We start from the raw sequence: 57,671 nt of genomic DNA, 5'->3' as shown, positions 1-57,671 counted from the left end.
GAGCTCGTAAGGACGCAACTTTCATGCCTAAAATTATGGTACTCGTAGGTGGTTATAGAGGGCAATTGCATAATTTCTGGGATAAAGATCCGGAAGGCAATTTTATCATTCCTGAGGCTCATCCATGTTATCAAATTTTCTGTGCTTCAAATAATGGTACAGCAGATTTTGATTATACGTATGGTGGCAGCGCAACTCCTTCTGTTGACCATGCTTGTACAGAAAAACGTGTTCTTTGTATCCGTTATTCAGAGGTTCTTTTGTGGTATGCAGAATGCTCTGCTCGTGCGACAGGCTCTGTTAATACTCAGGCTTTGGAATGCTTGAATAAAGTTCGCGTTCGTGCAGGTGAAAATCCTATAGTAGCAGGTTCTTTATCAGCTGATGATTTCGCGGAACTTTGCTTCAAAGAACATGGATGGGAGGTTGCAGGCTATTGGATGGCTTGCCAGACTCGTCGTATGGACTTGCAGCGTATGAGTTTGTTAGGTAAGGTATGGGCTGATCGTCAAGAAGATCATACCACCGGTGTAGAAGTTGTTCCGGGCGTTGTTATTAAGGAGTCAATATCTCCGGAAGGTTCTTTCTCGGAAGCTAAAAATATTTATGCTCCTTATCCGGCAGTTGATCAAGATTTGAATCCGAATTTGAAAAAATAATTTAATATGAGTATAAAACGGGCTTTGGTTTTTGCTAAAGCCCGTTTTTTATTATATTTGTAGCAATAACTTTTTACCCATAATGGATTTTAAATCTTGTATAGTTATTTTGATAGTTTTGTTGAGTAGTTGTCAGCACCAACGAATAACTCAAGAAGTGTCTGACACATATCCTAATATTTTTCCGGATTATGTTGATGTAACTGTACCATATTCTGTTGCTCCTTTAAATTTTAGCGTAGCTGATGCTGAGGCAATTCAAGTCGATGTAAAAGACGCAAAAGGCGAAGTCATTTCTTTCTTTGGAAAAAGGCTGATTGATTTCTCAAAGAAATGGACTACTCTCTTGAAAGAAAATAAAGGTAATGATATTCAAGTAACAGTTTCCGTATGGACGAAGGAGCATCCTAATGGTATTAGATATCAGAGTTTCCCCATCCACATTGCAACAGATGATATAGATCCTTATATAGCATACCGCTTGATAGAGCCCGGATACGAAAGCTGGAAACGGATAGAACTTTGTGAAAGGCAATTATCTTCATTCAAGGAAAAAGTATTCGTGAGTAATAAGACAGCGGAAAATGCATGTCTGAATTGTCATTCTTTTTATAACTATTCTCCTGATACTTTTTTGTTTCATGTCAGAGGAAAGAATGGCGGGACGGTATTTTATAAGAACGGGCAAGTCAATAAAGTCGATTTGACAAAATTGTCTTTAAGAAAGCAGGGAGTTTATCCGATGTGGCATCCAGATGGACGTTTTGTAGCTTTTGCTTCAAATAAAACATTCCAAGTATTTTATCATCAAGGGGAGAAACCATTAGAGGTTTTTGACCAAGAATCTAATATCATTCTTTATGACACGCAAAAGAATGAAACTTCAACAGCTGAGTCTATTAGTGGTGATTCCATCTTCGAGACTTTCCCTGCATGGGCTCCTGACGGCAACAGTTTATATTTTTCTTCCGCGAAGAAGAAAAATGTTCCGGATAGCGTGAAGAATATACATTATAGTATAGTTAGAGTTGCATTCGATAAAGAAAAGGGAATGTTTTCCGAACATGTTGACACTCTTTATGCCGCTACAGATACAACGAGTGCTTCATGGCCTCGTATTTCACCCGATGGGAAATACCTTCTTTATACATTAGCCGGATATGGAACTTTTCCTATTTGGCATAAAGAAGCTGATTTAAAAATGATGAATCTTATTGATGGAGAGGAAGTTGATACGAATATTATTAATAGTAGCGATACTGAAAGTTATCATTCTTGGTCGTCAAATGGGCGATGGGTGCTTTTTACCAGTAGGCGTATAGACGGGCGTTATACCCGACTTTTTATTGCTTATTTTGATAAGAACGGAAAGTTCCATAAGCCTTTCTTGTTGCCTCAAAAAGATCCGGAAGATAATGTCACCCGATTGCGATCATATAATGTCCCTGAGTTTGTTTTGGACGAGATTAAAACGACAGGAAATGCGTTAAAAGAAATCTTTAAAACGATGAAGAAATGAGAAATAGGTATTTAATATTATTGTTGTGTCTGATAGCGCCGCTCATCTTCTTCATTTGGTTTGTGTATTATCCTTATACTCTTTGGGCGAAGGAAGCAACAAGTTTTTTTATTTGGACTCCTGATTATATTCACCTGACGATGTCCGGAAATGGTGGAATTCCGGCTTTAATTGGTAACTTTTTATTGCAGTTTTATCGTTGGCCATTAATAGGCGCGACATTCCAAGCCGTTTTTCCTACATTGATTTTATTGGCAGTAATGCATGTTATATATCGACTTCCCATATCGAAAGATTGGTATATTATAGCTTTACTTCCGGCTTTGGTAGTTGCATGGTATCAGTTTACGGAGAATCAGCTTATAATATCCGTTCGTTGGGTTCTTATTTTTATAATGATTGCTATTATTATAGAAATCCTGTTCCGCGTATTCAAAAAAGAAACCGTTATCCGGTCTCAGAATGGCTTAGCGAAGAGAATAGTGCTAAGTGCCGTTTCGTTGATTTTGATGGCATGTTTCTATGTGAAAGCAGTTTCAAATGCAGAGTATAAGTTGACAGAACGGACAAATCGGTTGGATTATTATGCTTATACAAGTCGTTGGAACGATATTTTAAATCTGATAGGTAATAATACAAATGCTACAGGAAGGGATTTGTGCTATATTACGTTGGCTTTGAACCAACAGGGGAAGTTAGGTGATTATATCTTTCATTATCCCGTTAATTCGGAAGAGTATTTTCTGAATTTGGGAGTTGCTTCTGAACAGGGAACATTTTTTAATCAGTTGTTTTATTCCAATATCGGACTTTATAATCAGGCCATTCATCAGGCTTTTCAAGAAGCTACCAAAACTAAAAACGGGATGAGTTTTAGGGTAATAATGAATCTGATAAAGTATAATATTGCTATTGGGAATGAGCAGATGGCTAATAAGTATATGGATATACTTTCACATGCTTCTTGTTATGCGGAATGGATTGTAAAGAGGAGAATTGAACTGGCTGCTTCTTTAAAGTCTGAACGGAAAGAAGATCCTCAGACTGTTTATATGACAAATACTACTTTACGTAATTTATATAGTTTTGTTCAGGCGGGGAATGAGAATGTCGCGCTGAATAATTATTATTTGTGTGCTTTGCTTATTCATAAAAATATGTTAGCATTCACTGCCCATTTGAATACTCATAAATATTTGTTGAAAGATGGTATTCCCATTCATTATATGGAAGCATTGGTATTGGCCGCAACTCAAGGATATACGGTAGAAGGAGTATCTATTCCTGATTTGTATATTCAAAGATTTAATGAATTTCAATCTTTGATTAAAACGCGGAATCAACCGGCTATTGCTGCTAAATATAAGTTTACTTATTGGTATAACTATTACTTTATGACTTTTCCTGATGATCCGAATATAGAAAGTGAAGCACATGTTAATTAATAATTAATCTAATAAACCATGAATTTGAAATCGAAACTATTGTTATTCATGTTTTGTGGTGTTATCTCTATGATGGGACAAAACGTGAACATGAGCGTTGAGAAAGAAAGTCTTCCAACGTATAAGTTAGGGAGTCCGGAGGTAGACCCAATATTCTTTACAGGCAGAGTTTATCAAGGTGCTGAGGGGTACATTTATCCGTATCCTTTATATGATGTCTTGACAGAAGAGAAAGTAGATAAGGAATATGAGATCCTTCGTCTTGATAATCAGTATGTCAATATTGGAGTACTTCCTGAAATTGGTGGACGTATTCTTCAGGCAACTGATTTAACGAATGATTATCATTTCTTTTATACACAGACCGGTATTAAGCCTGCTTTGATTGGTATGCTGGGAGCCTGGCTTTCAGGAGGAGTAGAGTGGAATATTCCTGATCATCATCGTGCCAGTAGTTATATGCCGGTAGATTATAAGATGGAGGAGAATGCTGATGGGAGCAAGACTGTTTGGGTTGGAGAAACAGAGTTACGCCATCGTTTAAAATGGTCGGTAGGCATTACAGTTTATCCGAATCGTTCATGGGTGGAAGCAAAGGTGAGAGTGATTAATCCGACTCCAATGATTCAGTCTATGCTTTATTGGGCAAATGTATCCGTTCATTGTAATGAGCAATATCAAGTGATATTTCCATCGGATGTGCAAGCAGGTGTAGATCATCATAAGGTTTATTTTACTCCTTGGCCGGATGGACCAATCACGCAAGGTAACAAAACAAATATTGATCTTTCATGGTGGAAGAATTTCACAGAATCGAGTCGTTCTATCTTTGCGTGGGGAAGTAAAATGAACTTCTTGGCCGGATATGATTATGGTAAAGACGCGGGAACAGTTCATGTTGCCAATCGTTTCAAAGTCCCGGGAAAGAAATTTTTCCTGTGGGGGAATAATCCGAGCGGACACATGTGGAACAAAATTTTGTCTGACAATGATGGACATTATTTGGAACTAATGGTTGGCGCGTATTCCGATAATCAGCCGGATTATAGTTGGATTAATCCAGGTGAAATTCGTGAGTTTTCTCAGATATGGTACCCATTGAAGGGTATTAAGGGTTGTAAGAATGCAACTGTTGACGCTGCCGTTAACTTTCAACCTGCTGAAAACGGAACTTATCTGGTAGGATATAATGCTTCAACAAAGTATGATAATGCTCGCGTGGTAGTGAAATTCAAAGATCGAATATTGATGGAGCGGAAAATTAATATTGATCCTGATAAATATTTCTTGGAAAACGTCAAGGTTCCTTCTGAAGCTCAATCATGGGAATTGTATACTGCGCTTTATGATGCGGACGGGAATATATTGGTCGACTATACGCCTGTTAAGTTGGAGAAGAAAGAATTGCCAAAAGTGATTGATGGGACAAAACCGGTTAAGGAGTATAAGACGAATGAAGAATTGTATCTTGCGGGTTTACGGGTCGATCAGTTTAATAATGCACGGCTATCATATATGGATTTTTATCAAGAGGCTTTGAGTCGCGATTCTATGGATGCCAGAGTAAATATTGAAGTTGGGAAGCATTTTATTCGTCAGGGAGAATGGGCAAAGGCCGAAAAACATTTGCTTCGAGCTCAGGCTCGTTTGGAGCATGATTATACGCGTGCCAAGAATACGGAAGCCGATTATTATTTAGGATATCTCTATCGGCTGATGGGTAAAACCGTAGATGCAGAAGAGAATTTGTGGGCTGCCACTTATACTCCTGATTATAAGCATCCGGCATTCTATCAGTTGGCTGTGCAAGCGGTCAATGAAAAGAATTATGCTGAGGCTTTGGATTTAATCGATCAGTCATTGTTGGTAGGTGCTCACGATTTGCAGGCTTTAAGCGTTAAGGCTTACATCCTTCGTCATTTAGAAAAGAAAAGTGAGGCTAATGAAGTCATAAAAATTATTAAGTCTGTTGATCCGTTAGATTATTGGAGTGAGTTTGAGAAGAGCTACATTGATAATGATAATTTGTCGTTCCTTTCATCAGGTCGTAAGTATAGAAGTGAAGGAATCATTGCTGTTCAGGAATTATTAGAAGTTGTTGCCAATTATTTGACATTGGGAGATAAGATTGCTGCGGGGGAGGTACTTGATACGGCTATGGCTATTGGCACTCCTTTTGCCGATTATCCATTGGTTCATCTTTATAAAGCGTATACTTTAGTTGATAGTAATGAGGCTGAAGCTGTTCAGGAAATCAGGAAAGCCGGTGTTCTTTTACCGAATAATAACTTCCCTTTCAGAATAGAAGAGATTCCAATATTTGAGTGTTTGTTGAAACTTCAACCACAGGATTCTTATTTGCATTATTATTATGGTAATCTTCTATATTATCTCGGTCAAAAGGATTACGGATTGCAGGAATGGCATCAGTCTGTTGATTTAAATCCGAATTTTGCGTTAGCATGCAGAAATGTGGGCTTTGGCGAAGGACAGAAAGCCAATTATGCAGCATCTATGAAGTACTATGACATGGCTGTTAAAGCAAATCCTAACGATCCATTGTTGTTGACCGAATCGGATAAGATTTATGAAAAAGCCGGAACTTCTTCTGATATTCGTATGAAACGCTTGGAGAAGAACTACAAAACGGTGTTGAAACACGATGATGCTGTTATGAGATTACTTTCGCTGTATAATGAAACAGGTAATTATGAGAAGGCTGCTAAGATTATGGATAATCGTCATTTCCATTTGTGGGAAGGTGGTGGAGAAATCCATGTTATTTATGCGAATTCTCACATGCTGAATGGTATGAACCTCTTGAAAAGAAAGTATTATCAAAAGGCTATTAATGAGTTTGATTTGGCTATGCAGTATCCGGCTAATTTGGAGGTTGCCCCTTCATCAAGAGGCGGATACGAGGCTAAAGCTTATTATTTGCAGGGTGTCGCTTACGAAGGGTTGAATCAGGTTGATAAAGCAAATGAGGCTTTCGAGAAGTCTGCAACAGCTAAGGCGTTTGGTTCTTCCGATTTGCAGTATTATAAGGTTAAATCTTTGCGTAAATTAGGTAAAACTGCTGACGCAGACCAACTGTTAAGCCAGATGGCGCAGACTCGTACCAATTTGCAAAAGAACTTAATGGATAATTATGCCAAGTTTGGTGAAGCTGACAAGAATGTTCAGCAGAGTAATCTTAATTATTTCAGCGGCCTGATTGAATTGTTGCAAGGCAATAATTCTGAAGCACAGAAGTCTTTCTCTGATGCTTTGAAATTATATTCCGGTAATGTATGGGCTGAATGGATGAGTAAAGGAATTATATTCTAAAATAAGATGATTTGATGAAATAACAGAAAGGTTATGTAGAAACTTACAAGGTAGGGAATACGGCCTTATAGTATGTTTAAGCGGTGTTTTCTTCTTTCCGTTAGGTTCATTAAAATTGTTATAAAGACTGGTAAGAGAGGCTGTTCCAAAATGATTTTGCGACAGTCTCTTTACGTTTAAAACAGCCTGTTACAATAAAATTTCTTTAATCGAAAATTAGCAAGGTCTTTTGAGAAAGGAAATTTCTGGAACCTTATATCTGGGGAATAAAAATAAATGCCGTCTCAAGTCTATTTTGAGATAGTTTCCGTCTTCATCGGTGATGAAACCATATTGCTCCGAATCGGAATAAGTATTAGCGCCAATAAGAGGAGAATGAGAACTCTTTTCCAATACGAATCCGGAGATGACTATATTTTGCGCATATTCAAGTTAATTGTGTTAATAATATAATTGATATCTATTTTTTAGAGACACTTTCTTTTTTGATGTAAAGTTTTTTTTTTCTTATTTATTCTTAACAACAAGTGTTGATTGTGTTTTATTTTGTACATTTGGCCGAATTGTTAAATTAATGACGTATGCGTAAAGTATTTTTTTATTGGCGATGCTGATCTCAACTATTGTTGTGGCTCAGAAAGACGTATATCAGTTTTCGGTTAAGGATGCTGATGGAAAGAATGTGCCCCTTTCGAATTATAAAGGAAAAGTACTTCTTATTGTGAATACTGCGACAAAGTGTGGTTTCACACCGCAGTATAAAGAACTTCAGGCACTCTACGAGAAATATAAAGACCAAGGATTTGTTATTTTGGATTTTCCTTGTAATCAGTTTGGAGAGCAGGCTCCCGGTACAATTGCTGAGATACATAGCTATTGTACAGCAAATTTCGATATCTCCTTTCCTCAGTTCGATAAGATTGAAGTGAATGGAACGAATGCCGATCCGCTTTATACTTATCTGAAAGAGAAGAAAGGGTTTGCAGGATTCGATTTATCCGATCCGACAGGAAAGTTTATGGACCAAATGCTGCAGAAGAATGATAAGAATTATAAGAGTAACCCTGATATTAAATGGAATTTCACCAAATTCCTTATTGACAGACAGGGAAATGTGATAAATCGTTTTGAGCCTACAACAAAAATGATGTTTATCGAAGCGGATGTAAAGAAATTATTGTAGAAACGTGAGCACAGCTAAGTGGATAGGTGGAATATTAGGATTTATGACCTTTGGTCCTTTGGGGGCATTGGCGGGGTATTTTATCGGTTCGTTGTTCGATGACTCTTCTGTAAGTTTCAATGGTAGAACTTTCGGGGATTCCTCAGGAGGGTATTCACAGCAGCAGACATATCAGGGGCAACGAAACAGTTTTCTTTTCTCCATGTTGGTTCTGGCTTCTTATGTAATTAAGGCGGACGGAAAGATTATGCACAGTGAGATGGAGTATGTCCGAAACTTTTTGCGTATGAATTTTGGTGAGGCCGCTGTTGATCAGGGAGAGAAGATTTTGAAGAATCTTTTTGAACAACAGAAGCAGATGGATGCCAAGACTCCGGGAGCGTTTAAGAATACCATCCGCGATTGCAGTCGGCAGATTGCGGCGAATTTAGATTACAGTCAGCGACTTCAGCTGCTTGATTTCCTTGTTCGTATAGCACAAAGTGACGGGAAAGTGTCGCAAGAGGAGATTACTGCTCTGAAAGAGTTAGCCGGCTATATGCAAGTCTCCGATTCTGAAGTTGATTCACTACTGAACTTAGGCGGTAATACATTGGAGGATGCTTATAAAGTACTCGAAATTTCTCCTTCTGCTACAGATGATGAAGTTCGTGCGGCATACCGGAAGCTGGCCTTGAAACATCATCCCGATAAGGTTGCCACGTTAGGCGAGGATGTACGCAAGGCTGCAGAGCAAAAGTTTCAGGAAATTAATAACGCAAAAGAGCGGATTTATAAAGCCCGTGGAATAAAATGATCGTTTAATTTACTTGCTTCTCCTATTCTTTTTGCAGATTCTTTTTACAATTTAATCTCCTCACGTGCGTGGGGAGGTTGTACCACGTGCGTGATACACGTGCACCACGTGCGTGAGGAAGTTGCACCACGTGCGTGGTACACGTGTATCTCCTTCGAGACGTGCTTAGTTGTTGTTATAAAACAGATAGATTGCCTTATAATATACTTAGTTCATGGGTATAATACACCTAATAGATGAAAAAGAAAGGCTTTGATTTATTCGTGATGATAGGGCTCTCCTTTTAAGATGGTCATAGCCCTGTAAAACTGCTCTACAAAGATCAGACGAATCATCTGGTGATTGAAAGTCATTTTTGAAAGTGATATTTTTCCCTGTGCTGCCTCATAAACTTTTTGTGAGAATCCATAAGGTCCTCCGATGATGAATATTAATCGTTTGTTTACTGTTTGCATTTTCCGGTTCATCCATTGAGCGAACTCTACCGACCGGAACTCTTTGCCGTGCTCATCGAGTAGTATAGGAATGTCGCCTTGTTGTATAGCTTTTAAAATCAGTTCGCCTTCTTTTTCTTTTTGCTGAGTCTCATTCAGGTTCTTTGTATTTTTCAATTCAGGAATAATTTCCATTTCAAAGGGAACATAATGTTTGATACGTTCTATATAGTCGGCTATGCTTTTCGTATAAAGCTTGTCGATAGTGCGCCCGACAACGAGTAAAACAAATTTCATCAGCGAAGATATTGGTTCATTCTACAAAAATAAGCGATTGTCGACAAAAAACGACTGTTTGTCTGTTTTATTTTCTCTCTCTTCTTGCATGTTTTATATTTGTGCCAATATTAAGCGGTTAAGCGGTAGAAGATTATAATTAACATACTTAATGGGATATATAAATTAATGGGGTTAAGGTAAAATAGGTTGTGAATAGGTTAAATAAAAAGGCGAATCGTGAGACTCGCCTTTTTATTTTCGTTTTCAGATGATTATTTTTGTTATTATTAATTATTCTTTGTCTTTCAGCGCGTCGAACACTTTCTTTTCAAGTTCTTCAGCCAATTCGGGATTATCTTCTATGACTTGTTTACAAGCGTCACGTCCTTGGGCTAACCTTGTATCTTCGTAACTGAACCATGATCCGCTCTTTTTAATAACACCCAATTCAGAACCTAAGTCAACGATTTCACCGGACTTAGATATTCCTTTACCGAACATAATATCGAATTCCGCCTTTCGGAAAGGAGGAGCTACTTTATTCTTAACAATCTTTACGCGAACTTGGTTTCCGATAACCTCATCACCGTTCTTTAACTGACCTGTTTTACGGATGTCCAAACGGACAGATGCGTAGAATTTCAGGGCATTACCTCCGGTTGTAGTCTCCGGATTACCGAACATGACACCAATCTTTTCACGTAACTGATTAATAAAGATACAAGTGGTGTTAGTTTTACTAATTGCCGCAGTCAGTTTTCGCAAGGCTTGCGACATTAGTCTGGCTTGTAAGCCAAGTTTGTTATCTCCCATATCACCTTCTATTTCAGCTTTTGGAGTTAAAGCCGCTACAGAATCAATGACAATGATATCTATTGCGGATGAGCGTATTAACTGCTCTGCGATTTCCAGAGCCTGTTCTCCATTATCCGGTTGTGAAATCCACAGATTATCAACATCTACGCCTAAGTTCGCCGCGTAGAAACGATCGAATGCATGTTCTGCGTCAATAAACGCGGCGATACCGCCTCGTTTCTGAGCTTCTGCAATAGCATGGATAGCCAAGGTTGTTTTACCGGAAGACTCCGGACCATAGATTTCAATAATTCGGCCTTTCGGATAACCACCAACTCCTAAAGCCGCGTTTAATGCAATAGAGCCGGTAGGTATTACATCTACTTGTTCTACACTGTTATCCCCCAATTTCATGATGGATCCTTTTCCGAAGTTTTTCTCAATCTTGTCCATTGCCGCCTGTAGTGCTTTTAGCTTTTCGGCATTATCGTTCGCTTCAGTCATTTTCTTTTCTTCATTTTTTGCCATAGATACATGTTTTAGAATAGTTTGTTATTATAGTTCCAAATCACCATCGAATACTTCATGCCAAGGTAAGCCTTGTTTGTTCAGTTGTTCCATAAAGGGGTCCGGGTCGAATTCTTCAGTATTCCATACTCCCGGCTTTTTCCAAATGCCTTTCATGAACATCATCGCTCCAATCATGGCCGGTACACCGGTAGTATAGCTAACTCCCTGCATGCCGGTTTCTTCGTATGCTGCCTGATGGCTGCAATTGTTGTATACATAATAAGTATGTTCTTTTCCGTTTTTTAATCCGCGGATACGGCAACCGATAGAAGTCTCACCTTCATAATTCTTACCCAAGTCTTGTGGATTTGGTAATACGGCTTTTAGGAATTGTAGTGGTACAATCTCCATTCCGTTATAATTAATAGGTTTGATACTTGCCATTCCAATGTCTTGAATAACTCTCAAATGAGTGAGGTACTCTTGCCCGAATGTCATCCAGAAACGGGCACGTTTTATGGTTGGATAGTTTTTAACCAGCGATTCCAATTCTTCATGGTGCATTAAATAGCTCTCACGTGGCCCGATGTTCGGGTAGTTTAACGTCTTGTGAACTTCTAATGGTTCTGTTTCTTGCCATTTTCCGTCTTCGTAGTACTGCCCTTTCTGTGTAATCTCACGGATATTAATCTCCGGATTAAAGTTCGTAGCAAATGCTTTATGGTGATTACCTGCGTTACAGTCTACAATATCCAAATATTGAATTTCATCGAAGATGTGCTTTGCGGCGTATGCTGTGTATATCTGACTGACTCCCGGGTCAAATCCGCAGCCGAGAATGGCAGTCAGGCCGGCTTCTTCAAAACGTTTCTTATATGCCCACTGCCAACTGTATTCAAAATGGGCAATATCTTTAGGCTCATAATTGGCAGTATCTTCATAGTTCACGCCACTTTTCAGACAAGCTTCCATAATGGTAAGGTCTTGATAAGGCAAGGCTAAGTTGATGACTATTTCGGGTTTAAAACTGTCGAACAGCTTAACCAGTTCGTCCACGTTATCCGCGTCAACTTGTGCTGTTTTGATTGCCGGATTACCGATTGCCTTCACAATGGCATCACATTTCGACTTGGTACGGCTCGCAATCATGATATCTGTGAATACGTCAGGATTCTGAGCTACCTTGTGTGCCGCAACGGTTGCTACGCCGCCTGCGCCGATAATTAATACTCTACCCATTTTCTGTTTTCAAAAATTAAAAATAAAGCTCAGCAGAGTTTCTGCCGAATTAATTTTACTTGGAAAGCAAAGATAACATTTTCTTTTTACCCATAAAGTACTTCTACCGATATTTTTTATGAACATATAGTCGGACTGATTGTTTATTTTCCCGCCCGATATATCTTTATCGTATAAACAACGCTTGTCCCGATAACACCTGTTATACTGATAAAGAAGAGTATTCGCCATAGTATGCTACAGCTCGGTAGAACAAAAGCAGACATGGAGAGTATGATGGAAAGGAAAAGAATGGAGCACCATACACTAAGTACTCTGCACATACGACTGCACATATTTTGTTGTATGGCTAACCTTTCCGGGTTTAACCTTATCGGCAAATTTACTAAATTTGGGAAGAAAGAGGAAAGAATAGTCAGTGTTACACAAACAATATTAATTCCGTTTATAAAGTATATATTGCTTTTTGACCCAAAACCATCTGCCTCCATCAACGCATTAAAGTGCGTTGGAATAGTTTCCGGTAATCTGGGATAAATAATGATGGAAAGAATGATGGTTATTAGAACGATGAAGATACTCACAAGTATCAGTATCTTATCAGTATGCGAGGTAATAAAAATTCTCATAGATTATTACGGATTAGTTGTTTATTCTTTCTTTTTCTTTAACCTGCCACTTTTACGAAGAGCTTCCGTAATGATCCACTGCAACTGACCGTTTGTGGAACGGAACTCATCTGCAGCCCATTTTTCTATCGCGTTCATGGTTTCGGTATCAACACGCAGAATGAAGCTCTTCGTCGTAGTATCTTTCTTTGCCATTATCACATGTTTAGTGTACCGGAGTTCACTACCGGTTGAGCCGGTTCATCAGCGCAAAGCACAACCATCAGGTTGCTAACCATAGCAGCTCTTTTGTCATCATCCAATTCGACAACTTCTTCTGCTGACAATTTGTCGAGTGCCATCTTTACCATAGAAACAGCGCCTTCAACTATCTTCTCTCGGGCTGTAATGATTGCGCTTGCCTGCTGACGACGAAGCATAACGGCCGCGATTTCCGGAGCATAGGCCAAATAATTAATGCGTGCTTCAACTATTTCTATACCGGCCATCTCCAGACGCTCATTCAATTGATTAACCAACTGGTCGTTAATTTCTTTGTTACCGCCACGGAGTGTCAGTTCTCCGGTATCAGAGGTGCTGTCATCGTACGCATATTCTCCCGCAACTTGACGAAGAGCCGCGTCACTCTGTACACGGACAAACTCTTCAAAGGCATTCATTCTTTCTGCTACACTTGTCTGGATGCCGTCTTTTTTGTTACTGATAGACGAAGCCATAGTTTGTGCGTCAATTTCGAACATTGCTTTATAGGTATCTTTTAATTTCCAAACCAGTACCAGACCAATCATGATGGGGTTACCTATTTTATCGTTTACCTTGATAGGTTCACCATTCAAATTTCTGGCACGAAGGGAGAGTTTCTTTTTGTTTAAGAAAGGATTTACCCAGAAGAAGCCTGTCCGACTGAATGTTCCTTTATATTTTCCGAAGAGGATCATTACTCGGGTTTCGTTCGGCTCTTGTGAAAAGAAGCCTGCCAAACCGATGAAAAACATAATCGCCAAGATGATAATACCTATTATAGGCATGGTTAAAGAATTTCCACTTGTCGTAGCTGCATAGGTTATGATTAAACCTATAACTACTAATATCATAAAGGCGAGAAACAAGGCTAAAAAGCCATTCATTTTAAATCCGTTAAATGTAAATTCTGACTGTTTCATAAGATTTAATTTTGATATTATTTTGATATCACAAAAAACAGAATAAATTTTTAAACATCCAAATAAATTCTTTATGTTTGAGAACATAATTTGGGAAGTAATGGTAAAGATTTGCTTTCATCTTTTATAATATGCGAGTTTAATGAAATATGAGTCTTTTTTAATTGGATGATTGTTTTACCATGTATTGGGTAATACAACTTGCCTTATGATGATTTTTATGAATAACGGCATTGCTTATGCCGTCAACAGAAAGATTGTGCTGAACATTCTCTTTGAATTAAAAAACTCAACCCTATCTCCTTTCACGTTCTTATTTATCAGACCAATGGTAGCATACGAGCTATGGTGGTGCCGGTTTGATGATGGCTGCGGACTGTCAATATGTTTAATGTAATAATTTCATTTTAAATAGAAATTTCATATTTTTGTATGAGGTTATAGCATTTAATACTCTATGGAGGAAAGTCAGATAAAATGGGAACAGTTTGTATCCGGCGATGATAACGCTTTCGCTTGGATATATGCTGCTTATGTTCAAAGACTTTTTCATTATGGCGTTTGTTTCTGTCCGGATAAAGAGTTAGTGAAAGATTGCATTCAGTCTTTATTTACTGATTTGTTTAAAAATCGTTTTCAGACTAATCAACCGAAAAACATTAAAGTTTATCTGTTTTCTGCATTGAAAAATAATCTTTTTAAGGAGGTACAAAGGAAACAGATGAGAGAAGGTATAACGGACGATATCCATTTTTCTTTAGATCTTTCCGCGGAAGAACAATTTATTGCTGATGAGAAATATCTTCTGGAAAAGAAAAAAGTGTCTCAGTTATTATCATTGCTGACACCTCGTCAGAAAGAGATTATTTATTTCCGCTTCATTCAGGAAATGAGTATGGATGAAATTTGCTCTATCATGAATTTAAATTATCAATCGGCTCAAAACCTTATTCAACGTTCGTTAAATAAATTGCGTGAACAACAAAAAGACCTTTGTCTTCTGTTTGTGCTCTCTTTCTTTTTTCATTAAAAGTTAAAACAATTGAAAATAAATTCTATTCAGTGAGTATATTTTCTTGCTGAACGACTCTTATAATTGAAATAGAGGAAAACTATGATTCCAGAAAAAGATTATAAAGGGTATACGGCAAATCAGCTTTTAAACGATGAAAGATTCGTTCAATGGTGTCTGTCACCGGAGGACGAAAGCAATGTTTATTGGCATTTATTGAAAGAAAATGACCCTTTGTTAAGTGAAGAAATTGACAAAGCATGTGTGTTCGTTACGCATTTGCGTCAAGACTTATATACTCCTGATTTTACTCAACAGGAAGAACAAGAATTGTGGCAGCGTATCCGACATGAAAATAAGTTGTATTTATCTCGTAAAAGGTTTATTCAATGTTTTAAATGGGTGACGGCAGCTGCTGTTTTCTTTGCATGTGTCTGGGGATTTTGGAGATATAATTCCGATAGCACGCGGGAACTTGATTATTTGTCAGTTATTGAATCGAATAAGAATGTGGCAAGTACTTCAGATGATGTACAATTGGTCTTAGGAAAAGATAAGAAGATTAGTATTCAGGAGAAAGAGAGTCGGGTAGAATATACTTCAGATGGTGAAGTAACGGTAAACTCTCAAATGGTGGACAATATGAAAGGACAGGAATCATCACAATCTTTGAACCAACTCATAGTTCCGTATGGTAAACGTTCTTCAATTACTTTTTCCGATGGAACTCAAATTTGGGTAAATTCCGGTTCAAAAGTGATCTATCCTACAGATTTCAATACGAAGAAACGGGAAATATTTGTTGAAGGAGAGGTTTATTTAAGCGTGGCTCACAATCCTTCAGTTCCTTTTATTGTCAAGACGAGATTATTGGATGTATTAGTTCATGGAACTACCTTTAATGTTTCGGCATACGATAATGATGACGATTTACAGGTTACCTTGGTTGAGGGGAAAGTAGAGGTTAGTGCTAAAGGTATTTCGACAGAACTGAAACCAAATCAGCAATTTGCTTTGAATATAATGAAAGGTAACGGACACGTTAGGAATGTTGACGTTGCAAATTATGTAGCTTGGAAGAATGGTTATTATATTTTCGAGAAGGAACCGTTAGCACAAGTATTCAAGCGGTTGAGCAGATATTATAATGTTCAGATAGAATGTGACGAAAATGTCGGCGGACTTACATGTAGTGGCAAATTAGATTTGAAGAACCAAATAGACGAGGTTTTGGGATATCTGCGCAGAGCTGCCCCCATTTGTATAAATAGAAATGAAGATAAACTAATTATAAGTCGAATCAATAAAGAATGAGGAAGTTGCCTATGGGAAAAGTATAGATTGATAAAGATGAGCCGAAAGGTACTGGTACTACCATTCGGCTCGGAGAATTATAAGTTAACCCGATTATTAACCTACAATTTTTACAAATGTATAATTTTAAATCTAAAATCTGCATAAGAAGTGCAGAAGAAAAACAATTTCTTCGAAAAATGAAGTTATCTGCTTTATTCTTGTTTTTGGGAATGAGTATTTGTTTTGCTTCGAATACCTATTCACAAGAGACACTTATGTCTATAACAGCTAATGGTCAAACAGTTAAAGAGGTCTTTAGCATGATAGAACAAAATAGTGAGTATATCATATTTTATATGGATAATACGGTTGATCTAAACAGGAAAGTGAAGATTAATGTCAAGAAACAGCAAATAGAAAAGGTTCTTGATAAGCTCTTTGAGGGAACAGACACAGCGTATGCCATCAATGATCGCCAGATAATCATTTATAGAAATGAAACTTTTCCGAGAATGAAAGAAGTAACTAATGCAGAACAAACATATAAAATATCAGGAAAAGTTGTCGATAGTAAAGGTGAACCAATTATCGGTGCCAATATCTTGGAAAAAGGTACTACTAACGGTACGATAACAGATATGGATGGTAACTTTACTTTGAATGTGAAAAGTAGTTCTGCTATATTGGCTGTTTCTTATATTGGATATAAGTCGGCAGACGTTAAAGTTACTTCAGAGAAGGTTATGATCATAGAATTAAAGGATGATAACGAAGCTCTGGATGAAGTAATCGTTGTTGCTTATGGTACACAGAAAGCCAGATCAGTGACGGCAGCTATGAGTAAAATCAATTCTTCGGAATTGAAAGATATGCCGGTATCAAATCTTTCACAGAAGCTGCAAGGTAAATTTGCAGGCGTACAAATCTTGCATAATTCAGGAGAACCAAACGGAACTTTGTCAATTCGAATTCGCGGTCAGGCTTCTATCAATGGTGGTAACAGTCCGTTAATCGTTATAGATGGTTTTCCTACTTCATCAGGTTTAGAGAGTATAGCGCCGGAAGAAGTTGAATCTATCTCGGTACTGAAAGATGCGGCGTCCACCTCACTTTACGGTTCGCGTGCTGCCAACGGTGTCATTCTTGTCACGACTAAACAAGGCAAGGAAGGTAAGACTACTATCAACCTGAGTGCTGATTATGGTATTTCTTCTGTATCAGGTAGAGGTATGCCTGACGTGATGAACGCGCAGGAGTTCGCACAGTTTAAGAAAGAGTTCTATGAGGATGCTCAGCGTTATGAAGGGTCTACTACATCAGTACCAGAATGCTATGCCCATCCTGAGACGGTGAAGGATGGTACGAACTGGTACAAGGTACTGCTCCGTGATGCTAAGGTACAGGACTATAACTTCAGCTTACAGACGGGAACCAAGGTAGTAAAGTCAGCTGTAAATGTAAATTATAGTGATACTGAGGGTACTGTCATCAATTCGTACGCAAAGAAAATCACTGCCCGTGCGAACAACATCTTTAATGCGAGTGACCGGCTAACGTTTGGCCTGAATCTTTCTGGTTCATATATCAAGAGTCAGATACAAGACAATCTTGGCATCGACCGTCAGATTATTGGATCCTCCTTCCTGATGGACCCGCAGTTAAAGTATAAGAATGACGATGGGTCCTATCCTATTTCGTATAACCAACCGGGTATGTTTGCCAACGCGAACTATTATTTGGTGTTGCGCGACAGGAAGAACCCGCGAAAGACTATTCGCGGTACTGCCACGGGCTACGCCGAAATTAAGTTGATAGATGGTTTGAAATATCGTCTTAGCGGTAATGCTGATGTGGGCAATTACTCGCAGGAACGTTGGGTTCCCTCAACGGTCAGCGGCGGTATGTTTTCTGCTCCTCCCAATCCGGCATATGGCTCTTATAGTTCTTACAATTATTACAACTGGATGGTCGAAAACCTACTGACGTGTCAGAAAACGTTTCTCGACAAACATAACGTAGATGTGCTGTTGGGTTATTCCGCTCAGCGATCGGATGATATCAATTCTACCATCAATGCGTCGGACTATGCGGACGATTCCATCGGCTTTTTCAATGCGGCCGTGACAAAGGTCGGTAGCGGTAGCAAGGGGGCATGGTCCTTAGCATCTTGGTTAGCACGTGTCAATTATGATTATATGGGGAAGTACATCGCTTCTTTCTCATTTCGCCGCGATGGTTGTTCCCGTTTCGGTACTGATGCTCGTTGGGCAAGCTTTCCTTCTATATCACTTGGATGGGTGCTTACCGAGGAGAAATTCATGAAGAAGTTTCCTGTTATCAACTTTCTGAAGTTGCGCGGCAGTTGGGGCAAGGTAGGTAACAACAACATCGGTAACTATACTTTTATCGCTTCCATGTCCACCAATAACTATGTCAGCAATGGCGCTATTGTGGCAGGCCGCAGACTAAGTGGAATCGGCAATCGAGCGTTGACATGGGAAACCACGAAGTCATGGGACATCGGTTTGGACATGGGACTGTTCAATGACCGTATCTACTTCATGTACGATTTTTATACCAAGAGCACAAACGGTTTGCTTTATCAGATGGACATCCCTTACTCCACAGGATTCAGCACCATTATGTCGAATATCGGTGAGTTCCATTTTTGGGGACACGAGTTCACCTTACAAACAAAGAATATGGTGGGCAAGTTCACATGGAATACAGACTTCAATTTGACAATTGACCGTAACAAGGCCATCAAGCTCGGTGCAAATGATGCACCTATCGGAGGTTATCAGAATCAAGTAGATTATAACCGCACGGCTGTCGGACATCCGTTGGGCATGTTCTACGGTTATGTGTACGACGGTGTGTACATGACAGAGGAGGAATATCGCACTCAGCCAAAGCACAATTCTTCGGACGTAGGTACGGTGCGAATGAAGGATGTCAACGGTGATGGTATCGTCGATAGTAATGACAAAACTTTTATCGGTAATCCGAATCCGGATTTTCTGTTCGGTATCACTAATTCTTTCACATGGAAGAATTTTGATGCCAGCATTGTGATGTCAGGCTCGGTAGGCAATGACATTATTGATGCTACCTATGAATGGACTGAAAACATTGATGGCGTGTTCAACGTGCGCAAGTGTGTGAAAGACCGATGGCGTTCGTTGGAGAATCCTGGTAAAGGTGAAATTCCAAGGACAAAGGCTGGTACTACAGAATTATTTCGTTTCACCAATTCACGTTGGGTATTTGATGGCAGTTACCTGATGGTTAAGAATGTGACAGTGGGCTACACTTTTCCGTTTAAGCGTAATCCTTATGTGAAATCTTTACGTCTGTATCTCACGGGTCAGAATCTGCTGACGTTTACGAAGTATTCAGGCATGAACCCAGAAGTCAGCCGTAGTGGTACTGGTGGTCTGAATTTTTATGGTGTCGATCACACGGCATATCCTGTATCACGGGTTTATACGGTAGGTTTGAATGTTACATTTTAAAAAGGATCAGAAGATGAAGAAATACAATATAGTTTTGGGTTTACTTTTGAGTGGGACCATTATCTCTTCCTGCTCAAGTTCGTTCCTGGAGTTGTATCCGGAGACGGCACAGTCATCGGGAACATTTTATAGGACTGCTGACCAGTTTGATCAGGCAATGAATGCTGCTTATACAGGTTTGCGTTATATAGCATCAGATGGCTTATTTATGGATGAAATGCGTTCAGACAACGCATTCTATACCTATTATTATGGTGATCGTGGTCCGTTCAATGCTTATGAGAAACCATGTCTCTTTATCGATGATGAGGTTTCTGCCAATGCAGGACCAATTTTAGAACGTTGGCAGGTGGATTATCAAAATATTGCGAAAACTAATACTGTGTTGGACAGAATAGAAGCATCAGAGATGACGAATGTAGAGAAGTCATCTTATCGTGCAGAGGCTCTGTTTCTTCGGGCTTTCTATTATTTTGATTTGGTGAAATGCTTCGGTGGTGTACCTCTGACTCTGAACGAGGTGACTGGCACGGATGGAGTGTTTACTGCTCGAGCATCAGTAGAGGAATGTTATACACAGATTCTTGCTGACCTGAATGAAGCTATTTCGATAGGGCTACCTATTCCGGCTCGATTCCCTGATGAAAACGGTGGAAGGGCAACGATGGGGGCTGCACGGATGCTTCGTGCTGAAGTAAACATGACAAAGTCATCGCCTGACTATGCGACTGCAGAGTCCGACCTGAAGGCGATTACCCAGATGAACTATGAATTATTGAATGATTATGCCGAGTGCTTCAATCCAACCAACAAGAACAACAGGGAGTCGATATTGGAAGTGCAGTACACGGAAGATGGTGCTTCGGAGCAGTATAGTACTATCGCATTTCGGATGATTCCGAAGTGTAGCAATGTCGTTGACATGATGGGTATTGCCGGTTCTAATTATGCAGGTGGCGGGACTGTAACTGGTACCAGTGGAGGCTGGGTAGTTCCCACCAAGCACATGGTAGATTCGTATGAGGACGGTGATCTGCGGTTGTTTGCTTCCATTGTGGTAGCCGAAGGAACATCCAGCGGCGATAGCTTTACGTTTGAGCAGATTGTAGATGATGTGCGGAATTATGTATGCCCTGCTGGAAAGGACTTCCGATATATGGTAAAGAAGTATTATCATCCGCCTTATAAGTACACGATGCGTGGTGTGGAAAACTTTCCCGTATATCGTTATTCAGGGGCATTGCTCCTTTTAGCAGAATGTTTGGTTCAAGAAGGCAAAAGTGCAGAGGCTTTACCGTACATTAATAAAGTCCGTGCTCGTGCCGGATTAGCTAATTTGACCACCTGTACCTTGGAGGATGTATCCAATGAGCAGAAGCATGAGTTAGCTTTCGAGAACCATCGTTGGAGTGATTTAAAGCGTCAAGGTTTAGCGAAGAGTGTAATGACTAACTATGGTCAATGGATGAAGGCAAACTTTGCGTGGGTCGCAGCTTTGAACAATGGGACTTGCTTTAATATCGAAAACTTTCGTATGATTTATGCCATCCCGACCCGTGAGTTGGAAATCAATCCCCAATTGACGCAAAATCCGGGTTATTAACTAAATGAATTGTTTTGCTGTCCTTATGGTATGGAACGTTTAGTTTCTATCATAAGGACTTTTTAGTTTATGTTATGAAGATATTGAACAAGAAGAAACTGCTACTATTTGGCGTGTTTGCATTGGTAGATATTCTATTTGTTTTCGGGCAGACAGAGAGGACTTTGGATTTTAACACCTTACTTCCTCATTTTCTCAATCCACCCGCTGAGTACCGTACAGCACCATTCATGGTATGGAACTATAAGGTGACGAAGAGTGATATTGCACGCATGATTGACGAATACAAGGCGCAGGGATCAGGTGCAGTCATTATCCATCCACGCCCAGGATTGATAACGGAATATCTTTCCGATGAATGGTTTGATTTATATGCTTATGCTATAGAGAAGGCAAAGGAGAATGGAATAACTATTTGGATTTATGACGAGAATTCTTATCCCAGTGGATTTGGTGGTGGGCATGTGCCCGCCGAAATGCCGGAATCCTTTAATCAGGGACAAGGACTGAAGTTAGAGAAAGTTAGGTTACTACCAAAAGATATTGACCGTTATTTTCTTTGTTTGCGGAAAGAGGAAGATAAATGGGTTGATATTACGGAGGATAAGGCTTTTTATAAGGGGAAAGTAGATGATTATTATCTTTATAAAAAAACTTATTATAGTAATTCCGATTGGTATGGTGGTTATTCGTATGTTGATTTGATGGTTCCAGGCGTAACAGAAAAATTTAACGCGCTAACAATGGATGGTTATCAAAAAAGATTCAGTCATGAATTTGGTCAATCCATATTGGGTGTGTTTACCGACGAGCCGGAGATTCCATCTTCTGGAGGGATAAGATGGACTCCTTTGTTATTTGATACGTTTATAGCTCAATGGGGGTATGATTTGAAGACTCATTTACCTTTGCTTGATGAGGAAATAGGTGATTGGAAAAAAGTACGGCACGATTATTTCTCAACCTTGCTTAGCTTATTTATCAAGCATTGGTCGGAGCCCTATCATGAGTATTGTGAGAAGCATCATCTAAAATGGACAGGGCATTATTGGGAACATGATTGGCCGAATATAGATTCCGGTCCGGATAATATGGCTATGTACGAGTGGCATCAGATGCCTGCTATTGATATGCTATTCAATCAATTAGATGAGGATAGTCTTCAAGGACAGTTTGGCAATATTCGCAGCGTGAAGGAGCTTAGTAGCGTAGCTAATCAGAAAGGATACAAGCGTGTGCTGAGTGAAACGTATGGTGGAGGTGGTTGGGATGAATCTTTACGTGACTTCAAGAGGTTAGGTGACTGGGAATATGTGCTGGGAGTCAATTTTATGAACCAGCATCTTTCTCACATGACTTTGACGGGAGCAAGAAAATATGATTACCCACCGGAGTTTTCTTCTGTCTCTCCTTGGTGGAATGATTATAACGTTGTGAATGATTATTTTGGTCGACTATCCATGTTATTGAGCAATGGGATCCAAAAAAATAAAATACTTGTTATTGAACCTACAACTACCATTTGGTGCCACTATTCTGTAAACAACTGTCCTTCGGTTATATGGGATATTGGTACTGCTTTTCAACGCTTTGTAACAAAATTGGAAGTGTCGCAAGTGGAGTATGACTTAGGTTCGGAAGCTATCATAAGAGGTAATGGTAGTGTAACGAACGGAACACTGAAAGTCGGTGAAGCATCATACACTACTGTAGTGCTTCCTCCAATGATGGAGTCGGTCGATGCATCCACATTCTGGTTATTGAAGAATTTTGTTGCTCAGGGAGGTCAATTGATTACATTTTCTCAACTGAAAGAGGTGGGAGGCAAAGTGAGTCCTGAACTTATCTCGCTTATAGACGAACCGTCGGTGATCCATTTGACTGAATTGGATTTTGATACCATAAAACGATATTTATCAGACAAAGACTTCGAGATTTCTTATCATAATGGAGACTTGTATCATCAGCGGAGAGAATACGAAGGTGGAGAACTTGTATTTATGGTTAATTCATCATTAGATCAGTCGACAAAGGGTACAATTAGAATGAAAGGTACTGCTTTACTGAAGTTGGATGCCTTGGCAGGAAAAATCTACGGTTATCCAAGCCATGCTTCCGACAGAGGTTTGGAAGCTTCTTTTGAGATTGAACCTTGCGGAAGTCTTATCTTGTATGTCTCGCATAAAGTTTTAGAAAATGAATATCCAAAGGAAGTTAAATTTGAGAGAGGAATGAAGTTGGAGGCATCGTCCATAGTAAAGGTTACACGTTTACAGGACAATGTACTACCAATAGATTTCTGCGATTTGAGTCTGAAAGGTAAGGATTATCGGGATATCTATTTCTACAAGGCGGCGGATTTGGCGTATAAGACATACGGGTTCAAGAATGGGAACCCGTGGAATCACTCCATTCAGTATAAGCAGAATGTGATAGATAAGGATACGGTGCGGAGCGGCGGATTTGTGACTACCTATCACTTTAACATTGTCGGATCCGCCAACTTTGGAAATATCCAATTAGTGATAGAAAATTCTTGTTTGTTTACGGTTAAGATTAACGGGATGGAAATTAAGTCTATTCCCGGAAAGTGGTGGTTAGATCGTCATTTCGGAGTGTATGATATTCGGAAGAATGTCCGATCGGGGATAAATGATGTGGAAGTGAGTATCAATCCAATGAGTGTGTATGCCGAAATAGAACAGATATATGTGATAGGTGACTTCTCTGTTTTCCCTGACGATGATAGATGGAGTATCGGTCAAGTTGTTCCAGTACTTGGGCTTGGAAGTTGGAAAGATCAAAAGTTACCCTTTTATTCTTGGGGTATGAGTTACTCGAAATCGTATCGTGTGGACAAGGGTAACGCTCGTTATTTTATACAGTTGAATAAGTGGAACGGAACAGCTATAGAAGTGTTTGTTAACGGAGTAAAGGCTGGTATCATATTTAAAGATCCCAATAATTTAGATATTACGCCATATTTAATATCAGGAGAAAATATGATTGACGTTCATGTGATTGGCAGTTTGTATAATCTCTATGGGCCACATTATAACAATCCCCCTAAAGGGTTAGCTTCTCCATGGAATTGGAGGAACGTTGAGAAACCTATTGAGCCTTCAGCTTATAATTTCATAGATTACGGTTTGATGGAGGATTTTGATATATATTCCGATTAAGTCGAATATGATTATAGAAAGGGGAAAGGGCATCCTATTGATTCAAGAGAATGCCCTTTCCATTATAAACAATCTATGACATGGTTACCGCTTTTTAATTGCCGAGTATTTACTGCGCCATCCTTCCCCGGAGGAATGACAGTTGCCGTACACCCCACAGGTACAATTATTTGTAGTTTATATCCTCCTCCAATAGTCTTCTCCCATCTTATGCCTATTTTACCGTATGGAGTTTCGTTGCTGTATTCTGCCCAGCTTACATTTTTTGGTGGACAAGGCTTGATGACGAAGTGTCGGTCACCGTTTTTAATGAAATCAATATCGACTCCTGCCAAACATCGGTAAAGCCATGTCAGCCCTCCGCCGAACATCGGGTGGTTATGCGACGCACCGCCGTCCCATTGTTCCCATGTTGTAGTTGCTCCTTGTCTGATCCAGTTACCGAAGCTGGGGAAATCGGTTTTGGTTATGGCTTCATAGGCCTCCTCGTTAAGACCGTAACGTGTGAGTACTTCGAAGAACAGTTTTGTGCCAAAGATACCGGTATTGAGGTGTCCGTTATTACGTTTTAGCTCATCTTTTAGGGTATTCAGTACATCAGCCAACTGATTCCTATTGTCAATACCCATGTCAAGAGCGAAGATATTGCTTCCGGCTTCTCCGTAAGTGTGCAGATCGTGATCATAGAATCGTTTGTGAAATGCCGTTCGTGTACGTTCCGCTAATTCTTCATATTGCTTTGCGTCCTCGTCTTTACCTATGGCAGCAGCGATTCTTGAGATGTCGCGAGCGCAGAGCCAATAATAATAGGTATGAATAAGGGCTTTCCGAGGCAGTACGGATGTTGGGGCACACCATTCTCCTAAGTTCAGCCATTGTGCCATAGGATTGTTCCAATCCCAATAGTTGTGTAGCATGATACCATCTTCGTCTACCCAGTTGTGAAAATATTTCATGAGTTCAGTCATCCCTTTGTAGTTACTGTTTAGAATGCCGGTATCGTGATACATTTGATAAAAAGTATAGGGGATGATGATCATAGCTGCCCCCCATTCCGGTCCTCCTCCTGCTCCGGATTCCCAAGGCGCGGCATTGGGAACGTATCCTGTTATAGGGTTTTGCGCAAGCAGAATGTCACGCATCCACTTGGTGTAGACGGGTCGGCTATCATAGTTGTACATCACCGTCTCACATTCAACTTGCCCGTCACCGGTGTAGCCGATGCGTTCGCGGTGCGGGCAGTCACTGAACAGGCCTCCATGCGTATTGTCGAGGAGACTGCGACACCATATTTTCTGTATCTTGTTGATCAGCGTATCGGAACATGCAAAGTGCGCGGTCTGGGGCAATATCGTATGAATGTCCTCAGCAGTTATCTGATCGGGTTTTAGTTCTCCTTCCCATCCGCTGATTATGGCTTTGCTGAATACAAACCAAGTGAAACGCGCGTGATAATCCTCATCTTTGCTTCCATTCAGCGTATAACTGTTAGTGCCTTGTGACGATACATTCTGATTCACGGAAAGCACATCTGATTTTTTGTATGGTAAAGGATTGTTTGTTCCATAGATATAATGTATATCTATTTTCTGTCCAGGCTTGCCATTCATCTTCTTCAGATGTATCCAACCGGTAATTTCTTCGCCGAAATCGACGAGCCATTTATTGCCGTTAATCTTTTGGATGCTTAAAGGCTTCATTTCTTTGTTCACTCTGTCCGAATATCCCATCTGTGCTTCAAGTTGTCCGTCAGGTGTCTTGCGTTCCACGGCTTGCAGCCAGTTTTCAGTAGAGTTGCACCAGTTATGATCAATAAGTGTTCCGTCAGCGTGCTCACCCGTATAGATACCATTCGAGACAATAAAGCTTTTTTTGACTTCCCACGATGTGTCAGAACATATCGTTTCTTTCGTTCCGTCATTATATTCAATTTCCATTTGGGCAATCATGCGTGGAGAACCATACGGAATAATGATGTCGGCAGAATTGAAGGAGTTGAAGAATCCACATCCGAGCAAACATCCAATAGCATTGTTGCCTTTATGGAGATAAGGCTTTACATCGTAACATAGGTACAAAACTCGATAACCTTTGAATTTGTTGTCTATTCTGACTCGTTTTCGTTCTATGTCGGGACGATGTGTGTAGTCTGTTTGATTGGGTACCAGCACGTCGTCGCCTATTTTCTTGCCATTCATGTAAAGTTCGAAATATCCTAAACCACTAACGTAGATATGTGCTTTTTTCACGCTTTTGTTGATACCGAAGCGTTTTCGCATTAACGGCGCAGGCTTGTCATTTTTGTTCTTTGATCGTACTGTGGCGTCTTCCTCATCCCACGGCGCACCAATCCATTGGGCTTTCCAGTCACTTTGGTCGAGTAATCCCATGTGCCAGTTTGCCGTATTGCTCCATGCTGATGCCTTGCCGTTTTTGTCCCATACGCGTACACGCCAATAACAGTCTTGTCCTGATTGTAATGCTTTACCGATGTATGGAATGATATTGGACGTGTTACCGTTAGTTTTTCCAGAGTCCCACAGATCAGCTTTTCCCTGTATAAGCGATTGGATTGACGAGGCTACCTGTATCTGCCAAGCGGTTTGCCATTGGTCATTCTCATTCTTGTCGGCGATGTTGATCCATGAAAGACGTGGATGTCGTATGTCAACAGTCATAGGATTTTCTAAATATTCACAAGTTAGTTTTATAGGTCTGATAGTTGCTGTTGCTGTAATGTAGCTTAATGTGAATAAGGCAATAATAATGCTTCGTGACTTCATAGTTTCTAAAAATTGATATTATACAAAGTTACGGAAAAATAAACGACAATGGCCTATTGACAGAATGATTTTTTTGATCAAGCAAAAACTTTTTGTCTGACGAGCAATGTATAGGAATGCACTTACAATACCGGAGTGAACAAGTGAGCGAACCAAGCTATGAAATGTTTCCATGCAGAACGCTTTTTGTATTGTTCTTTTGTTAAAAGAGTGGAGTCATGTTTATCGTTTTCAAACATTTCACTAAGCTCGGCCGTTGTTGTTTTGTCAAAGATGAAAGCATTAACCTCACAATCGAAGCGTAGACTGCGACTGTTGAGATTTGTACTACCTACCATGCAGAATAGGCTGTCGACCATCATGATTTTTGAGTGATGGAAGCCGTTATTATATATGTATATTCCGGCACCTTTTTTACGTAACTTGTTTGCTGTATAGAGTGCCGCTGCAGGAGTGAACTTGATATCCGATTTCCCCGGAATCATAATCTCTACTTTTACATTTCGCTTTAACGCTTTCTTGATGGCTTTCTTAATGCTATGTGTCGGAACGAAGTAGGGATTAATTATCTGGATCTTTTTCTGAGCGGCATCAATCGACTTAACGTATATCTGTCGCATAATTTTCGGCGTTTTCTTTGGCATACGGTCAATGATAGCGATGCCGGTATTGCCGAATGTCTCGTCGGTATGCGGCCGGAATGGATAATAGTCCAATCCTTCAATGTGTTGCTTCGTAACAGCGTTCCACGTGGTAAGGAAAATATCTTGTAAATAGCTGACCGCTTCACCTTCTATTCGAACGTGCATATCCCGCCATTGTCCTATTCCTTCCAAACCCTTAATGTAGTAGTCAGCGATATTCATTCCACCGGTATAACCTACTTTTCCGTCAATCACTACAATTTTCCGGTGATCTCGATGGAATACATGGTTCAGCCATGGAAAATTAATCGGATCGAATTTCTGAATTTCTATACCTAATGCTCGGATGGAATCGAGATGAGCTTTCTTTAACGGACGGTTGTTCGACATGTTGCCAAACGCATCGAATAAGGCACGTACTTGAACACCCTCTTTGGCTTTCTGACCGAGCAAATTAAATACAGCTCTTGCTATAGAATCGTTCCGGAAGTTGAAATATTCCAAATGAATGTGATGCTTAGCTTGACGGATATGCTCAAATAAATCAGAAAATTTCTCCGTTCCGCTCTTTAGCAGTTTCACTTCATTGTTATAAGTGGTAGGAATGCCAAGCTCTGTAAGATATTGAATAACAATAGAATCGCTGGATGTTGTTTGTGCATTCAACGATATTGCCGTCAAAAATACGAATAATACCGCTATCTTGAATATCCTATTTTTTATTATTATCACCATATAAAAAACAATCGGACAAAATTATTTAATCTTTCATATTCTCGCAAGTTTTCTTTTACGTTTTTATTTTTCAATAAAGGGAAAAGATGCCCATCAATTGATTTGATGTTAGTATAATGTTCCGATTTTTTGCTTATAAAAAGGATGTTTCACATGGGTGAAACAAGTGTCTCACAAGAGTGAAACGAACGTCTCACAATAGTGAAACAATTGTCTCACTGCAGTGAAACGATTGAATTATAATCATGAAACAGCTAACTAACAAGATGACTTGTTTAATAGATAGTTGTAATCAGATTTGTATATCGTGGAGAAAGGCTTCGTGGATAATATTTTAAAAAGAAATGCAAAGAGCCCCACCCAAAACGAACTTGGACATATTCTTTTTTATGTCTGTTGTAAAAGCTTGTGGAAGATTATCGACAGACATTTTCTTCCCATCAAACGTGAGGTTTCTGGCTGCGTCCTTAATGAATGCAGTGGGCTGATAACTAACTTTATAGTGTCTCGGTGTCCAGTCGTAGTCTAAAAAGAAGCGCCATGCCATTGATGATTTGTAAGCATAGGTAAACGATATGCCTGTTCCAACGTTAATTGAACGATTGGCTTTTATATCCATATAGTCCCACTTGGTTTCATATTCTTTTCCATTGTCGGCAGGGGTACCTTTAACCTCGTAAGTAAGTATATGGAGACCGTTTTCTATTTCGACAGACTGATCAATGTCACGCTGGTGCCCGCGTACGGTTGCGTTTATTTCCACACCCTGTGTATAATTGCGTCCTATCAGAAGTTTTCCGCCCAATGCCATGCGTGGCGAAATGGGAAGGCTAAAATAAGGCCCTATGGAAAAAATAAAGTCAGAGAAGTGATCCGACTCTACATTCAGAATGAATTCATCAATGAAGCCTTCGAGTTGCGGGTCGAATTCAATAAGTCCTGAAAGTTGATCTTGTGCAAAGATTTGCCAATTTTTCATCAATTGTGATGTTACTTTCAACTGTCCGCCAAGTCCGAAGTAGGGCGTAAGGAAGTATGCGCTTTCCGCGCTGACGACAGTAGCCTGACTGAGACGTAATTTCTTAATAGGTTCGTCATCATAATAGGCTCCTATCTCAGGGATTTTTGTTGCAATGTCTAATGACTGCTTGCCTATACCCATTCCAACTTGTACACTAAAAAACGATGGATGATGAGGCAGATCATTAGTCCCTTTAATGTCGGATCTTAGAAGTCCCTTATTTTTGAAAAACAAGTCGCCAATGGCATATCCAAGCTCTGTTGATAGAATTCCTATGCCTGCTCCCGCAAAGGTGTCACTTATCCAATGACGGTTGTTCAGTACTCGCATCACTCCTGTCATGGTGGCCAGTCCATAGCCTGCCACGCTTATCCACGGTGTACGTGTCAATCCATATTCTTTGTGTAGGATTGTCGCGGCGGCGAAGGCCGTTGCCGTATGTCCTGAAGGGAAACTGTTGTATGTGGAACCGTCGGGACGTTGTTCCTTTAGAGAATATTTCATGCCATTGACCAAAGCACCCATAACGGCATACGAGGCAGCTGTACTGGTTAGATAACGTCCCCAAGAGCTGCGTCCCTCATATCCGGCAATCTTCAAGCCGGTTGCTAATAATAGCGGAGTATACTGGGTATAGTTGTCGGTGGTATGATGAAAATTATATTGGAATTTATTCCTCGCGTCTCTGAAATTCTTTCTCTCATGTCGTAAAATTATACCTGTCGTTATCAATGGAAGACTGGTGTAAGATATGTCGGAGCGGAAAGTATGTTCCGGTTTCGGCATTTGTTTAATAAGGCTGTCAGTCTTTTCTTTGAGTTGGGCATATAGGGAGATGTGTGGAAATATGCCCGACAGGATGATAAACAGCATTTTTAATAAAAGTCCTCTGAATCTAAACATGTTGTTTGGTTTTGTGCTGCAAAATTAGTCATTTAATTAAATAGTACAAAAACTATGAAAAGAAAGACTGTTTTTATAATGCTTGAGCTATATGGAAAATAAATGTAAGTATGGAACTATCAAGGAGACATCACTGCTTCCACCGATAGTTCATATTCTTATTTATATTTAGTCATGTAATTCTCTTATCAGTAACTTCGTTATGAGTGAGGAAAGGCAATTTATGGAATCTCTATATAATAACGTATAGAAATTTATGATGTTTGAAATATAATTTTCTATATTTGCTATGCTAATATATAGTTACCATGAAACGATTAAAACTTTTAATAACGGTATCAGCTTTTTTAATGGCGGTGTCTGTAGCTGCTCAAACAAATGAAATTCCCCGTTCTACTCCTGAGGCGGAAGGAGTGTCATCTAAACAGATAGGCATATTTCTTGATTCCATCGTTAAGTATCCTACCTATAATATACATAGTGTGATGGTGCTCAGACACGGAAAGGTAATAGCCGAGACTTATCCGAAGCCTTATGCCGCGAGTTATAAACATACGATGTTTTCTTGTTCCAAGACATTTGTCAGTGCCGCGGTCGGGTTGGCAGTCGCGGAGCATCGTTTGAGGATTACCGATCGTGTCGCTTTGTTTTTTCCTGAAGCATTACCCGATTCTTTGTCCGAGAATCTGACGGATATGACTGTTCGCGATTTGCTTATGATGGCATCGGGTATTGAACCTGATTGGGACCTACGCGGCCAATGTGATAATTGGATTCCTACTTTGTTAAAGAAACCGGTATTGAAGCCGGGAGAGAAATTTAAATATGACTCGCTTTGCACTTATCTGTTGTCGGCTATCGTTCAGAAAGTTGTGGGGATGAAAGTGCTCGATTATCTTAAACTGAAATTGTTCAATGCCATGCACATCACTGATGTTGAATGGGAAGTCAGTCCGGAAGGTTATAATACCGGTGGTTGGGGACTTTATATACAGCCGGAGTCTATGGCTAAGTTTGGGCAATTGCTTCTTCATTACGGATCGTGGAATGGAGAACAACTTATTCCCGCTGATTGGGTGAAGCAGATGATGATGAAGCAGATAGAGAATGACAGTGAAGGATACGGATATCAGATGTGGGTGTGCGAAGATCATCGGTCGGCTCGGGCGGATGGAGCGTTCGGGCAATTTATCATCGTGATGCCTGAAAAAGATATGGTAGTGGTGATTACCGAATGTTCAAACAATTCTCCGCTGCATAAAGTGTTCTCTCTTCTTGTTCCCGGTATAAATGACGAAGTTGTTGCTTCGGATGCACGGAAAGAATGTGTTCGATTACTTCGAAAAACAAAGAGTTATGCTTATCCTTGCGTGGTAGGTCGTGCAGAATCCTCACGTCAGGCCGCTTTACTGAACAAGGAGATTCTGCTGGGTGAAAATGAATTCGGTTGGACATCCATCAGTGTTCGCAAGGATTTAAAGAAATGGATTCTGAGGATAAAAAAAGAGTCGGGGAGCTATGATATTCTATTGGGGCATAAACAATGGGAAACCACAACCACTACCATGACTCCGCCTTATACCGTCAACGCAAAAGAGAAATTTACCGGAATAGCCGGACCTTTTAATGTGGCCGGCTGCTATGGTTGGATCAATACCAATACGTTGGCTTTCAATCTGCAATTTGTGGATTGGTACAGCGCTGTTGAGGCATCCGTCACTCCATCTGATAAAGGCGTTACCATCACTGTTAAGCGGAATTACAGTCATGAACCTCTTATTCTATATGGAACCATAAAATAATTAAATATGAAGCATTTACTTTATTTGGCGATGTGCTTTTTAATGGCAGGGTCGGTGACAGTCAAAGCACAGACTATAGGTGTTAAACCTATGATAATTGATTTGTGGCAGAATGGTTTGCCTAATACAAATGGTATAGAGTCGCAAGGCTATGATGATTCCAAACAGAACTTCAAACCAACTATTTATGTCTATTTGCCACAGATAAAATCGGAAAGGCCGACAAAGGCTGTTGTTGTATGTCCGGGGGGCGGTTATGGGGGCTTAGCCATGAATCATGAAGGAAAGCATTGGGCAGATTTCTTTTTAAATGAGGATGTGGCAACCATCGTTTTGCGCTATCGTATGCCGCATGGCAACTGTGATGTTCCGCAGAGTGATGCTTATGAAGCCATTCGTCAGGTGAAGAACCATGCTTCGGAGTGGAATATCAATCCGGATGCTATCGGCATTATGGGATTTTCTGCCGGCGGACATCTTGCGTCAACTGTTGCTACCCATGCAAAGGCTGATGTAATACCGGCATTTCAGATTCTTTTTTATCCGGTCATCTCAAGCGATCCCGCTATCCGTCATAATGGTTCGATTATAAATTTATTGGGACAGGACGCGTCTGAGGCTCAACTTAATCTATATAGCAATGACAAACAGGTAACAGACCATACTCCACGTGCTTTTATCGCGTTGTCGGACGATGATGAAGCGGTTCCTCCGTTAAACTCCGCACGTTATTATACAGCATTGAAAGAACATAAAGTCCCGGCAACCATGCATGTGTATCCTTCGGGAGGTCATGGCTGGGGAATCAATGAGAGTTTTAAATATCATACCTTAATGTTAGAGGAATTGAGGGCTTGGTTACATACTTTTTAATTTAAATGATCTGTTTTTACGGGAAGCTCAATCTTGAACGATCGGGCTTTCTTTATACTTTATGTTATGATACGAATTGTTGAATTACGGGAAGTAAATGAAAGAGTGCTTCAAGGTATCAATAATTTACTTGTTCAGCTGAGTGAGCATGCGGTTACTTTAAGCACAGAACGCTTAAAGAATATTATTGATAATCGGAATGTGCATTTGTTTGTCATGGAAGAGGAAGAAAAAGTCATCGGGATGATAACATTAGCTACCTATATCACTACATTTGAACAGAAATGGTGGATAGAAGACGTGATAGTCGACAGCGCGTATCGTGGTCGACAGTTGGGTAGAAAATTAGTAGAGCATGTGTTGATTTATCTGAAAGATAAAGAAGGCGCGTTGATGCTTACATCGAATCCGAAGAGACTGGCTGCCAATAGCCTATATCAATCCATGCACTTTGAGAGGAAAGAAACGAATGTGTATCGGATGAAACTTAAAATTTAGATTAGATCATAATTATCCGACATAGCCAAACCGAGTTCTTTTGCTTTTTCAATCAGTAGTTGCATTAACGGTTCCCGTTTGTTTTCCACTTTATTGTCGAGTACGGCGTTCTTTAACGTTTGTTTCAGTATCCCCACTTCTTTACTTGGAGTAAGGTGAAACATTTCCATAATTTCGTTTCCGTTAATGCAAGGTTGAAGGAGTCGTTTATAATCTTTCTCTTGTAAATCTTTTAATTTCTTTCTGACAAGTTTGAAATTGTCTAAGAACTTTTTCTTACGGACTTCATTCTTTGATGTGATATCAGCTTCGCACAGTAACATTAAATCGTCAATATCATCGCCCGCCTCGTAAAGCAGACGACGGACAGCGGAATCGGTTACTTCATTATCAGCAATTACAATGGGACGCATGTGGAGACTGACCATCTTCTGCACATATTTCATCTTCTCATTCATCGGCAGTTTCATCTTGCGGAAAATATCCGGAATCATCTTCTCTCCGACGAAGTTATGACTATGAAATGTCCAGCCGACTTGTGGATCCCAGCGTTTTGTCTTAGGCTTTCCTATGTCGTGAAACAACGCAGCCCAACGCAACCAGAGGTTGTCCGTCTGTTTGGAGATATTATCTAAAACTTCAAGTGTATGATAGAAATTATCTTTGTGAGCCCGCCCGTTCCTGACTTCCACGCCCTGAAGAGCAACCAATTCAGGAAAGATAAGTTCTAATAATCCGCATCGATCAAGATCAATGAATCCTTTGGACGGAATAGGTGAGAGGATAATTTTATTCAATTCGTCCGCAATGCGTTCCTTAGAGATGATTTTAATGCGTTCTTTGTTTCGGATAAGCGCTTCAAATGTTTTATCTTCTATGAAAAAGTTCAATTGAGTGGCAAAACGGATGCAACGCATCATGCGTAAAGGGTCGTCACTGAAAGTAATGTCCGGGTCGAGTGGGGTACGAATAATGCCATCGTGTAAATCATCGAGTCCGTTAAATGGATCGATTAGTTCTCCAAAATGATTTTTATTCAGGCAAACAGCCAAGGCATTGATAGTGAAGTCGCGACGATTCTGATCATCTTCCAAAGTCCCATCTTCAACCACCGGTTTCCTGCTTTCGTGGCTGTAAGATTCTTTTCTTGCTCCAACAAATTCAACTTCTGTATCATAATATTTCACTTGTGCCGTTCCAAAATTCTTAAAGACAGACAAGTGAGCTCCTTTTCCTAATTTCACGGATAAGGCTTTGGCCATCTCTATTCCGCTTCCAACTACTACCACGTCTATGTCTGTAGATGACCGTTGCAAAAACAAATCGCGAACGTAGCCACCAACAACATAACATTCAAGTCCCAATTCATCAGCGGTTTCCGAGATGAGTTTAAATATTTTGCCTGTAAAATATTCTTTCAGTTCCATAATTCTTAATAAGCGAATACAAAATTACGAAAAAATGCCTTTCTAACGTGTAGAATAGTCAATTAAATTGTAATTTTGCCATGATAAATGGTAGAACAATGAAACGAATAGGAATAATTTTAATGCTTGTTTTAGGGCTGACGGCTTGTGATAACAGTGATAATCAAAAGGCAGAGGAATATTTAAAAAAGGCTGAGATGGCACTGAATAAGCAGAACTATAGTGAGGCAAAATTGGAGATTGACAGTATCCGAACGCTTTATCCAAAGGCATTCGACGTTCGTAAGAAAGGCGTGAAGCTGATGCAACAGATTGACTTACAGGAGCAACAGCGCAATCTGATTTATTTGGATAGTATGATGACCGTTAAACAAGCAGAATTCGATGCTATCAAGGGGCACTTTGTACTGGAAAAAGATACTGCTTATCAGGAAAAAGGCAATTATTTTTATCCGACTCAGACCGTAGAGAAAAATATAGGCCGGACGTTTCTTCGCGGACAAGTCAGTGAACAAGGTGAGATGTCTCTAACCTCTATCTATTGTGCGGGTGGAAACATTAATCATACTTCCGTTCGTGTAAGTGTGGGAGACAGCTATGCGGAAACACCTTCTTCAAAAGATAGTTATCAAACTACCGATTTAGGGCGTCCAATAGAAAAGGCTGATTATAAGTTGGGCGATGATGGCGGAGTAACTGCGTTTGTTGTTCAGCACGCGAATGAAAATATTCAATTGACTTTTAATGGAGATCGTACATATCGGACTGTTATGCAATTGAATGACCGCAAGGCATTGGTTGAATTAACCAATCTTGCCCGTGTTCTTTCCGGTATCGAAGAAATAAAGAAAGAACAGAAAGAAGCGAATTTGAAGATAGAATTTGTAAAGCGTAAAATGGCCGGAGAAAATGTTCAAAAGAATTAGAGTCGTTTTAATGCTAATTTGATGACTTTCTCTACCGGTAAGCTTGCGTTTTCTTTTAATATAGCGTTTACCACTTTTGTTGAAGGAGCAGGAGCAAATCCTAACATGGTTAACGCAACTACTGCTTCATCATGAACTTCAGATACGGCTGCTGATATAGGTGTATGCTCTCCGGAAATTGCTTCGATATCCAATGTGGCAACTTTATCTTTCAAATCGACAACGATTCGTTGCGCGGTTTTCAGTCCGATACCTTTGATTGTTTTCAGCAGTTTGATATTTTCTTCGCTGATTATCGTGCAGAGTTCTTGTGGAGAGTAAGCTGACAGAATCATTCGTGCAGAGGCACCGCCAATGCCGGGGACAGAAATAAGCTGGAGAAACAAATCACGTTCCAACTTTGATGTGAATCCGTAAAGTACATACGCGTCTTCGCGTATAGCTTCGTATACATATAGTTTTACTTCTTTCTGATTCGCAATGGAAGTATAAGAATTTAAGGATATATTTATTCCATAACCTACTCCGTTACAGTCGATAACAGCCATTGTTGGTGTGGCTTCAACCAATTTGCCTTTAATGTATTCTATCATGACATTTTATTATAATTAAAACAAAGATAATGCAATTTCTTGGAATACGGAAGAATGTGGAAGATAGTTAAAGGAAAGGAGATGCCAAAAAACAATAAGTATTCAAGTGATTTTTTCAGAAAACAAATGTAAATTGAATATTTTTTTGTATATTTGCATTGTAATTTCAAATCACAATGACTTATGAAAAAGAAAGTTTTTATTATGTTAGCCGTGTTGTTCACTTCAACGGCTGTAGCTATTGCAAAAAATGTAGTCCAAGTCACAACTTCATGTGGAAAAGTTGCTTACATTGACACAGATAGAACATCTGCTGAGAACACCATGAAGCAAATAATGGAAATAGACCGTATCCTTTGTGGCGATTAAGAAATTGACTACAGCCCGATAGGAGATTTGAGAATATCCTTATCGGGCTGTAAAGTATCTAATCAACAGTATTACCATGAAAAAGATTTTGTTTATAATGGCATTTGCTTGCTTTTTGGGGGAACTTTCTGCTCAAACAATAGAGTGGAATAAATCTAACTCTAATGTGCAAGCTGATAGCATTGCAAAAAAAATACTGGAACCATCTCAATACCTTATTACTTATGCATATCGATTTGTTAGAGATGCTAATTATCCTAACGACAAAAGAACAGGTATGACTATTCTGCAAGTAGGAAAGCACTATAATCGCTTTTGGGACTATAATGAGCTACGATTTGATTCTATTTGTGACGAATTATCACAAGGCAAAATGTCTATGATTGAAGCATCCCCTCTAATGTTGGCAGCACTTAAGAAAAATGTATTTACAGAAAGTATCCTTATCGACAAGCAAAAAAATAAAGAAATAATTCAACGTACAGCAGGTTTATTAACAAAGAAATACCAATACGAAGAAGATTGTCCTAAATTAGAATGGGAAGTTCTAAAAGGTGATACAACGATTGCTGGATACCATTGTAATAAGGCTAAAACAAGATTATTTGGTCGTGATTATATCGCTTGGTACTCCACTGATGTAAATATGCCTTATGGACCATATAAATTCAATGGATTACCAGGGCTTGTATTTTGTATTATGGATACGCAAGGTCATTTTGAATTCACGCTGAATGGCTTACAAAAAGCAAATAAATATACTCCAATATATCTTTGGAATAACAAAAACATAGTAAAAACAAACCGAAAAACGGTTCGAGAGATTTATAAAAATTACTGTGCAGATCCGGTAGGTGCATTAACAAGCGATGGCAGCATACAAATTCCAGATGATGTCAAGGCTACAGTTGCCCCCAAACCTTATAATCCTATAGAACTTGAATAATAAGTTATTATTTTTAGGATTTATTCTATTTCTATCTAACATAGAAACTTCCTTATCGCAAGCATTCGATAATATAGTAAAGTTATCCTTTGAAATTAAGGATGCAAATAATCACGAGCCATTGAGCAATGTGACATGTCGAGTATTTACGAGAGAAGGAGAGTTTTATACTTATTCGATAGCAGACAACAAAGGTAGGTTATCTGTTTCAGTACATCAAGATGATTATTTGGAATTTTCCTTTATTGGATACGGAAAACTTAAAAATAAAGTCACTTCATATATTCCCGGGAGAATCAATCTTATAGAATTATCTGAACAAGAAATACAACTCCGCGAAGTAACTATTATAGCCCCACCAATCAGTGCTAAAAACGATACTTTAGTTTATAATATTGCATCTTTTGTTAAACAAGGAGATTCATACCTTGAAGATGTATTAAAAAAATTACCCGGTATTAAGGTAGCTGAAAATGGGATTGTATCATACCAAGGGAAGTGTATTAATAAATTTTATATTGAAGGAAAAGATTTATTAGGAAGCAACTATAACCAAGCGACCCGTAACATGCCAATAGACGCTGTAACCACAGTAGAAATATTGGAAAATCATCAGCCTGTGAAAATGCTACAAGGACATCAATTTACAGACAAGGCAGCTCTTAATATTAAATTGGACAAAGAACACAAGTTAAGACCATTTGGAGAAATAGAGGGAGGTATAGGATGTTCTCCTTTTATTTGGCAAAACCGTTTATTTCTGACGCAAATTCTTGGAAAAAGCCAATTATTAATTACTGGAAAAATGAACAATGTTGGTACAGACATCTCTGATGAGACAAAAGAGCATATTGATGTAACAGATATAGATGCTTATGAGCCTATTCTTCCGAGAATGCTATCGCCATTTCTCAACATGGAAACACTCCCTCAAAACCGTTATCTATATAATAAATCCTATTCATTAGGAGCAAATTATCTAACAAGCATATCAAAAGAAGCAACACTTCGTATAAATGTGCTTTTCTATGAAGATTGTTCCAGCTATTCCAATCATTACGATTACACGTATGGTGGGACTAACAGTATAACTATTAATGAAATAAACAATAAAACACACAAAACGCATGCAGTACTCCCTATTCTTAAATATGAATTGAACAACTCCAATGCATATATTTCGAATGAACTTCGCTATTCATTTAATCGTTCTTCAACCTCCAACACACTTGTTTCTAATGGTATGGGGATTACAGAAAACATAAATAGCAGACCTTATTATTTACAGAATTATCTTACAACTTCGTTTTCTATTGGAAAACAGATTATGCAAGCAAAATCATTCTTCCGTTATTTTAATAGGCAAGAAGCATTAACGGATATATCCGATTCTACATCATTTTACAATATATACGAACGATATGCCACTCAATCTATTGTTACAAAAAATCAATTATCCACATCTTTTCAATTAGGAAAAAACTACCTTGATTTAGGTACGAAAGTTTATTATAGAGATAACCTTTATGACTACAAAGCTAACGTACACCACAAGAAAATGCAACTCCGTTTCCTACCAAGTTATACAATCATATTTGGTACAGAAAGAGCACTATCCATAGAGTTCCCTATCGAGTGGATAAAAATAGACTTAAATTCTCCACAAATAAACAACAGAAACAAAGGAAAACATTCACTCGCTTCCAACCTTTACTTTAAATATGAGTTAACGGATAAATGGAAATTTGTATTATCTGCTTCCATGAATAGAGACAACATTACTGCTGAATTCTACTCACCTTATACCCTACGTACTGCTTATCGTACTGCATTTATACCAAATAATGAAGTCTTTTTTAATAGCAGTAAAAGCATTAATACAAGGCTCAATTATCGCAATCTGGCTACTATGTTCTTTGCCAATTTCTTAGTATCATACACAGATGAAGAGAGAGAGAATTATGCAAATTACAATCACACAGATTCAGTTACAACTATTTCATATATAAAAGGAGATAATCATCACCGCTTATTAGTAGTTGATGCGGCTGTTGATAAAAATTTTATAGATGTTGGTATAACTTTGAAATCAGGATTAAGTTACAATAAAAGATCCTATCTGTTATCTCAATCTGGTATTCTCACACATAACAATTCTAATATATTCGCAGTAAATCTAAATGCCACCTACCAAAAACTCAAATGGTTAAGAGCCACTATGGGAATCTCCGGTACAGTTTATTGGGATAAAAATAATATTTACCAATCAAATGTTTTATCTTCACTTATATCCAAAGCATCTGTTTTTATCTTCCCAATAAAGGATATGAATATCAAACTTATGTATCAAAGTTATACGAATGAGATATCAAAATCTAATTATAAAACTTGTAGCATATTTGACATAACAGCAAATTATAAAATAAATAAAAATTGGGAAATAGGAAGTTCTATTTCAAATCTATTGAATGCATCCAATTATACCATTATGCAGAATAGCGGTATTAATAATTTTCGCTCTTATTTACCATTAAGAGGACAAGAATTTTTATTCCGAATTCTTTTGAAAATATAAAACCACCAAAAGAAACGTCATCTGCAGGAGAGGGGCTTGTCACCACCCTTTCAACGAAAGGGAGAGCCTAATCCCCTTCTTTATAAAAAGACTATCTAACTCGTTTACTTTTAATTACTACAAGAAATATTAGTAACTTCTTAAAACAAAGATAATGCTTTTGTGGAAATTTCTATCTTTCTTTTTAATTTATTAAGCTAAACTATCATCTGATTAAAATCAAAATGATTAATTTTGTAACAGAAATGTAGAAAAAAGAAATTAGAACTTCAAATAAATGAAAAAGATTAAAGCTGCCGTTGTAGGATATGGTAATATTGGCAAATATGTTGTTGAGGCATTGGAGGTTGCTCCCGACTTTGAGATTGCCGGAATTGTTCGTCGTCATGGTGATGCCGATAAACCGGTAGAGTTGACTCCGTATAAGGTAGTTAAAGAAATGAAAGAGTTGCAGAATGTGGACGTTGCCATTCTTGCTACTCCGACACGAAAGGTAGAGGAATATGCAAAACAGATTCTTTCTATGGGTATTCATACCGTGGATAGCTTTGATATTCATACGCAGATACCTACGTTGCGACGTTCTCTTTCCGAGGTTGCCAAAGCGAATAAGGTTGTTTCTATTATTTCATCGGGTTGGGACCCGGGTTCAGATTCTATTGTCCGTACATTGTTGCAGGCCATAGCTCCCAAAGGAATTACGTATACTAATTTTGGTCCGGGTATGAGCATGGGGCATACCGTTGCCGTTAAAAGTATTGATGGTGTGAAAGCTGCTTTATCTATGACTATCCCTGTAGGTACAGGCATTCATCGTCGAATGGTTTACATAGAACTGAAGGATGGCTATAAGTTTGAGGATGTGGCTGCCGCAATTAAAAAAGATGATTATTTTGTGCACGATGAAACGCATGTTATTCAGGTGCCTTGTGTTGAAGACTTGCTCGATCGCGGTCATGGCGTGAACTTAGTTCGTAAAGGTGTATCCGGTAAAACTCAAAACCAGTTGTTCGAGTTCGATATGAAGATTAATAATCCGGCATTGACCGGACAGGTCTTGGTTTGCGCGGCTCGTGCAGCTATGAAACAAGCTCCGGGGTGTTATACCATGATTGAGATTCCTGTTATTGACTTGCTCTATGGTGAGCGTGAAGATTTGATTGCTCATTTGGTTTAATCATATCTTATAAATATTGACCGATTTGGGATTAACGTGAGTTCAAAGAAATAACAGAGAGGTCACGCGGAAACCGACGAAGGTAGAATACGGTCTTATAACATGTTGGTAAGGTGCTTTTCCCTTTTTGTTTGGTTCATTGACATGGTCATAAAGAGATGGAGGTAAAGTCGTACGTATGAATCAACCAACTCATCCGCATGAACCGATCAACTCATCCGCATGAATCGATCAACTCATCCGCATGAATCGATCAACTCATCCGCGTCAGTTGAGCAACTCATACGTATCACTTTTCATCTTCATCCGCGTCGGAACAGTAGCTTATATAGTTGATATTCCAAGAAGCCGTTTATCTATTTAAGAAGAGTAATAATGCACGGTTCGTATTCTTTTAGATTCGTCGGGCTCATGTTCATATAAAATCCCTCTGCGGTCTTCGTAGGGGGGATTTTAATATTCTCATCTTTTTTCTTCCTTCAAAGTGATTTTTTTATTTCCTTTGTAAAATCAATTATTAACGAAGTAAGATGTTAGCAAGTATCGTATGGGACGCAGACCCGATTCTTTTACGTCTCGGTTCTATAGAGTTACGCTGGTATGGATTGATGTGGGGCTTGGGATTTATCTTAGCTTATGAGATAGTTAGTCGTACCATGTTGAAAGAAGGCTGTCCAAAAGAATGGCCTGACAAACTGTTTGTTTATTGCATTGTTTTTACAGTGCTTGGCTCTCGTTTGGGACATTGTCTTTTCTATGAATGGGATTATTATTCTGCTCATCCGTTGGAGATATTGAAGATTTGGAAAGGAGGTCTCGCCAGTCATGGTGGAGCTATCGGTGTGATTCTTGGTGTGATTCTTTTCTCAGCGCGTGTTACGCATAAGAATGTTTGGTGGCTGTTCGACAGGATGATTCCGGGCGTTGCTGCTTTATGCTTCTGTATCCGTTTTGGAAATTTAATGAATTCTGAGATTTTTGGTTATCCTACTACGATGCCTTGGGGATTCGAATTTATTCGTTCAAGGGAATGGCATGAACTTTATGAAGGCTTACCTTGTCACCCGACACAGATTTATGAGATGCTTTATTGCTTGGCAGCAGGAGTTGTTGCTTGGGTAATGTATCATAAATACCATTTGGAGAAATATATCGGACTGATTACCGGTGTTGCGCTGATTATCTTTTTTGGAACCCGATTTGGACTGGAGTTTATGAAAAATCCTCAGGTAGCCGAGGAGGTAGGCATGGCTTTGAATATCGGTCAAAAATTGAGTATTCCGCTCATCTTATTAGGTGTTTATTTGATTGCTACTTGCAAGAAACGGAAAGATAGTTGGTTAGTGCTTTGATTATGAAGAGAGTCTATACTTTATGTATCATAGGACTGTTGTTGACAGTTGGAGGAATGGCGCAGGATATGCGATCGTTGTTTATTGCTATGCCCGATTCTGTTTTGCCTTTGCTTACGAAAAACAACCGTATGGATTGTATCGACTTTATAGACAGTAAAATGAAGGCAGAGGTGAAGAACAGGTTTGATAATACGTCCGAATTAAAGAAGCTTACAACTGATTATCTTTATTTGCAAACCACCGAGCAAAGTGCTGTCGAAATGAAGTTGCTGACGGTTAACGATACAGTAAAAGTAGTTTGTGTAGTCCGCACAGTCTGTGGACCTGCTTGCGACAGTGAGATCAGCTTTTATGATTCGAAATGGCATCTTTTGAATGCAAAAGAATATATCAAATTGCCTGATGAAGAGCAGTTTTATAATGTCCCGGCAAACGACGATGAGGAATATCGAATGCTTCGAAAAAAGGCTGATATGTGCTTAATAAAGGCCGGTCTCTCGGAAAAGAACACAGATATTCGTTTTGAATATACTACGCCCGACTATCTATATGAAGAAGACAGAATAAAGATTCAGAGCTATTTAAAGAGTCCGATTGTCTATCATTGGGCAGGAGGAAAATATGTTTTGTAGAATATAAAATGATATATACTAAAAAGGCTGCTTCGAACTGAAGTGAACCCTAAAAGTTTTTTGTCTGACTTTTAGGGATTATTTCAGAATGTTGCAGCCTTTTCTTATTTATTGACTATTTACTTAAGCGTCATTACGCTGAATGTAAGCAATGACATCACCTTTGTCAACACGGTCGCCTTGCTTAGCACATATTTCAATGACGCGACCATTGAAGTTAGCTGTCTGTTTAACGGCACCCCAATGAGTCATGATGTAACAGAACTTATCGTCAGCTTTGAATTCCTTGCCAACAGATGGGGCCATAGATGGATTTTCAACGTCGATTTCCCAAACAACTTGGCCTTTTTCTTCTGCAGTGATAGGTTCAGCTTTAGCCCGTTTCATCTTTATAATGTCTTCCTCAGAAAAGCCGTTCTTTGCCATACTCGCGTCTTTAGCTTTCTGTAAGTCAGCTTCAAAACGCTGTTTTGCGACACCGCTCTTAAAGTCACGGTATTGAGTATCGTGCATTGCGAACTCGAAGAGTTCCTCATCATCAGGACCGGTTTCCCAGCCATTCTTTTTCATCTCCTCACGGTATTTATCCAAGCAATCAGGATATAGAGCCTGAACATCACCTGTGAAGAACTCGCGACCTTGTTCTTTAGCCAATTCTTTGATTTCGGGAGCGACTTCACCCGGCAACTTTCCGCTCTTCCCGAGTATCATACCCCAGATACTATTGTCTGAGAGCAAACTAAACATCGGCTTATTCTGAACTTCTGCCATAATATTCATCAACGCAATATTCTTCGTGTATTGGCTGAATGGCGTTACCAATGGAGGATAACCAACCTTAGGCCATACATTCTTAACTTCGTCGAATAGGTGAATAACCAGATCGTCAAGACTAACTTCCGGCTTATTCTGAGCCTTTAGCATCATATTGATGCCGGAATGAACACCCTTCAAATCGGCCATCATAGATCCCATCATGCCTCCCGGCAAACCACAAGTCAACAGTAATGAAGACATCAACTTATTGTTCGGATCCATGAAGTAACCGAGAAAGTCGTCTATGAATTCTTGAGTTAAAGCACGAGCTTTCATGTAAGCACTCATATTAATTTCAGGGACTTGGAAGCCTGCGTCTTTCAACATGGCTTGTACGGAGATAACATCCGGATGAACCTTACCCCATGATAACGGTTCAATAGCCGTATCAATAACATCGGCACCATTTTCACAAACTTCAAGAATAGAAGCCATTGAAAGTCCCGGACCACTGTGTCCGTGATACTGAATGATGATATCAGGGTGCTTTGTTTTGATGTTCTTAACCAATTGACCAAGTGACCATGGACGACCAATGCCGGCCATATCCTTTAAACAAATTTCTTCTGCACCGGCCTCAATTAAAGTATCTGCCAACTTAGTGTAATACTCTACCGTATGAACCGGTGAGTAAGTAATACAAAGAGTGGCCTGTGGAGTCATTCTTCCTTCTTTTGCATATTTAATGGAAGGGATAATGTTGTTAGGGTCGTTTAATCCACAGAATATTCGAGTAATATCAACGCCTTGAGCATGTTTAACTTTATACATCAATTTACGAAGGTCGGCCGGACAAGGGAACATTCGTAAAGCATTCAAGCCACGGTCTAACATGTGTGTTTTAATGCCGACTTCATTGAAAGGCTTAGTGAAAGCACGAACAGCGGTATTAGGGTTTTCACCATACATCAAATTAACCTGTTCAAAGGCTCCGCCATTTGTTTCAACACGGGCGAAACACCCCATATCAATGATTACAGGAGCAATTTTAACCAACTGATCTACACGAGGTTGGTATTTGCCTGAAGACTGGAACATGTCTCGATAAACAAGACTAAATTTTATTTCTTTCTTCATATTCTTGTTATTAGTAATTATTCTATATTAGTTGATAATATTAAAAAGTAAAGTAATATGCAAAGATAACGAATTGTTTTGTTAATATATTAAAGCGAATGTCATATTTTTAATTTTTTGAATTTTATAGTGTCGAACTAACAATAGATTTTAATGGATTGTATTGTATAAAAAGAAAAAGAATGTATATTTGCACGATTTACAGTTTTATAAATTCTGATTGAAAGCGTAGAGTTTGCGTAGTTATTGTTGGTTACAAGTACATTTAAATTGTATTAAGCAGAAATTAGCGTAAGCATAAATATTATGAAATTAAACGGTAGAAGAGAAAGTTCCAATGTTGAAGACCGACGCGGTTTGAGTGGCGGGCAGAAAACCGGATTAGGAATTGGAGGTATAATTATTGTCGGATTGATTACTTTATTGATGGGTGGCAATCCTCTTGACGTGTTGCAGCAGGCCGGTTCTATGATGGGTACAGAGCAACAGACTACTCAACGGGAATTTACAGAAGAAGAACAGGCACTTGCAAAATTCTCTAAACAGATTCTCGCGGGGACCGAGGATGTCTGGACTCAAATTTTTAAAGAACATGGCGCAACTTATCAAGTTCCAAGAATGGTTCTCTTCACTGATGGTGTTCAGACAGGTTGCGGCGGTGCTACTTCATCTGTTGGTCCGTTCTATTGTTCTGCGGATCAGGCTTTGTATCTTGATTTGTCTTTCTTTAGTACAATGAAACAACAGTTGGGGGCTGATGGAGATTTCGCTTATGCTTACGTCATTGCTCATGAAGTTGGGCACCATGTTGAGTATTTGACAGGTTTGCTTGATCAGGTTCATCAAAAGATGCAGACTGTTAATGAAACGGAGAGTAACAAATTGAGTGTCCGCTTGGAACTTTTGGCTGATTTCTATGCCGGTGTTTGGGCTAATTATGATAATAAGATGTTTGGCTCTTTGGAGGATGGCGATATAGAAAAGGCTATTAATTGTGCTGCCGTAATCGGTGATGATTATTTGCAGAAGAAAGCTCGTGGCTATGCTATTCCTGAAAGTTTTAATCATGGAACTTCTGCTCAGCGTATGAAGTGGTTCAAGCTTGGTTTACAGACTGGAGATATCAGCAGGGGTACTACATTCCAGTGTAGCGATGAGGAGCTTTAGTTTATGTTACATATTTTTTTGTTATAGCAACCATTCTTCTTGGAGGAATGGTTGCGTGCTTTGGATGTGAAAATGTTTCTGGCAATCTATTTGTAATATACCTGCTAATTTACTTGATACATGATGTATAGAATAAAATGAGAGAATTAATTTTTAGTATCATAGACAGAAGTGACCGGCATTTGGTATTGAGCCGGATATACGATGTATGGATGTTTATTGTTATCATGGTGAGTATTCTCCCGTTGATGACCATTAATACCTATCCGATATTTTTTTATACAGAGTATATTACAGCGATTATTTTTATTGTTGATTATCTGCTACGATGGGGGACTGCGGACTTGAAATTGAAAGAGGGATGGAAATCCTTTTTGGTTTATCCTTTTACTCTTATGGCAATCATAGATTTGTTGTCTATTCTTTCGAGTTTGCATGTCATTAGTTCATCTTTTAAGATATTCCGTCTCTCAAGGTTATTAAAGATTGTCCGATTGTTAAAGATTTTTCGCTATACCAATAAGATAACTATATTTATGGGAGTGATAAAGAAGGAAAAGAATGTTTTGTTGTCCGTATTGGTTTTGGCTTCTTTTTATATTTTTCTCACCGCGCTTATCATGTTTAATGCAGAACCCCATATTAATCCCAATACAGGAGCTGTAACCTTTAATTCATTCTTTGACGCACTCTATTGGGCGACAGTTACACTTACCACCGTAGGTTATGGTGATTTATGTCCGGTAACTGAGTTAGGGCGTTTTATAAGTATGCTTTCTGCCATATTTGGAGTGGCGATTATTGCACTCCCTTCCGGAGTTATTACTGCCAGTTACATGGATGAGTTGAGAAAGATTCGTGAGAGAAAGGAAGAAGCTATAAAAAACATGTAAGAGTTTCTTTTGATAATAAAAAACAGCGCTGTGATTCTCATCAAGGCGCTGAATCGCTAATGTCCTTAGCTATTTTATTAAATCTTAATAAGTCGTTGCAAAAGTAATACTAATTTTGATATTGACAAAATGGTAGAGTAAAATTATGCGACTTTATCTATATGTTTATCTTCTAATTGGAACATACGTGCGGCACGAAGCAGATGACGCCAAATACTAACCAATTCTTGCGATTCCTGAATGATAAGATAGACCAATGCAGTTTTTATGTTTGTATCATTCTCTTGCATTTGGTTCATTTCACTATGGCGCATGACAGATAGTTTTGCTTTTAGCATATCTCCCTCTGATAGAATCGTCTGTATGGAGGTAATCGCCACTTTTTAATATGTCTCTGGCTTTCTCCATCAGAGCTATCAGTTCATTACGGACCGGAATAAATTTATCAATATCTGTCTTTTTCATGGGATTAAAGTTATTGTCAACATGCTCCTTACAAGGTTCGCAAAGTCGCTTCAAGCAATATAACATCTGTTCGCAACTGTTTATTCCCAAATGGAACCATGTGTTCTTTTCCAGCGCAAGGAATCGATCGATTTTGCGGAATCCAAGTATCTCTTTGCGTCGCTCTTTCTTCAGTAACTCTTTTTCATTTTCAGCACTGTTCATACATTTACGCAAATTGTGAAGATCTTCGTTAAAGAAACCATCGGTTATCTTCGTATAGGTTTCCATGGCGTATGTCATAGAATTTACGAGTGTATTTATTACATGCTCTTTAAGCAGTATCCATATCTCGGTTTTATCTTTGCTACTCATCATGTGTTTAAAAATCATATCTATTCCCTTATTGCTTTTTTCTTTTTTCGCATAATTAATGTTGCTGCGAATAAGGAGGAAGATAGCTAATGCAATCATCAAAACGGTTGCAATCATTCCTCCAAAGTGAATGATAAGAGTAACAATGAAGCAGACAACGAAAGCTACACCGGCTGTAATAAACCAACCGCCGATGACAGATATAACACCGGTGATACGATAAACCGCACTGTCGCGACTCCATGCCCTATCTGCCAGTGATGAGCCCATTGCTACCATAAAGGCAACATAAGTAGTGGAAAGAGGAAGTTTCAGTGAAGTGCCAAGGGCTATCAATAAAGCCGCCAAAACTAAGTTGACCGATGCACGGACAAGATCGAATGCGGCTCCATTGACAATGATAGCTTCATCGGCATTGAAGCGACTGTTTATCCAGTTCCTGACAGAACTTGGTATATAACATATAATACTTTGAGATATATTCGTGAATGTTCTAACCAAGCTTCGAGCAACCATAGAGGAACCGAACATTTCTTCACCTTCATCCTGACGAGACAAGTCGACAGATGTTTTAATAACATTTTGAGCTTTCTTTGATTTTATCAGTGAAATCACCATAATAATTCCTGCTATAAAGAGAAATAGAAAAGGAGTTCGTGCCGGTTCGCGAAGAGCTCCCATAAGATATCCCATCGGCTCGCCATTACCATTATGAATAAAGTCGAGATAACTGGAATAACCGGCAAGAGGGACACCGATGAAATTAACCAAGTCGTTTCCCGCAAAAGCCATTGCTAAAGCAAAAGTTCCAAGCAGAACGATTATCTTGAAGATATTTACGTGGAACCAGTGCAAAACCTGCATAACAACAGAGAAAAAAACAAGGAATATGAGTACTAAAGTAAAAGTATTATGTTGAATCCATGATTGCCAATCAGGAGAAAGCACAGAAGATTCTCTTAATCCTTTTATAAAGATGAAATAAATGATGGAAGTAATAGCGATACCACCAAAGATCCCAATAGAATATTTTAAATGTTTCTTATAATTGAATGTAAAAATAACACGTGAAATCCATTGTGCGATTACTCCAAAAAGGAAAGCAATAGCAACAGATACAAATATGGCTATGATAACGGAAAGAGCTTTACTCGTGTTTAATAATTCTCCAAAGGTTAAAAGTCCGCTATCGTCATTGATAAGTTTCACTATGGCAAGAGCGACCGATCCGCCAAGCAGCTCGAACACCATGGATACGGTAGTTGACGTAGGCATGCCTAAGGTATTGAATATGTCGAGAACGACCACGTCGGTGACCATAACCGCGATGAAGATATACATTAATTCTTGAAAATAAAACTGTTCTGGTTGAAAGATTCCATGGCGAGCTATTTCCATCATGCCATTGCTCATGGTTGCTCCACAAAAGATACCGAGAGCGGCGATTGCGATAATTACTTTAAACGAAGCTGCTTTAGCTCCAATTGCAGAATTGAGAAAATTGACAGCATCATTACTGACGCCTACGGTAAGATCGAAGATTGCCAGCGTGAATAGGAAGATTACGATTCCCAAAAACATTGTTTCCATTAAACTTATAATTACGTTTGCACGACAAAAGTATTTTTAATATGTGATGGAGATGTGACATATATGTTACATTTGTATTACAAAATACATTGGCTGAAACGTTTTCATTTTCAAGATGTTCCTTTATGTATGTTGAGGAGTTGGACAACGGAATTCAAGTAGATATGCTTCATCTTATAAAGTGATGTTGATGAGTTACAAAACTGATGCTGATGAGTTGCTCAACTGATGCTGATGAGTTACTCGATTGATGCTGATGAGTTGCCCGATTGATACGGATCACTTTATTCGTTCGTACGCGTCACTGTTTTAAGTTATACTAACACTCGGTAAAGATACAGTATCTGTAGGAAAAGCTGTCTGTGACTCTTTGTTGAAGAAAAAGAGGCATCTTTATTCTTAAAGTCAAAAAATCTTTTTTTAATAAAAAAAACTATCATATTAAATAATATTTCACGGATTTTGATGTGCTTTATAGCATGAAAAGATTACCTTTGTACCTACATACATAATCTATAGAATATGTCGGATACAAAGAGAATAAAAACCGCATTGATTTCGGTTTATCACAAGGAAGGTTTGGACGAGATTTTGGCCAAATTGAATGAAGAAGGAGTGAGATTCCTCTCAACCGGAGGGACACAACGTTTTATCGAATCTAAGGGTTACGCTTGTCAGGCCGTTGAAGAATTGACAACTTATCCTTCTATTTTAGGAGGACGGGTAAAGACGTTGCATCCTAAAGTATTTGGAGGTATTTTAGGGCGTAGAGGTTTGGAAGAAGATCGCCAGCAGATGCAGGAATACGAAATTCCGGAGATTGACCTTGTTATTGTCGACTTGTATCCATTCGAAGATACCGTTGCTTCTGGGGCGGATGACGCGTCTATTATTGAAAAGATAGATATAGGTGGTATTTCCTTGATTCGTGCCGCGGCAAAGAACTTTAATGATGTCGTAATTATTGCCGGCAAAGCTCAGTACAAACCATTCTGCGATATGCTGGTAGAACACGGCGCGCAAACATCTTTGGAAGAACGTCATTGGTTTGCTAAAGAGGCATTTGCCGTTTCATCTAAATACGATACAGATATTTTCCATTATTTTGATAGAGGTGACATGTCTGCATTCCGTTTTGCTGAAGATAATCAAAAACAGCTACGCTATGGTGAGAACCCTCACCAGAAAGGTTACTTCTATGGTGACTTGGATGCCATGTTCGATCAGATTCACGGTAAGGAAATCTCATATAATAACTTGCAAGACATTAATGCTGCCATTGATTTGATTGATGAGTACGATGAGATTACATTTGCTATCTTGAAGCACATGAATCCATGTGGTTTGGCTTCTCGTCCAACAGTACTTGAGGCATGGAAAGATGCCTTAGCCGGCGATCCCGTTTCTGCGTTTGGCGGTGTTTTGATTACGAATGCGGTGATTGATAGAGCTACCGCGGAAGAAATTAACAAACTCTTCTTTGAAGTCATTATTGCCCCGGATTATGATGTAGATGCTTTGCGGATTTTAGGACAGAAGAAGAACCGCATTATTCTGGTTCGTAAGGATGTTAAGTTGCCAAAGATGCAGTTCCGCTCATTATTGAACGGTGTACTGGTTCAGGACAAAGACCTTGATATAGAAACAGAAGCAGACTTGAAGCAAGTAACGGAAAAAGCTCCTTCACAGGAAGAAATTCAAGATATGTTGTTTGCCAATAAGATTGTAAAGAACAGTAAGAGTAACGCAATTGTTTTGGCAAAAGGAAAACAGCTATTGGCGAGTGGTGTAGGACAGACTTCTCGTGTTGATTCTCTTAAGCAGGCTATTGATAAAGCAAAATCTTTCGGATTTGATTTGCATGGTGCAGTCATGTCAAGTGATGCTTTCTTTCCATTTCCTGATTGTGTAGAATTAGCCGACAAGGAAGGCATTAAGGCTGTTATTCAGCCCGGTGGGTCCATTCGCGATCAACAAACTTTTGACTATTGTAATCAGCATGGGGTTGCCATGGTATTAACAGGCATCCGCCATTTTAAACATTAATTTTATGGGATTATTGTCTTTTACACAAGAAATAGCAATTGATCTTGGTACTGCGAATACTATTATTACCAGTAATGGAAAGATCGTAGTAGATGAACCGTCGGTAGTGGCGCTCGATCGTCGTACCGATAAAATGATTGCTGTTGGAGAGCAGGCTAAGATGATGTATGAAAAGGAAAACCCTACTATTCGTACAGTCCGTCCGTTAAGAGATGGCGTGATTGCCGATTTTAATGCTTGCGAGCAAATGATTCGCGGACTGATTAAGAAAGTGAATATGGGTAGCCGGCTCTTTTCTCCGTCACTTCGAATGGTGATTGGTGTTCCTTCGGGCAGTACAGAAGTTGAATTGCGTGCAGTCCGTGATAGCGCGGAACATGCAGGCGGACGTGACGTGTACTTGATTTTTGAGCCTATGGCAGCTGCTATCGGTATAGGTGTTGATGTGGAAGCTCCGGAAGGAAATATGATTGTAGATATCGGCGGTGGAACAACAGAAATTGCGGTTATTTCGTTAGGTGGTATTGTTTCTAATACCTCCATTCGTATAGCAGGTGATGATTTGACTTCGGATATTCAGGATTATATGAGTCGTCAGCATAGTGTAAGAGTCAGTGAGCGTATGGCAGAGCGTATTAAGATTCATGTCGGTGCAGCTTTGACTGATTTGGGAGAGGATGCTCCGGAGGATTATGTGGTACGAGGACCAAATCGTATTACAGCATTGCCTATGGAAGTAGCTGTAAATTATCAAGAGATAGCTCATTGTCTGGAAAAGAGTATCGCTAAGATTGAGACCGCAATCTTGAGTGCTTTGGAACAGACTCCGCCTGAATTATACGCGGATATTGTTCAGAACGGTATTTATTTAGCCGGTGGTGGTGCATTATTGCGTGGCTTGGATAAACGTCTCACCGATAAGATTAATATTCCTTTCCATGTTGCTGAAGATCCTTTACTAAGTGTGGCAAAGGGGACGGGTGTGGCATTAAAGAATGTGAATAGATTCTCTTTTCTGATGAGGTAGTGGCCTAATGCACAATCTGCTTGATTTCCTGATAAAGTATAAACACTGGTTTCTCTTTTTTATTTTAGAGATGATCAGTTTTATGCTGTTGTTTCGATTCAACGGCTATCAGGGAAGCGTGTTTTTCACTTCGGCGAATGCAGTAACCGGTATTGTGTATGAGGTCGCTGATAATGTAAAAGGCTACTTTCATCTGAAATCAATCAATTCAGATTTGGTCAATAAAAATGTTGAGTTGGAAATTCAAATGCAGCAACTGAAAGAGGCGTATGAAAAACTTATTGCAGATACGGCTTTTGTAGAGAAAATGAAACGGAATGCCTTGATGGATTATGATCTTATCAAGGCAAATGTTATTAATAATAGTATCAATTACTCACATAACTATTTGACAATCGATAAAGGACAGTCGGATGGTGTGTTTCCGGAAATGGGAGTTGTTGGTGGCAACGGAGTCGTTGGCATCGTTTATAAGACTTCAGCGCATTATGCGGTAGTTATTCCTGTTTTAAATGCAAAGAGTAGCATCAGCTGTAAAATTGAGCGAAGTGATTATTTCGGGTTCTTGAAATGGAATGGCGGATCAACAGAATATGCTTATATCAGGGATCTTCCTCGCCATGCTATATTTGAATTGGGTGATACCATTGTGACAAGTGGACATAGTTCTATCTTCCCTTCCGGTATACCTGTTGGCACTATTGATGATATAGGAGATAGTGATGATGGACTTTCGTACATGTTGAAGGTTAGATTGTTTATTGATTTTGCCCGATTAAATGAAGTTAGGGTAATTTCAAGAAAAACAGGTTTAGAACAAGAGAAGTTGGAAGAAGAAGTTAGGAAAGCGGACGAGAATCAGTAAAGATGTTGGTGGTATTGGAAAATATGGTGTGGTTTGTTGGTCTGGTATTGTTACAGGTATTGGTATTGAGCCATGTACATATCTTAGGTTATGCCACGCCTTTCTTTTTTATCTACTTTCTGTTAAGATATGATTCCGGGGTAGGAAGAAGTACTCTTATGCTCTGGGGATTCTTTTTAGGTCTCTTTATTGATATATTCTGTAATACTCCGGGTATTAACGCGGCAGCTGCTACATTGATGGCTTTTGTTCGTGGACCGATAATTCGATTGGTAACATTGAAGGAGATGGAAGAGAATTTTGCTCCGAGTATTCCATCAATGGGATTTTCTTCGTATTTTAAATATGTATTGATTTGTACATTAATTTTTTGTTGTGTAGTGGAAATGATGGAAACGTTTTCATTTTTCAACTGGCAGCAATTAGGATTAAGAATTATATCAGACCTTGCTATTACCTTAGTTTGCATATTCTGTGCTGAGGCTATAAGGAGGAGAAAATAGTGGAAAAGGGCTTTGATCTTGAGAAACGGAAGTATATCATAGGTGGAGCGATAGTATTGGTTGTATTGCTTTACCTTCTTCGTCTTTTTGCTTTACAGATTATGAGTACCGACTATAAGAAGAATGCAGATAGTAATGCATTCTTGCATCAAACACAATATCCGAGTCGCGGTATTATTTATGATAGAAACGATAGTTTGTTGGTTTATAACCAGCCGGCATACGATGTGACTGTGGTCATGAAAGAGGTAACTCATTTGGATACACTCGACTTTTGTAAAACATTAAAGATTTCTCCGGATTATCTGAAACGTCGTTTAAGAGACATCAAAGACCGGCACTTGAATCCCGGTTACACACCATATACTCATCAGGTTTTAATGACTCAGCTATCGGCTGAAGAATGTGCGGTTCTTCAAGAAAAATTGTTTCAATTTCCTGGTTTTTATATTCAGCAAAGAACAATTCGGCAATATAATTTTAATTCCGCAGCTCATGTATTGGGTGATATAGGTGAAGTATCGAAGAGCGATATTGAAGCAGATGATTATTATGTGCAGGGGGACTTTATAGGAAAGATAGGAGTAGAGCGTTCATATGAAAAGCAATTGCGTGGAGAAAAAGGAGTAGAAATATTGCTTCGTGATGCACGTGGAAGAATTCAAGGCCGTTATCAGGATGGTAAATATGATATTACTCCTATTCCCGGAAAAAATCTTCGACTGAGTATAGACATAAACTTACAAATGCTGGGAGAGCGTTTGCTGGAAGGAAAGATTGGAAGCATTGTAGCTATAGAGCCAAAGACAGGAGAAATTCTCTGTATGGTTTCTTCTCCTTCGTATGATCCACATTTGATGGTAGGTCGTCCCAGAGGAAGGAATCACATGATGCTTTCACAAGATCCTTGGAAACCATTGCTCAATCGTGCTATTATGGGAACATATCCTCCGGGTTCTACGTTCAAACCATCGCAAGCTTTGGCTTTTTTGCAGGAAGGTATTATCACTTCCGAGACTGCTTACCCTTGTTATCATGGATTCGTTTATGCGGGTTTAAGAGTGGGCTGTCATGGGCATCCGTCTCCTTTATCTTTGGTGCCGGCTATAGCGACATCATGTAACGGTTATTTTTGTTGGGGACTTTATCACATGATAGGTGCTCGGAAAAAATATGGCTCTGTGCAAAAAGCCATGTCTACTTGGCGGGATTATATGGTATCTATGGGATATGGATATCCGTTAGGAGTGGACTTGCCCGGTGAGAAACGTGGTATGATACCGAATGCCGAATATTATGATAAGTATTATAAGAAGTCATGGAACGGGCTGACCGTTATTTCTATCTCCATTGGGCAGGGTGAGGTTACTGCAACTCCTTTACAGATAGCAAATTTGAGTGCGACCATTGCAAATAGAGGTTATTTTATTACCCCTCATGTTGTTAGAAAAATAGATGGCGAACCGTTGGATTCTCTTTATACTACTCGCCGTTATACGAAAGTTGAGTCAGAGTATTATGATGTTGTTGTCCAAGGAATGCGGCAGGCAGTATTAGGTGGTACTTGTAGAGGGGCAAATATTCCTGGCATTGAAGTGTGTGGAAAAACAGGTACGGCTCAGAATAGAGGAAAAGATCATTCTGCATTCATGGGATTTGCTCCGATGAATGATCCAAAGATAGCTGTTGCTGTTTATGTTGAGAATGGAGGGTTTGGAGCTCAATATGGTGTTCCTCTGGGTTCTCTTATTATAGAACAATATTTAAATGGAGAATTGTCTCCAATGAGTGAAGCAAAAGCAGCAGAATTTCAAAACAAGCGAATAGATTATGGCATACACGAAAGGTAATATGTTCAAGTCTGTTGACTGGTTTACTATTGCTCTTTATTTAGCGTTAGTAATTTTTGGCTGGTTTAGCATTTGTGGAGCCAGTTATGATTATGGTGACATAGATTTCTTTAGTTTTGATACTCGTTCAGGGAAACAAATAGTTTGGATGTCCTGTTCTTTGGGATTGGGATTCATCTTGTTGATGCTTGATGATAAATTGTATGATATATTTGCTTATCTTCTTTATGGAGTCATGATATTAATCTTGTTTGTAACACCTTTTATAGCGGATAATACAAAAGGTTCGTATTCATGGTTAAAATTGGGGAGTATCAGTATACAGCCGGCAGAATTTGCGAAGTTCGCGACAGCTTTAGCATTAGCGAAGTTTATGTCGAAATATAATTATTCTATGCAGAAAGTGAAAGATATAGGTATCACCTTAGCATTATTCCTCGTCCCAATGGCATTGATTGTAATGCAGAGAGAGACAGGTTCTGCACTTGTTTATCTTGCTTTCTTTTTAATGTTATATCGGGAAGGAATGCCTGGTGTATTTCTCTTTGCGGGAATTTGCGCAGTTATATTCTTTGTTGTTGGCATTCGTTTCGGTGATGAACTGATGCCGGATCGAATTACATCTATTGGCCATTTTTCTGTTTTGGCAATGATTACTGCTTTAACTCCTATTCTGATTTACGTATATAGTTTTAGTAAACAAGAGTTAGCTCGTAATCTCTTTTTCTTAGGAATCGGATTAACGTTATTGGCACTATTATTTTCTTTATATGTAATACCTTTTAATATAACTTATTTCCAATTACCTCTTATTTTCTGCTTGGCTATATACTTGTTATTTATTTCTCTTCGGGATAGATTATGGCCGTTGGCTTTAGTATGTGTTTTCGCTGTTGGGTCTGTAGCTTTTCTATATTCTGCCGATTATGTTTTTGATAAGATGTTGGAGCCACATCAACAGGTCCGCATTAAAGTTGTATTAGGTATGGAGGACGATCCGGCCGGATCAGGATATAACGTTAATCAAAGTAAAATAGCTATTGGTTCTGGTGGGCTGACCGGGAAGGGATTTTTGAAAGGGACTCAGACAAAGTTGAAATATGTGCCGGAGCAGGATACTGACTTTATTTTCTGTACGGTGGGCGAAGAAGAAGGCTTCATTGGATCGGC

The 57,671-nt window shown here is 39.1% G+C and carries 42 protein-coding genes and 1 pseudogene (2 of these 43 cut by a window edge); 30 read left to right on the top strand and 13 right to left on the bottom strand.

Translation table 11 applies throughout. From position 1 onward, the window contains the following. The 6 genes from LO761_RS03765 to LO761_RS03740 form a co-directional block, all read left to right on the top strand. Positions 1–659: the final stretch of a RagB/SusD family nutrient uptake outer membrane protein gene (locus LO761_RS03765; protein WP_272816992.1), read on the top strand. It extends 970 nt beyond the left edge of the window; 659 of the gene's 1,629 nt are visible here — the last part of the coding sequence; the start codon falls outside the window, past its left edge; its stop codon occupies positions 657–659. 157 nt (positions 660–816) lie between these two features. Further along, positions 817–2,178, top strand: coding sequence for a TolB family protein (locus LO761_RS03760; RefSeq protein WP_272816991.1), 1,362 nt, complete (start codon positions 817–819; stop codon positions 2,176–2,178). Continuing rightward, positions 2,175–3,623 carry a DUF6057 family protein gene (locus LO761_RS03755; protein WP_272816990.1) on the top strand — a complete coding sequence of 483 codons (1,449 nt, stop codon included), beginning with the start codon at positions 2,175–2,177 and terminating at the stop codon, positions 3,621–3,623. The genes LO761_RS03760 and LO761_RS03755 overlap by 4 nt, the downstream gene beginning before the upstream one ends. Positions 3,624–3,647: 24 nt before the next feature. Then, positions 3,648–6,953: a DUF5107 domain-containing protein gene (locus tag LO761_RS03750; RefSeq protein WP_272816989.1), complete on the top strand. Its 3,306-nt coding sequence runs from the start codon at positions 3,648–3,650 to the stop codon at positions 6,951–6,953. 607 nt (positions 6,954–7,560) lie between these two features. Further along, the gene (locus LO761_RS03745; RefSeq protein ID WP_272817009.1) at positions 7,561–8,136 is read left to right on the top strand and encodes a glutathione peroxidase; all 576 of its coding nucleotides are present in this window, start codon (positions 7,561–7,563) and stop codon (positions 8,134–8,136) included. A gap of 4 nt (positions 8,137–8,140) precedes the next feature. Continuing rightward, entirely contained in the window at positions 8,141–8,932 is a 792-nt protein-coding gene (locus tag LO761_RS03740; protein WP_272816988.1) for a TerB family tellurite resistance protein, read from the top strand. Positions 8,933–9,189: 257 nt separating this feature from the next. Here LO761_RS03740 and rlmH read toward each other — a convergent pair whose 3' ends face one another. The 6 genes from rlmH to LO761_RS03710 all read right to left on the bottom strand — a co-directional run bounded on the left by rlmH (position 9,190) and on the right by LO761_RS03710 (position 13,981). Then, positions 9,190–9,663, bottom strand: a complete 474-nt coding sequence (rlmH, locus tag LO761_RS03735) for a 23S rRNA (pseudouridine(1915)-N(3))-methyltransferase RlmH (RefSeq protein WP_272816987.1) — start codon at positions 9,661–9,663, stop codon at positions 9,190–9,192. Positions 9,664–9,936: 273 nt separating this feature from the next. Further along, positions 9,937–10,968: a recombinase RecA gene (recA, locus tag LO761_RS03730; protein ID WP_272816986.1), complete on the bottom strand. Its 1,032-nt coding sequence runs from the start codon at positions 10,966–10,968 to the stop codon at positions 9,937–9,939. 27 nt (positions 10,969–10,995) lie between these two features. Beyond that, entirely contained in the window at positions 10,996–12,189 is a 1,194-nt protein-coding gene (locus LO761_RS03725) for a saccharopine dehydrogenase family protein (RefSeq protein WP_272816985.1), read from the bottom strand. A 143-nt stretch (positions 12,190–12,332) separates the two neighbouring features. After that, positions 12,333–12,818, bottom strand: a complete 486-nt coding sequence (locus LO761_RS03720; protein ID WP_272816984.1) for a DUF1648 domain-containing protein — start codon at positions 12,816–12,818, stop codon at positions 12,333–12,335. A gap of 21 nt (positions 12,819–12,839) precedes the next feature. Then, a complete protein-coding gene (locus tag LO761_RS03715; protein ID WP_272816983.1) occupies positions 12,840–13,013 on the bottom strand; it encodes an Arc family DNA-binding protein in 174 nt (57 codons plus the stop codon). Between the two features lie 2 nt (positions 13,014–13,015). Continuing rightward, the gene (locus LO761_RS03710) at positions 13,016–13,981 is read right to left on the bottom strand and encodes an SPFH domain-containing protein (protein WP_272816982.1); all 966 of its coding nucleotides are present in this window, start codon (positions 13,979–13,981) and stop codon (positions 13,016–13,018) included. Positions 13,982–14,201: 220 nt separating this feature from the next. Here LO761_RS03710 and LO761_RS03705 point away from each other — a divergent pair, with 220 nt between their 5' ends. The 6 genes from LO761_RS03705 (at position 14,202) to LO761_RS03680 (ending at position 24,589) form a co-directional block, all read left to right on the top strand. Then, positions 14,202–14,378, top strand: coding sequence for a hypothetical protein (locus LO761_RS03705; protein ID WP_272816981.1), 177 nt, complete (start codon positions 14,202–14,204; stop codon positions 14,376–14,378). A gap of 60 nt (positions 14,379–14,438) precedes the next feature. After that, positions 14,439–15,011, top strand: coding sequence for an RNA polymerase sigma factor (locus LO761_RS03700; protein ID WP_272816980.1), 573 nt, complete (start codon positions 14,439–14,441; stop codon positions 15,009–15,011). An 84-nt stretch (positions 15,012–15,095) separates the two neighbouring features. Next, entirely contained in the window at positions 15,096–16,307 is a 1,212-nt protein-coding gene (locus LO761_RS03695; protein ID WP_272816979.1) for a FecR family protein, read from the top strand. A 302-nt stretch (positions 16,308–16,609) separates the two neighbouring features. Further along, positions 16,610–19,804 (top strand): TonB-dependent receptor, encoded by a 3,195-nt coding sequence (locus LO761_RS03690; RefSeq protein ID WP_272816978.1) that lies wholly within the window; start codon positions 16,610–16,612, stop codon positions 19,802–19,804. A 13-nt stretch (positions 19,805–19,817) separates the two neighbouring features. Continuing rightward, the gene (locus tag LO761_RS03685; protein WP_272816977.1) at positions 19,818–21,407 is read left to right on the top strand and encodes a RagB/SusD family nutrient uptake outer membrane protein; all 1,590 of its coding nucleotides are present in this window, start codon (positions 19,818–19,820) and stop codon (positions 21,405–21,407) included. Positions 21,408–21,481: 74 nt separating this feature from the next. After that, entirely contained in the window at positions 21,482–24,589 is a 3,108-nt protein-coding gene (locus LO761_RS03680) for a glycosyl hydrolase (RefSeq protein WP_272816976.1), read from the top strand. 62 nt (positions 24,590–24,651) lie between these two features. On the opposite strand, the gene LO761_RS03675 is transcribed toward LO761_RS03680, so the two are convergent. The 3 genes from LO761_RS03675 to LO761_RS03665 form a co-directional block, all read right to left on the bottom strand. Next, positions 24,652–27,372, bottom strand: a complete 2,721-nt coding sequence (locus LO761_RS03675; RefSeq protein WP_272816975.1) for a family 78 glycoside hydrolase catalytic domain — start codon at positions 27,370–27,372, stop codon at positions 24,652–24,654. A gap of 122 nt (positions 27,373–27,494) precedes the next feature. Then, positions 27,495–28,751 carry a cardiolipin synthase gene (gene cls / locus LO761_RS03670; protein WP_272816974.1) on the bottom strand — a complete coding sequence of 419 codons (1,257 nt, stop codon included), beginning with the start codon at positions 28,749–28,751 and terminating at the stop codon, positions 27,495–27,497. 334 nt (positions 28,752–29,085) lie between these two features. Next, a complete protein-coding gene (locus LO761_RS03665; protein ID WP_272816973.1) occupies positions 29,086–30,675 on the bottom strand; it encodes a phosphatase PAP2 family protein in 1,590 nt (529 codons plus the stop codon). Positions 30,676–30,983: 308 nt separating this feature from the next. Here LO761_RS03665 and LO761_RS03660 point away from each other — a divergent pair, with 308 nt between their 5' ends. From LO761_RS03660 to LO761_RS03650, 3 genes are all read left to right on the top strand, one after another. Next, on the top strand, positions 30,984–32,477 hold the full coding sequence (locus LO761_RS03660) for a serine hydrolase domain-containing protein (protein WP_272816972.1): 1,494 nt from the start codon (positions 30,984–30,986) through the stop codon (positions 32,475–32,477). Between the two features lie 6 nt (positions 32,478–32,483). Then, the gene (locus LO761_RS03655) at positions 32,484–33,350 is read left to right on the top strand and encodes an alpha/beta hydrolase (protein WP_407951540.1); all 867 of its coding nucleotides are present in this window, start codon (positions 32,484–32,486) and stop codon (positions 33,348–33,350) included. A 66-nt stretch (positions 33,351–33,416) separates the two neighbouring features. Further along, the gene (locus LO761_RS03650; RefSeq protein WP_272816971.1) at positions 33,417–33,848 is read left to right on the top strand and encodes a GNAT family N-acetyltransferase; all 432 of its coding nucleotides are present in this window, start codon (positions 33,417–33,419) and stop codon (positions 33,846–33,848) included. On the opposite strand, the gene LO761_RS03645 is transcribed toward LO761_RS03650, so the two are convergent. Then, positions 33,845–35,275, bottom strand: a complete 1,431-nt coding sequence (locus tag LO761_RS03645) for a CCA tRNA nucleotidyltransferase (protein ID WP_272816970.1) — start codon at positions 35,273–35,275, stop codon at positions 33,845–33,847. The two genes, LO761_RS03650 and LO761_RS03645, sit on opposite strands and share 4 nt — an antisense overlap. A 98-nt stretch (positions 35,276–35,373) precedes the next feature. Here LO761_RS03645 and LO761_RS03640 point away from each other — a divergent pair, with 98 nt between their 5' ends. After that, a complete protein-coding gene (locus tag LO761_RS03640) occupies positions 35,374–36,201 on the top strand; it encodes an outer membrane protein assembly factor BamD (protein WP_272816969.1) in 828 nt (275 codons plus the stop codon). Here the strand turns inward: LO761_RS03640 and ruvA are convergent. After that, positions 36,198–36,794, bottom strand: coding sequence for a Holliday junction branch migration protein RuvA (ruvA, locus tag LO761_RS03635; RefSeq protein ID WP_272816968.1), 597 nt, complete (start codon positions 36,792–36,794; stop codon positions 36,198–36,200). The genes LO761_RS03640 and ruvA overlap by 4 nt on opposite strands. 183 nt (positions 36,795–36,977) lie before the next feature. Here ruvA and LO761_RS03630 point away from each other — a divergent pair, with 183 nt between their 5' ends. The 6 genes from LO761_RS03630 to LO761_RS03605 all read left to right on the top strand — a co-directional run bounded on the left by LO761_RS03630 (position 36,978) and on the right by LO761_RS03605 (position 43,848). After that, complete coding sequence (locus tag LO761_RS03630) at positions 36,978–37,163, top strand: hypothetical protein (protein ID WP_272816967.1); 186 nt, start codon at positions 36,978–36,980, stop codon at positions 37,161–37,163. A 76-nt stretch (positions 37,164–37,239) separates the two neighbouring features. Beyond that, positions 37,240–38,109: a GLPGLI family protein gene (locus LO761_RS03625; RefSeq protein WP_272816966.1), complete on the top strand. Its 870-nt coding sequence runs from the start codon at positions 37,240–37,242 to the stop codon at positions 38,107–38,109. Beyond that, entirely contained in the window at positions 38,102–40,684 is a 2,583-nt protein-coding gene (locus LO761_RS03620; protein ID WP_272816965.1) for a peptidase associated/transthyretin-like domain-containing protein, read from the top strand. The genes LO761_RS03625 and LO761_RS03620 overlap by 8 nt, the downstream gene beginning before the upstream one ends. A 277-nt stretch (positions 40,685–40,961) precedes the next feature. Beyond that, a complete protein-coding gene (locus LO761_RS03615) occupies positions 40,962–41,861 on the top strand; it encodes a diaminopimelate dehydrogenase (RefSeq protein WP_272816964.1) in 900 nt (299 codons plus the stop codon). A gap of 530 nt (positions 41,862–42,391) precedes the next feature. Further along, positions 42,392–43,213, top strand: a complete 822-nt coding sequence (gene lgt / locus LO761_RS03610; RefSeq protein ID WP_272816963.1) for a prolipoprotein diacylglyceryl transferase — start codon at positions 42,392–42,394, stop codon at positions 43,211–43,213. A gap of 2 nt (positions 43,214–43,215) precedes the next feature. After that, positions 43,216–43,848, top strand: a complete 633-nt coding sequence (locus tag LO761_RS03605) for a DUF3256 family protein (RefSeq protein ID WP_272816962.1) — start codon at positions 43,216–43,218, stop codon at positions 43,846–43,848. A 123-nt stretch (positions 43,849–43,971) separates the two neighbouring features. Here the strand turns inward: LO761_RS03605 and LO761_RS03600 are convergent, their stop codons facing one another. After that, complete coding sequence (locus LO761_RS03600; protein ID WP_272816961.1) at positions 43,972–45,741, bottom strand: biotin/lipoyl-containing protein; 1,770 nt, start codon at positions 45,739–45,741, stop codon at positions 43,972–43,974. A 306-nt stretch (positions 45,742–46,047) separates the two neighbouring features. On the opposite strand from LO761_RS03600, the gene ypfJ reads away from it, so the two are divergent. Together ypfJ and LO761_RS03590 are read left to right on the top strand one after the other, a co-directional pair. Beyond that, positions 46,048–46,908, top strand: a complete 861-nt coding sequence (gene ypfJ / locus LO761_RS03595; protein ID WP_272816960.1) for a KPN_02809 family neutral zinc metallopeptidase — start codon at positions 46,048–46,050, stop codon at positions 46,906–46,908. Between the two features lie 137 nt (positions 46,909–47,045). Then, positions 47,046–47,801, top strand: a complete 756-nt coding sequence (locus LO761_RS03590) for an ion transporter (RefSeq protein WP_272816959.1) — start codon at positions 47,046–47,048, stop codon at positions 47,799–47,801. 143 nt (positions 47,802–47,944) lie between these two features. Here the strand turns inward: LO761_RS03590 and LO761_RS03585 are convergent. Then, a pseudogene (locus LO761_RS03585) lies at positions 47,945–50,210 on the bottom strand (anion permease). Between the two features lie 522 nt (positions 50,211–50,732). Here LO761_RS03585 and purH point away from each other — a divergent pair. The 6 genes in view from purH to rodA are tightly spaced (at most 7 nt apart) and all read left to right on the top strand, a layout consistent with a single transcriptional unit that may run on beyond the window. Beyond that, complete coding sequence (purH, locus tag LO761_RS03580; RefSeq protein WP_272816958.1) at positions 50,733–52,256, top strand: bifunctional phosphoribosylaminoimidazolecarboxamide formyltransferase/IMP cyclohydrolase; 1,524 nt, start codon at positions 50,733–50,735, stop codon at positions 52,254–52,256. 4 nt (positions 52,257–52,260) lie between these two features. After that, the gene (locus LO761_RS03575; protein WP_272816957.1) at positions 52,261–53,283 is read left to right on the top strand and encodes a rod shape-determining protein; all 1,023 of its coding nucleotides are present in this window, start codon (positions 52,261–52,263) and stop codon (positions 53,281–53,283) included. A gap of 7 nt (positions 53,284–53,290) precedes the next feature. After that, positions 53,291–54,148, top strand: coding sequence for a rod shape-determining protein MreC (mreC, locus tag LO761_RS03570; RefSeq protein ID WP_272816956.1), 858 nt, complete (start codon positions 53,291–53,293; stop codon positions 54,146–54,148). 2 nt (positions 54,149–54,150) lie between these two features. Continuing rightward, positions 54,151–54,651 carry a rod shape-determining protein MreD gene (gene mreD / locus LO761_RS03565; protein ID WP_272816955.1) on the top strand — a complete coding sequence of 167 codons (501 nt, stop codon included), beginning with the start codon at positions 54,151–54,153 and terminating at the stop codon, positions 54,649–54,651. Further along, positions 54,651–56,501: a penicillin-binding protein 2 gene (gene mrdA, locus LO761_RS03560; RefSeq protein ID WP_272816954.1), complete on the top strand. Its 1,851-nt coding sequence runs from the start codon at positions 54,651–54,653 to the stop codon at positions 56,499–56,501. The genes mreD and mrdA overlap by 1 nt, the downstream gene beginning before the upstream one ends. After that, positions 56,482–57,671: the 5' portion of a rod shape-determining protein RodA gene (rodA, locus tag LO761_RS03555; RefSeq protein WP_272816953.1), read on the top strand. It continues 268 nt past the right edge of the window; only the first 1,190 of its 1,458 coding nucleotides appear in the window; its start codon is at positions 56,482–56,484; its stop codon lies beyond the right edge, outside the window. The genes mrdA and rodA overlap by 20 nt, the downstream gene beginning before the upstream one ends.

This window comes from Phocaeicola oris (assembly GCF_021295095.1).
Lineage (GTDB): Bacteria > Bacteroidota > Bacteroidia > Bacteroidales > Bacteroidaceae > Phocaeicola > Phocaeicola oris.
Note: the sequence above shows the minus strand (reverse complement) of the source record. Positions and strands in the feature narration are given on the sequence as shown.

Excerpts from the sequence above, each read along its gene's own strand:
- LO761_RS03755 (WP_272816990.1), top strand. The coding sequence starts at position 2,175 with ATGAGAAATAGGTATTTAATATTATTGTTGTGTCTGATAGCGCCGCTC.
- LO761_RS03745 (WP_272817009.1), top strand. The coding sequence starts at position 7,561 with ATGCTGATCTCAACTATTGTTGTGGCTCAGAAAGACGTATATCAGTTT.
- rlmH (WP_272816987.1), bottom strand. The coding sequence starts at position 9,663 with ATGAAATTTGTTTTACTCGTTGTCGGGCGCACTATCGACAAGCTTTAT.
- recA (WP_272816986.1), bottom strand. The coding sequence starts at position 10,968 with ATGGCAAAAAATGAAGAAAAGAAAATGACTGAAGCGAACGATAATGCC.
- LO761_RS03725 (WP_272816985.1), bottom strand. The coding sequence starts at position 12,189 with ATGGGTAGAGTATTAATTATCGGCGCAGGCGGCGTAGCAACCGTTGCG.
- LO761_RS03720 (WP_272816984.1), bottom strand. The coding sequence starts at position 12,818 with ATGAGAATTTTTATTACCTCGCATACTGATAAGATACTGATACTTGTG.
- LO761_RS03715 (WP_272816983.1), bottom strand. The coding sequence starts at position 13,013 with ATGGCAAAGAAAGATACTACGACGAAGAGCTTCATTCTGCGTGTTGAT.
- LO761_RS03710 (WP_272816982.1), bottom strand. The coding sequence starts at position 13,981 with ATGAAACAGTCAGAATTTACATTTAACGGATTTAAAATGAATGGCTTT.
- LO761_RS03705 (WP_272816981.1), top strand. The coding sequence starts at position 14,202 with ATGAATAACGGCATTGCTTATGCCGTCAACAGAAAGATTGTGCTGAAC.
- LO761_RS03700 (WP_272816980.1), top strand. The coding sequence starts at position 14,439 with ATGGAGGAAAGTCAGATAAAATGGGAACAGTTTGTATCCGGCGATGAT.
- LO761_RS03695 (WP_272816979.1), top strand. The coding sequence starts at position 15,096 with ATGATTCCAGAAAAAGATTATAAAGGGTATACGGCAAATCAGCTTTTA.
- LO761_RS03690 (WP_272816978.1), top strand. The coding sequence starts at position 16,610 with ATGATAGAACAAAATAGTGAGTATATCATATTTTATATGGATAATACG.
- LO761_RS03685 (WP_272816977.1), top strand. The coding sequence starts at position 19,818 with ATGAAGAAATACAATATAGTTTTGGGTTTACTTTTGAGTGGGACCATT.
- LO761_RS03680 (WP_272816976.1), top strand. The coding sequence starts at position 21,482 with ATGAAGATATTGAACAAGAAGAAACTGCTACTATTTGGCGTGTTTGCA.
- LO761_RS03675 (WP_272816975.1), bottom strand. The coding sequence starts at position 27,372 with ATGAAGTCACGAAGCATTATTATTGCCTTATTCACATTAAGCTACATT.
- cls (WP_272816974.1), bottom strand. The coding sequence starts at position 28,751 with ATGGTGATAATAATAAAAAATAGGATATTCAAGATAGCGGTATTATTC.
- LO761_RS03665 (WP_272816973.1), bottom strand. The coding sequence starts at position 30,675 with ATGTTTAGATTCAGAGGACTTTTATTAAAAATGCTGTTTATCATCCTG.
- LO761_RS03660 (WP_272816972.1), top strand. The coding sequence starts at position 30,984 with ATGAAACGATTAAAACTTTTAATAACGGTATCAGCTTTTTTAATGGCG.
- LO761_RS03655 (WP_407951540.1), top strand. The coding sequence starts at position 32,484 with ATGAAGCATTTACTTTATTTGGCGATGTGCTTTTTAATGGCAGGGTCG.
- LO761_RS03650 (WP_272816971.1), top strand. The coding sequence starts at position 33,417 with ATGATACGAATTGTTGAATTACGGGAAGTAAATGAAAGAGTGCTTCAA.
- LO761_RS03645 (WP_272816970.1), bottom strand. The coding sequence starts at position 35,275 with ATGGAACTGAAAGAATATTTTACAGGCAAAATATTTAAACTCATCTCG.
- LO761_RS03640 (WP_272816969.1), top strand. The coding sequence starts at position 35,374 with ATGAAACGAATAGGAATAATTTTAATGCTTGTTTTAGGGCTGACGGCT.
- ruvA (WP_272816968.1), bottom strand. The coding sequence starts at position 36,794 with ATGATAGAATACATTAAAGGCAAATTGGTTGAAGCCACACCAACAATG.
- LO761_RS03630 (WP_272816967.1), top strand. The coding sequence starts at position 36,978 with ATGAAAAAGAAAGTTTTTATTATGTTAGCCGTGTTGTTCACTTCAACG.
- LO761_RS03625 (WP_272816966.1), top strand. The coding sequence starts at position 37,240 with ATGAAAAAGATTTTGTTTATAATGGCATTTGCTTGCTTTTTGGGGGAA.
- LO761_RS03615 (WP_272816964.1), top strand. The coding sequence starts at position 40,962 with ATGAAAAAGATTAAAGCTGCCGTTGTAGGATATGGTAATATTGGCAAA.
- lgt (WP_272816963.1), top strand. The coding sequence starts at position 42,392 with ATGTTAGCAAGTATCGTATGGGACGCAGACCCGATTCTTTTACGTCTC.
- LO761_RS03605 (WP_272816962.1), top strand. The coding sequence starts at position 43,216 with ATGAAGAGAGTCTATACTTTATGTATCATAGGACTGTTGTTGACAGTT.
- LO761_RS03600 (WP_272816961.1), bottom strand. The coding sequence starts at position 45,741 with ATGAAGAAAGAAATAAAATTTAGTCTTGTTTATCGAGACATGTTCCAG.
- ypfJ (WP_272816960.1), top strand. The coding sequence starts at position 46,048 with ATGAAATTAAACGGTAGAAGAGAAAGTTCCAATGTTGAAGACCGACGC.
- LO761_RS03590 (WP_272816959.1), top strand. The coding sequence starts at position 47,046 with ATGAGAGAATTAATTTTTAGTATCATAGACAGAAGTGACCGGCATTTG.
- purH (WP_272816958.1), top strand. The coding sequence starts at position 50,733 with ATGTCGGATACAAAGAGAATAAAAACCGCATTGATTTCGGTTTATCAC.
- LO761_RS03575 (WP_272816957.1), top strand. The coding sequence starts at position 52,261 with ATGGGATTATTGTCTTTTACACAAGAAATAGCAATTGATCTTGGTACT.
- mreC (WP_272816956.1), top strand. The coding sequence starts at position 53,291 with ATGCACAATCTGCTTGATTTCCTGATAAAGTATAAACACTGGTTTCTC.
- mreD (WP_272816955.1), top strand. The coding sequence starts at position 54,151 with ATGTTGGTGGTATTGGAAAATATGGTGTGGTTTGTTGGTCTGGTATTG.